Below are 53,289 nucleotides of genomic sequence, written 5' to 3'. Positions count from 1 at the left end.
GCCGCTGGCGGTGGAGGATCAAGCCGGCCTGGATCAGTTGGCAGCGCTGGGGCCGGTGGCCCTCGATGAATCCCTCCACCAGCACCCCGAGCTGCGCAGCAGCTGGAGTGGCTGGCAAGTGCGTCGGCCTGCGCTGGAGGGCGATCCCCGCCTGCTGTTGCGGGAGCTGCAGGCGGGGCTGCCCCAACGGATGCTGAGCACGGCGTTTGAAACCGGCATCGGTCGGCGCTGGCTGGAGCATCTGGCCGGTCTTCAGGCCCAGGGCCCCACGCCGGCAGCACCGGGCCTGGCCCCCGGCTGGACGCCAGCGGGGCCGATGTTCTCCAACGATCCAGAGCAGGTCTGGGCCGCGGCGGCATGAGCGAGATCGAGCGGCTGGAGCAGGGGCTGGCGGCTGGGCAGTGGATGCCCCTATCGCCTGATGCCGACGCGGCCCCCATCGCTCAATTGCCTCCGGGCCCGGGGGTGGTGGTGCGCAGTGGTGGCAGCAGTGGCGGCAGCCGTTGCTGCGCCCAGCCCTCGCTGCATCTGGACCGTTCGGCCGCCGCCACCGCCCATTGGTTGACGGGGATCGGTTTGGACCCCGCCTCCACCCTCCTGCTCAATCCTTTGCCGCTGGCCCATGTGAGTGGTCTGATGCCCTGGTGGCGTGCCCGCTGCTGGGGCGCGGGGCATCAGAAACTGGAGCCGGGGTTGATGAAAACACCCACTGACTTGCTCGCGTTCTGTCAGGGCCTGCCCGCTTGGGAGACGAATCCTGCCGTGCTGTCGTTGGTGCCCACGCAGCTGGCACGTCTGCTGGCCCATCCCGATGGGGTGGCCTTCCTGCAGCAGCTGCAGCTGATCTGGATCGGTGGTGCGGCTCTCCCGGCGCCGTTGGCGGATCAGGCACGGGCCTTGCAGCTGCCGCTGTCGCCCTGCTACGGGTCGACGGAGACGGCGGCAATGGTGGCGGCCCTCCCGCCGGACCGCTTTCTGGCCGGCGAGCCCGGGTGTGGGGACCCGCTGGTGGATGTGGAGCTGCGGCTGGCCGCTAATGGGGCGCTTGAGGTGCGCACTGATCGGTTGGCGCTGGGCTGTTGGCGGGCGGATCAACCCGAGCGTTGGGTGCCGCTCAGGGATGGCGATGGCTGGTGGCGCTCCGGGGATCAGGCCGCGTTGACCCCCGGTCTCCAGATTGCCGGGCGCATCGATGGCGCCATTCACTCCGGGGGGGAAACCGTGTTCCCCGAGCAGCTGGAGCAGCGCTTGATGGCGGCGCTGCAGGCGGCATCGCTGCCGGTGAGTGCCGTGCTGCTTCTTGCTGTGGATGATCCGGAGTGGGGGCAGCGGCTTGAGGCCCTGGTGGGCAGTTCTGACCCTGCGGTGCTGCAGCGGCTTGAGGCCCTCACTCGGCCTTGGGCGCCGGCGGAGACGCCACGGCGTTGGGTGTTGTGCCCCCACCTGGCCCCCTCGGCGCTGGGGAAATGGCAGCGCCAGCGCTGGCGGGAGTGGTTAAAGCGGTTGGATGCGGCCGAGGCTTGATGCTTCCAGCCAACGGTCCACGCCATCGGGCAGGGCACAGCGGCGCCGGGTTTGCACGTCGATGGCCACATGACGCAGGCAGCCTTTGGCAACCAGCTGCTTCTCCAGCAGCACCTGGCTGTTCACCGCAAAACTGCTGGGATCGAGCCGTTCCGGTTCCAGGCGGATCAGCAGCTTGTCGCCCACCTGCACCGGGGCGCGGAAATCGGCATGGCAGTGCACGATCGGTAAGGCCACGCTCGGTTGCTCTCCGCGGCCGCCAGGGAAGACTGAACCCGCTGGCAGGCCAAAGCGTTCCAGGCTTTCCTCCCAGGCCTGGTGGCACCAGCCCAGCAGCTGCTGAAAGTGCATCACGCCGGCGGCGTCGGTGTCGCTGAAGCGCACGGTTCGGCTCAGCTCCAGCCAGGGGGCAGAGGTCATGGCGATGTGTTGTTCAAGCCGGTGCCGACTGTCACCCTGACAGAAATTCCGCCCGAACCATGGCCGCGCCGATTGCCTTCGAGCCTCCGTCCATTCAGAAGGCCTGGCAGGCCTTTCTGCAGCACATCCCTGTGGTGCTGGTGAGCTGGGTGGGCTCAATCGTGCTGTCGCTGCTGGCTGTTCTGGCGTACGGACTGATCATCGTTGCCGTGTCGGCGATCCTCGGCAGCAGCGATGCGGCATCGGGGCTCGGAGCGGTGCTCGCCCAATTGGTTCAGTTGCTTTTCTCCATCCTCGCCAGCCTGTTGTCGGTGCTGTTGGTGGCCGTTCCTGCCTTCTACTACGAGCGCGGTGAGGTGGTGACGATTTCAACGGCCGCTCAGCTGCTCACCGGCCGTTGGTGGCGTTATGTGCTAGCGGGGCTGTTCTTTTCGCTGGTCACCACCATCGGCTTTCTGCTTTGCATCCTTCCCGGGATTGCCGTGGCGTTGGTGACGCCGGTGTTCGTGAATCGCATCTTTGTCACCGACACGGGCATCGGTGAAGCCTTTTCTCAAGCGTTTCAGGTGGTTTATCGCTCGGAAAACGGCTTGAGCTTCGTGGGGCTTGAGGTGTTGACGGGCATCGTTGTGGGGCTGCTGGCCCTGGCGACCTGCGGTTTTGGGGGCTTTGTGGTGATTCCCATGGCCAGCTTCTTCCTTCAGAACGTCGCCTATCAGCGCGGACTGTTGCGCTGATCGCTCAGCCGCTGGGCCAGCTGTTGGTGCTCAGGCGCAGCAGCCAGTAGCTGATCAACCCTCCAGCCACCAACGGCAGGGGCCAGAGGGGCAGACCTCTGGGGATGAGACGCCGTTGCTGGAGCGCCAGCACACTCCAGAACAACAGCCCCAGGGCGGCAACTGGGCCAAACAGATGCCATTGCAGTGATCCGCCCAGATCACCCGTGAGTGCTGCGCTTGTTGCTCGGGTCAGAAAGCAGGTGGGGCAGGGCACGCCGGTGAGGGCGCGAAGCGGGCAGCCCAGGCCGGGAAGGCCTGGATGCAGCCCCTTGAGCAATAACGCACTAGTGAGGGTGGCGGGCAGCAGGTAGCCCGCGCGTTGCAACCGCCGCAGAAACCGGTTCAGAGATCAGCGATCCACCGATCCCATGATCACGTCGATGGAACCGAGGATGGCCATGATGTCGGCCACCTTGTGTCCCTTGAGGATGTGGGGAAGGATCTGCAGGTTGTTGCTGTCGGCAGCGCGGATCTTGAAGCGCCAGGGGGTGACGTCGTTGTTGCCCTGGATGAACACGCCGATCTCGCCCTTGCCTGACTCCAGCCGGGTGTAGAGCTCGCCGTTGGGGATCTTGAAGGTGGGTGCCACCTTCTTGGCCACGTACTGGAAGTCGAAACCTGCAGCGTCGCTGCCCTTGCCTTCGTTGAGGCGCTTGGCCTCGAGGTTTTCGGTGGGGCCGCCCGGGATCATATCGCAGGCCTGGCGAAGGATCTTGAGCGACTGGCGCATTTCTTCGATGCGCACGCGATAGCGGGCGTAGCAGTCGCCTTCTTTTTCCCAGGCCACCTGCCAGTCGAAGTCGTCGTAGCACTCGTAGTGATCCACCTTGCGGAGATCCCAGGGCACGCCGGAAGCGCGCAGCATCGGGCCGGAGAGGCTCCAGTTGATGGCGTCTTCCTTCTCGATTGTTCCCAACCCTTCTATCCGGCGCCGGAAAATCGGGTTGTTGGTGATCAGCTTTTCGTATTCGTCGATCTTGGGGCCGAACCAGTCGCAGAAATCACGGCATTTCTCCAGCCAGCCCCAGGGCAGATCTGCGGCAACGCCGCCGATGCGGAAATAGTTGTTGTTGATCAGCCGCTGGCCGGTGGCGGCTTCCCACAGGTCGTAGATCATCTCCCGCTCTCGGAAGATGTAGAAGAACGGCGTCTGAGCTCCCACGTCCGCCAGGAAGGGTCCAAGCCAAAGCAGGTGGTTGGCGATGCGGTTGAGTTCCAGCATCAGCACCCGGATGTAGCTCGCCCGCTTGGGCACCGGGATGTTCGCCAGTTTTTCCGGGGCGTTCACCACGATCGCCTCGTAGAACATCCCCGCCGCATAATCCATGCGGCTCACATAGGGCACGAACATCACGTTCGTGCGGTTCTCGGCGATCTTCTCCATGCCGCGATGGAGGTAACCGATCACCGGTTCGCAGTCGACCACGTCCTCACCATCGAGGGTGACCACAAGCCGCAACACCCCGTGCATGGAGGGGTGGTGGGGCCCGAAGTTCACCACCATGGGCTCCGTGCGCGTTTCCAGCTGCGTCATGGGAGCGGTGGTCCGATCGATGAGTAGATCTTAAGGAGTCTTCGCCTGTGGCTTGTGCCCCCCTTCAGCCATGTGCCCGTGCTGGCCGATGCGGTGCTGGATGCGGCCCGGCAGATCCCCCGTCCGGATGGCCTGTTGATCGACGCCACCCTTGGGGGCGGCGGCCACAGCGCCCTGTTGCTGGAACAGCATCCCGGCCTGTGCCTGATCGGACTGGACCAGGACGCCACGGCCCGGGCCGCGGCGGCGGAGCGTCTGGCCCCCTTCGGTGATCGCGTCTCGATCGTGGCCACCAACTTCGCCGACTATGTGCCGCCCGAGCCCGCCGTGATGGTGCTGGCGGATCTGGGGGTGAGCAGCCCGCAGCTGGATGTGGCGGAGCGGGGCTTCAGTTTTCGCCTGGATGGTCCCTTGGACATGCGGATGAATGCCGGCGGCGAGGGGGAGACCGCGGCTGAGCTGATTGATCGCTTGGAGGAGAACGAGCTTGCGGATCTGATCTATGGCTATGGCGAGGAGCGGCTCTCCCGTCGTATCGCCCGGCGGATCAAAGCGGACCTCAAGGACAAGGGCTCCTATGAGGGCACCGCGGCCTTGGCCTACGCCGTGGCCGGTTGTTATCCCCCCAAGGCGCGGCGGGGACGGATTCATCCCGCCACCCGCACCTTCCAGGCCCTGCGGATTGCGGTGAACGATGAGCTGGGGGTGCTCGATCGCCTGCTGCAGCAAGCTCCCGACTGGCTCGAGCCTGAGGGGCTTCTGGGAATCATCAGCTTCCATTCCCTGGAAGACCGCCGCGTCAAGACCGCCTTCCTGCGCGATGAGCGCTTGCAACGGATCACCCGCAAGCCGGTGGTGGCCACCGAGCAGGAGGAGGAGGCCAACCCCCGCAGCCGCAGTGCCAAATGGCGTGTGGCCCAGCGTGTGGCCCCTGCTTAGCGACCGCTGAGGAACCCGGCGGCAGCTGCGGCGTCGGTGATCGCTGTGATGGCCTGATCCACGTCGTCGGTTGTGGTCTCACGCCCCAGGCTGAGTCGCAGGGAGGCTTCGGCTTCAGCCCGCGAGCGACCGATCGCCTGGAGCACGTGGGACGGCGCGCCGTTGCTGCAGGCGGAGCCACTGCTGCAGGCCAGGTGCGGGCGCAGGGCCCGGTGCAGGCGGCTGCCGTTCACTCCGGGAAGGCTGATGTTGAGGTTGTGGGGCAGGCGCGGCTGCAGGGCCCCATTGAGCAGCACGCCGGGGAGGCGCTGCTGCAGGCCCTCCCACAGCTGATCGCGCAGGTGCTGAAGATGGCTGTTGCGCTGATCCTGTTCCTGCAGCGCAAGGCGGGCGGCGGCGGCAAAGCCCACGATCAAGGCGGTGGGCAGCGTGCCGGCCCGGAGCCCGGCTTCCTGGCCGCCCCCCCACTGCAGCGGTTCGATGGCGATGTCCTCCCGCAGCACCAGGGCGCCAATACCCTTGGGCCCATAGAGCTTGTGGGCACTGAGGCTGAGCAGGTCAACCCCCAGGGCATCAGGGTTCAGCGGCAGCGTCCCGAAGGCCTGGGCTCCATCGCTGTGCAGGGTGATGCAATGGCGGCGGCAAATCGTTCCCAGTTGCTCGAGCGGCTGGAGCACGCCGATTTCGTTGTTGGCCGCCATCACGCTCACCAGCCGCGTTTCGGGGGTGATCGCCGCCTCCAGCTGCTCAGGGCTGATCAGTCCATCGGGGCCTGGGGTCAGCAGGGTGACGCTGAAGCCTTCCCGTTGCAGTTGCTGGAGTGGATCCAGCACGGCGTGGTGTTCGGTGGCCACGCTGATCAGATGGCCGCTCCCCAGGGCGCGGGCATGGCCCAGCAGCGCCAGGTTGTTGGCTTCCGTGGCACCGCTGGTGAACACCAGTCGTTCCGGGCTCACTCCCACCGCTTCCGAAAGCTGGCGCCGCGCCACGTTCACCGCGGCAGAGGCGCTGAGGCCGAGCCGATGCTGGCGGCTGGAGGGATTGCCCCAGTCCTCACTCCAGAACGGCGCCATCGCCTCCACCACCTCAGCCGCACAGGGGGTGGTGGCCTGGAAATCAAAGGCGAGAGCCGAGCCGCTCAGGACGATGCAGGCAGATGTTGCGATCATGGTGCTGCATTGCGAACGGCACTGGCATGGGTCTGCGATTGCCAATGGCTCTGCTGGGCCTGGGCGGGCTGGTGTGCCTGCAACCTGCCAGTGGCTTCGATCGTGAGCAGGTGCTGGAGCAGATGCGGCAATCGCGGCCAGCCGATCTCAAGGTGCTGATCGAACGCCCTGCCCCCGTCGGCACCCTGTCGATCGGCATCTATGCAGTGAAACCAGCCTCGTCCAATCCCGACACCCGCAGCTACAGCCTGTGGGAGGAGTCGGCGTCGGATCTCAACGTCTACGTGGAGAGCGTCAATTGCTCCCCAGAGAAGCCCTTGCGGGTGAAACGCACGCCGTCGACGGTTTACGTGCGCACCCTCAACCCCGGCGGTCCGATCACGGACGTGAATCGGGAGGATCACCTCGTGTGGTGGGCAGCCTGCGTGCCGGAGGTGGCGGGAACCGACCCTGCCACGTTGCGTCAGAAGGCCCTGGATCTGGGCTTTTCCACCCTGATTCCCGAACAGCAGGAGCAGTTACCCGCACTGGCCCGTTGAGCGTGCTCTCCATACATTGCGGCCAGAGCGATTCCAGCCATGAGCGACGCGCCCACCCCCACCGCTGAATCCGTAGAGGCCGCGGCGCCCGCCCCGCGTCTGTTGCTGGTGGACGACGAGCCCGGTCTGCGCACGGCGGTGCAGGCCTATCTGGAAGACGAAGGCTTTGAGGTGACCACCGCGGTGGACGGGGAGGAAGGCTTCGCCAAGGCCCAGCAGATGCTGCCGGATGTGGTGATCAGCGACGTGATGATGCCGCGGCTCGATGGCTATGGCCTGCTGCAGAAGTTGCGCGCCGATGAACGGCTTGGCGGCACCCCGGTGATTTTCCTCACCGCGAAGGGCATGACGGCGGACCGCACCCAGGGCTATCTGGCCGGGGTGGATGACTACATCCCCAAGCCGTTCGATCCCGATGAGCTGGTGGCGCGGGTGCGCAACGTGGCCCAGCGCCAGCAACGGCTGCTGCAGGAGGCAGCGCGCTTTGCGGATACCGATATGGGCCAGATGGCCAAGCAGATCACCGAGATCCGTTCGCTGCTGGCCCAGGCCGAAGCGTTGCCCTCCACCGAGCCGGTGGTGCACAGCTTCACGCCGCGGGAGGCGAGTGTGCTGCAGCTGGTGGCGGAAGGATTGATGAACAAGGAGATTGCCCGGCAACTGGAGACGTCGATCCGCAACGTGGAGAAGTATGTGAGCCGGTTGTTCAATAAGACGGGTACCTCCAGCCGCACGGAATTGGTGCGCTATGCCCTGGAGCACCGTCTGGTGACTTGAAGGCTGGTTGGCGCGAGGCGGCGTTCAACAACGGTTGGACCTACCGCGACCGGGTGCCGCGGTCCGCTGCCGGCATCTTGGTGAGCGAATGGCTGGCGGATCGCTACCGCCACTCTGATGCTGTGTTGTGGCAGCAGCGGATCGCCGCTGGTGAGCTGGATTGGAACGGAGCGCTGCTGGCCATTGATCGAGCCTTGCAGGGCGGTGAGACCCTCTGTTGGCGGCGTCCGCCCTGGTTGGAGCAGGCGATCCCCGATCAATGGGAGACGATCCACGACGACGGCGACCTGTTGGTGATCAACAAGCCTTCCGGTTTGCCGGTGATGCCCGGTGGTGGCTTCCTGCACCACACGCTCATGGCCTTGCTCGAACCCACCGGGGCCCGGCCGGTGCACCGCCTGGGGCGCTTCACCTCCGGCCTGCAGGTGTGTGCCCGCACGCCGCAGACCCGTGCCCTTTGGTCGAAGCAGTTCCGGCCTGACGGCGGTTGCCGCAAGGTGTATCAGGCCTGGAGCCAGCGGGTGCCGGGGTTGGAGTTGGGGCAGTGTTTGACGCTGAGCAGTGACGTGGTGGAACGGCCGCATCCGCTCTTGGGCTGGATCTGGGGGCCGGAACCGTTCGACGGTGCGCCGATCCGCAAACGCCTCTCAGCCCACTCCGAGCTGGAGCTGTTGGAGCGCAAGGCGGAGGGCGATCGACTGCAGGTGACGATCACCACCGGCCGGCCGCATCAGATCCGCATTCATCTGGCTCAGCTGGGCAGTCCGCTGCTAGGGGATCCGCTCTATCTGATGAATCGCGAGATTTCAGCCACCGCAACGCCTGGTGATGGGGGCTATCGGCTGCATGCCTGGCGGCTTTCGGGTCTCCCTCACTTGAGGGAGATCAACCTCCAGGTGGATCCCCCAAGTGAGGGAGATCAGGCCTTGCGGAACTCGATCAAACGCGAGAAGTAAAAGGGGGCCTTGTTCAGGCTGCGGCGCACCAGCTTGAAGCCGCAGGCTTCCGCTGCCTTCACGATGCCGTCTTCCTTGAGGGTGTAGGCCCGGGTGGTTTTGCTGGGTCCGGGGAACAGCTGGCCGATGCCCTTCAACAGCGCCAGCAGTGGCGTGTAGGGGGCAAAGCTCACGATCAGCCTCTCTTCGGTGAGGCCGCAGAGGTGCTTCACCATCTCCTCGGCCGGTTGCTGGGGGTAGTGAATGAACACATCCAGGCAGCACACCGTGTGGAACGAGCCGCTCAGGCTTTCCAGGTCGCTGGCGAAGAAGTTCAGCTTGGCCATGTCGAGACCGGCTTCGCGGGCCCGGCGCTCGGCTTCCTGGGCCATGGCCTCGGAAATGTCGCTGGCGCTGATGGAACCGGCCCCCATCGCCGCCAGCGGCAGGCTCAGGCTGCCAACACCGCAGCCCGCGTCGCAGAAGCTCGCCTGGCTGAGTTCACCGCTCTCCTTGATCCAGGCCAGCACTTCATCCACGGTTTTCTGGTGACCGATGCGGATGTTGCGCTGCACCTTGTTCACGTCATCGCTGTCGCTGTAGATGCGGTTCCAGCGGTCGAAACCCGTGGTTTCGAAGTAGCCCTTCACTTCCTTTTTCTCGGCCTGTTTCTGCTCCAGCAGCTGATCGGGGGCCATGGCGGAAGGGTGTGCGTCGGCGGGATCCTAAGCAGCGCAGGCCCAGTGCAGCTCACCCTCCTTCAGCTGCCAGCGCAGCAGTTGTGTCAGTGGCCGTCCCATCAGGGCATCCATGCACCCCGTTGCATCGCCGATCACCCGCCGCGGCGCCACCGTGGCGCTCCAGATCGCATCACCGGGGGCGTCACTCCAGCGGGCCAGCCGTTTCACCCCCTCCAGTTGCGGCAGGGTCACCCCCGCCAGGGTGCCGTCATCGAGGCGGCAGGTGCCGTTCTCCACCAGCAGCACCCGCTCGTCCCAGCGGTGCTCCCCGTCGGCCAGGCCGTAGGGGGCCAGCGCATCGCTCACCAGCACCGTCTGCTCCGGTGCCAGCCGTTGCAACAGCACCGCCATCGTGGGGTGCACGTGCACGCCATCGGCGATCAGCCCCAGGGCCACCCCTCCGCGCCTGCAGGCTTCCCCAAGAGGGCCCGGTGCCCGGTGGTGCAAGCCCGGCATGGCATTGAAGGCGTGGGTGAGCATGGCCACCCCCTGATCGAAACCGGTGCTGGCCTGTTCGGCCGTGGCGGCGCTGTGGCCGAGGGCCACGCTGATGCCCAGCTTCCGCAGTCGCCCGATCACCGCAGCGGCTCCCTCCAGTTCGGGGGCCAGGGTCACCAGGGCAATCTCCGTTTCGAACCCACCGATTCGTTCCTCGAGAGCCTCCAGGCTGGGGCTGGCCAGGTGTTCACGGGGATGGGCGCCGCGGCGGGCTTCGGCCAGAAAGGGGCCTTCCAGATGGGCCCCCAGCAGCCGGCAACGGCCTGGTCGGTGCAGGCCCCGTGCCTGCCGCAGCACGGCCAGGGCCTGGCGCAGCGGCGCGATGCCACAGGTCACCAGGGTCGGGGCGATGGCTTCGACCCCATCGCGCCACAGCAGCTCGAGGAGTTGCTCCAGCCGGGGCAGATCGCTCTCGTTCAGCTCCGGGAAGGCCAGCCCCAGCCCGCCGTTGATCTGCAGGTCCACACCCCGGGGGCTGAGCCAGTCGCCGTTCCAGTTCTTATCGGTTTCTTGAGTCTCTTGTTGCGCCTCGTGTTGTGCCTCGATGCGGCAGATCCGACTCTGCTCGTCCAGGTCGATCGCGTAGCGCTGGTCTCCGTCCCCAGGCAGGGGACCCGGAAGTCGAACGTTGGTGATCCGGTGCATCAACGCAACACTGGCTTCTGCAGCCATGGGGGGAGACGATGGCAGTCTTGCCACTCTGCGTTGTGCCGCCAGTGCTTCCCCGTGTTGCCGTTGTGATGGGCAGTGACTCTGACCTGCCCACCATGGAACCCGCCGCCGCCATCCTGCGCGAGTTGGGGGTGGAGGTGGAGGTTCGGGTGCTCTCGGCCCATCGCACCCCCGTGGAGATGGTGAACTTCGCTCAATCGGCCCGGAGTCAGGGGTTTGGGGTGATCGTCGCCGGCGCCGGCGGGGCGGCCCATCTCCCCGGCATGGTGGCCGCCCTCACCACGCTGCCTGTGATCGGCGTTCCGGTGAAAAGCCGGGCCCTGTCCGGGGTTGATTCCCTCCACTCGATCGTGCAGATGCCGGGGGGGATTCCTGTGGCTACCGTCGCTATCGGTGGGGGCCTCAATGCCGGTTTGCTGGCGGCGCAGATCCTTTCGGTGGCCGACGCTGACTTGGCCCGGAAACTTGAGGATTACCGCAGCAGCCTCCACGATGCTGTGGTCGCCAAGGATGCGCGCCTGGTTGATCTGGGCAGCACGGATTACCTCTCCCAGATGACTTCATGAGTGTTCCCGTTCGTTCCACCCTGCGATCCACGCTGCTTTGGGCGGTGGTGCCGGCGGCCATCGTCTAAGCGATTGCCCTGGTCTGGAGCGGAGCTGAGGGCATCAGCGCCAAGCTGGTGCTGAGGGACTTGGCCCAGTCCTGCAAGGCCCCTCTCGGGGAAGGTTGCCTTTCCAGCGTGGGCTACCTGCTCTGGATGGCGGCGGCGGCCATTGCCTTGTTTGCGGCGTCCACCCGGCAGATCCAAGGCTCCGTTCTGAACCGTCAATTCGCCTTCTGTGGGTGTGGTTTCTCGCTTTAGCTCTGCCTCGACTACATGTTTCTGGTGCATGACCGCTACCTCGGTGAGGCGTTCCTTTACATCACCTACGCCTTCTTCACCGGGTTGCTGTTGTTCCGCTTCCGTGGTCCCCTGCGGCGATTCGGTGGCGACACCTTTCTGGTGTCCGTGGTGTTGTTGGGCCTGTCGGTTCTGACCGATGCCCTCCAGGGGCTGTGGCCGAATTCCTATGAGACGGTGCAGATCTTTGAGGAGGGATTCAAGTTCCTTGGGATTGCCGCCTGGCTCAGTTTTTGGTGCCATTACGTCAGTTCCGCCTCCAAGCCGGCCGCCCTTGAGCAGCACTGATCGATTCGCGTCATCGCCACGATGACGTCCTGGCCGGCCTGGTTGCGGCTTGGTTTTCTGCTGCCAGTGCTGGGCTTGAACGCCTTTGTGCTGAAGCGTTTGCTGGTGCAGTTCGCCCCATTCCCCGGGCTGTTCCTCACCGCGGCTTTGATCGCCTTTTTGTTGGACCTGCCCTGCCGCTGGCTCGCGCAACGGGGTCTTCCCCGCGCCTGGGCCATCGTCAGCGTGGTCCTGGTGACCCTGGGGCTTCTGGTCTGGGCCGCTGTGGCCCTGGTGCCGCTGCTGATCGAACAGCTCAGCCAATTGCTCAGTGCCTCGCCGTCTCTGCTCACGGCGGCGGAGCAGTGGATCGATCGGGGTCAGCTCTGGGCGCTGGACCATGGCCTGCCGGCTGATTTCGCGGACCTCAGCAGTGATCTGGTGGCCCAGTTCAGCCGTCTGGCGACGCAGTTGAGCCAACGCCTGTTGGGCCTGCTGGGGGCCACGGTGGGCACCACGATCAATGTGGTGATCGTGCTGGTGCTGGCGGTCTTCCTGCTGCTTGGGGCGGATCCGATCGTTGATGGTCTGGCCCGCTGGCTGCCCGACCGTTGGCGAGATCTGGTGCAGACGACCCTCGAGCGCACCTTTCGGGGCTATTTCGCCGGTCAGGTGGTGCTGGCGCTGATCCTCAGTGGTGGTCAGCTTCTGGTGTTCACCGCCCTGAACATTCCCTACGGCGTCTTGTTCGCCGTGCTGATCGGCTTCACCACCCTGGTGCCCTATGCCAGTGCCGTGTCGATCGTCTCGGTGAGTGCGGTGCTGGCGGTTCAGGACCCCCGTACAGGCCTTGAGTTGCTGGCCGCGGCGATTGTGGTCGGTCAGATCGTGGATCAGGTGATCCAACCGCGGCTGATGGGCAGCATCGTGGGGTTGCAACCGGCCTGGTTGCTGATCGCCTTGCCCATTGGGGCCCGGGTGGGAGCCCTCTATGGCGTGGGCGATCTTCTGGGCCTGCTGTTGGCTGTGCCGGTGGCCAGTTGCATCAAAACCCTGGCGGATGCCGCCAGGGCTGGTGACGTCGACCTCAGGCGGCCGGAATCACCCCACGCTCCTGGAGCGCTTTGATCACCAGCTCCACGGAGTCGGCCAGATCCTGCTTGCCGGTGTCGATCTTCAGTTCGGGCGTTTCCGGTGCTTCGTAGGGGCTGGAGATGCCGGTGAATTCCTTGATCTGCCCCGCCCGTGCCTTGGCGTAGAGGCCTTTGGGGTCCCGGGATTCGCAGACCTCGAGGTCTGCCGCGCAGAACACCTCGAGGAAGTCACCGTCCTTCACCAGGTCCCGGGCCTTGTCCCGGTCTGCACGGAAGGGCGACACAAAGGCGGTCAGCACGATCACGCCCGCATCCAGGAACAGCTTGGCCACTTCACCGATGCGGCGGATGTTCTCTTCACGGTCGGCATCGGAGAAGCCCAGGTCTTTGCAGAGGCCGTGGCGGATGTTGTCGCCATCCAGCACATAGGTGGCGAGTCCCCGCTCAAACAGGGCTGCGTTGACGGCATTGGCCAGGGTGCTCTTGCCGGAGCCGGAGAGTCCGGTGAACCAAAGAATGGCGCTGCGGTGCCCACGCTGCTTCGAGCGCTCGTCGCGGCCCACGGAGGCTTCATGCCAGGCGATGTTGGTGGAGGCACCTTTGTTGGTGAGCTCTCCGTAGGTGGGGCTGGCGGTCATGGCCAAGGCATGAAGTGGCGGCCATTCTCCCTTAGCCCCCAGCCCGTTTCGGCCGGTATCCCTCCTTGCTGAGCAGCTCGAGTGCCAGATCCACCTGATCTCCCTGCAGTTCGATCACGCCGTCCTTGGCGGTCCCGCCACTGCCGATGCGTGTTTTGAGCTTCTTCAGCAGCGCCTTGAAGCCCGCAGCATCCAGCTCCAGGCCCCGGATCACCGTCACGGTTTTGCCACCTTTGCCACCACGGCTGGGCTGCACCCGCACCATTTGCTGCGCCTTGGCTGTGGGCTCCGCCGCAGGGCCGCTCGGTCGCTGCAGGCTCTCGGCACTGCTGAATTCTTGCCAGCCTCCCTTCGGCATTCACCCGTCGCAACCGGCTTGCATTGTCGATGAGCGCCGATGCGGCGCCCCATGGCGTGACCGCCTGCTTACGCTGAGCCGACGCTCCGCCGTGGATCCGTGACCAGCACCCTGCCCAACGCCAGCACTCCGGATCCCTCCAGCCTGCAGCCAGCGGTGCGCCCCGGTGCCCATGGCCGCTTTGGACGATTCGGTGGACAGTACGTGCCCGAGACCCTGATGCCGGCCTTGGCGGAACTGGAGCAAGCAGCGGCCCAGGCCTGGAACGATCCCGCCTTCACCGCCGAGCTCAACCGTCTGCTCAAGAACTACGTCGGCCGGGCGACACCGTTGTATGAGGCCGAGCGTCTCACCGCCCACTACCGCCGAGCCGACGGTGGCCCCCGCATCTGGCTCAAGCGTGAAGACCTGAACCACACCGGTGCCCACAAGATCAACAACGCCCTGGGGCAGGCCCTGCTGGCCCTGCGCATGGGTAAGAAGCGGATCATTGCCGAGACTGGTGCGGGGCAGCACGGCGTCGCCACGGCCACGGTCTGTGCCCGCTTTGGTCTGGAGTGCGTGATCTACATGGGCGCGGAAGACATGCGCCGTCAGGCCCTCAACGTCTTCCGCATGCGCCTGCTGGGCGCCACGGTGCAACCGGTGACGGCCGGCACCGCCACCCTCAAGGACGCCACCAGTGAGGCGATCCGCGACTGGGTGACCAACGTCGAGACCACCCACTACATCCTTGGATCCGTCGCTGGTCCGCACCCTTATCCGATGTTGGTGCGGGATTTCCATGCCGTGATCGGTGAGGAGTCCAAGCAGCAGTGTCAGGACGCCTTCGGCCGGCTGCCTGACGTTCTGATGGCCTGCGTTGGCGGTGGCTCCAATGCCATGGGCCTGTTCCATCCCTTTGTGCAGGACACGTCTGTGCGGCTCATCGGTGTTGAGGCCGCCGGTGATGGTGTGGCCACCGGTCGCCACGCCGCGACGATCACCGAGGGTCGTGCCGGTGTGCTTCACGGTGCCATGAGCCTGCTGCTGCAGGACGGCGACGGTCAGGTGATGGAGGCCCACTCCATCAGTGCAGGTCTCGATTACCCCGGAGTGGGGCCGGAGCACAGCTACTTGCGGGAGATCGGGCGTGCTGAGTACGCCGCAGTCACAGACCAACAGGCCCTCGATGCCCTGCGCCTTGTGAGTGAACTTGAGGGCATCATTCCGGCCCTGGAAACCGCCCACGCCTTCGCCTGGCTTGAGCAGCTCTGCCCCACCCTGGCCGATGGCACGGAAGTGGTGATCAACTGCTCCGGCCGCGGCGACAAGGACGTCAACACCGTGGCGGAGAAGCTGGGGGATCAGCTCTAAAGAGTGATCCTCAGGCCAGCAGCAATTCCAGGTGGCGGGCCACCCGCTGCACGGCGGCTCGTGCCGTGGCGTACGCCATCCGCATCGGTCCCACCAGAGCCACATGGCCGAGCCCCTCGTTGCAGCGGTAGGGCGCCTGAACCACGGCACAGGCCTCCAGGGCTGGCTGGGGATGTTCCTCGCCGATCCACACCCGTGCGGATTCACCGCGGCTGATCAAGGTGGCGGGTTGGTCATCGATCAGTTCCAGCAGCGGCCGAAGGTTGGAGGTGCTTTCAAATTCCGGTTCGCTCACCAGCCTTGAAAGGCCATGCACTACCACCTGTGTGGAGTTGGCGGGGGTGGGCTGCTCAAGGGCGTTGCGCAGCACAGCGCCGCTGCGTTGCAGCTGCCTGGGCAGTGCGTCCCAGTTCAGGTCGCCCTGCTCGAGCTGGGCCGACGCCCAGCGTTCCATCGCGGTGAGTTCGGCTTCAGCCCCGTGGGGCAGACGCAGGTTGAGGTGGCTGGCGCGGCCATTGGCTTCCACCAGCATCGCCAGCAGTCGATCACCGCTGGGCACCAGACGGATCGTCTCCAGTTGCTGGTTCTCTTGCTGCGGTTGGGTGATCAGGCTCATCAGACCGGTGAAATCCGTCAGCCGCCGGGCCAGATGCATCAGCAGGTCGTCCAAACCGGCCCAACGAAGACTGAGGCCGGTGAGCTCCCGTTCCAGGTGTTGAACGGCGATGCCGGGTTCCGGCAGCAACGCGTCCACGTAGTGCCGGTATCCCATCGGACTGGGAACGCGTCCGGCGGAGGTGTGCGGTTGATGCAGCAGTCCTCGGCGCTCCAGCGCCCCCATTGCGGAGCGAACGGTGGCGGAGCTGGCGGGAATGCCGAAGCGTTGCACCAGGGTGCGGCTGCCCACCGGCTCCATCGTGTCGACGTAGTGGTGCACCGTCGCCTGAAGCACCTGCTCTTGCCGAAGGGACAGGGGCTTGCTCATCAGTAGCGGGGAACGCTGGGATCCACCTGAAGGCTCCAGGCATCAATGCCTCCCTCAAGGTTCCACACCTCAAGGCCCCAGGGTTGGTCCAGCAGCCACAGGCCGAAGTGGTAGCTGCGCACGCCGGCATGGCAGACCACCACGACGGGTTGATCGGGGTTGAGGTCGGCCTGCAGTGTTCCAAGCCATGCATTGGATTGGCTCAGGGGGCGGTGCAGCACCGCACCTGGAAAGGCAGCGATCGCGAGCTCAGCCTCCTCGCGCACATCCACCAGTTGCGGTGAAGGTCGCTCGCTTTGCAGCCATTGCTGCAGTTCAGAGGCTTGGATTGGTTGTGGTTGTTGGGATTGGCCCATGGCGCCATTCTGCGGTGATGGACAAAGATGAGGCGACCCGAGACCGCCGGCCCATGAAGGCCCGCCCCTTCCTCAGCGCTGCCGGCGCTGTGCTGTTGTCGCTGATTTTGCTGGCCGCTGGCCTGCTCTGGACCATGAACCGCCAGAGCCCCCTGCAGTTGGTGGAGCAGCCGTTGCATCTGCCTCGGGCGGCCCGGTTTGTGCCCCGGGATGCTGACTTGTCCCTCCATTGGTTGGCCGATCCAGGACGGTTGCCGGCCTACGCCCAGGCCGTTGCCCCTGCCTCCCAACGCCGCGATGCCCGTGATGGCGCCCGGCAGTGGCGCGAAGGCGTCTTTGCTTTGGCGGGCCTCCAGTTCGGTCTTGAGCTGGAGCCCTGGCTTGGCGAGGAGGTCAGTCTCACCCTCACCGATGGGGATTCCAACGCCGCTTGGGTGTTGGCTTTGACCAGTCGGGATGACGACGGAGCCCGGCGCTTTCTGCAACGGTTCTGGCAGACCCGCAGCCTGGCGGGCACCGACCTGCAGATCAGCAGTTACCGCGGCATCGGTGTGATCAGCGGCCAGGGGGCGTTGGTGGGGCATGACCCCCAACCCCTGGCCACGGCCTTGATTGACGACGATCTGCTGCTGGTGGCCTCAGGCCGGGGTGTGCTGGAGCAGGCCCTCGATGTCTCCCAGCTTCCGGATCAGCATCAGCTGGGCGATCAACGCCTGCAACGTCAGGTGGCTGAGCTCGGCGAAGGCGTGGCTCTGCTCACGGCATCTCCCCATGCCCTTGAGCATTGGCTGCAGCTTCCGCAGCTGGTGGCCCAACGGGACGATCTGAGCGGACTCGTGGCATCACTGCGTCCGGAGGGTTCAACCCTGGCGGTGGATGGGCGCCTCGGGTTCCGGCAAGCCCTTGGCACCGACCCCTGGCCTGGGCTCACGGATCTGACGGCGTCGGCGGGCGGCCATGCCCGCTGGCTGGCTCAGCTCCAGAGTCCGGCCCGTTTGTTGGATCCCAGCGAAAGCCATCCGCTGGCCCAATGGTTCGCTCCCTTGCTGGAGCAGCGCTTGGCGGACCAGCCGGCGGCCGATGCTGTTGTGGGGGTCGATGCTGGCCCTCTCCTCTGGCAGGACCAACCCGAGGGCTGGCTGCTGGCCACCCGCCCGCAAACTCCCACCAGGGATGCGGTGGATGCGCGTTTGCAGGAGCAGGGTCTGACCCGTTCTGAGCTGGAGGGAGATGGCGAGGTGCTGAGCGTGTGGACGCGGCTGGTGCGCCAGCGGGGACGCCAGCCTGGGGTGGATGCCCAATTGGCCGTGGCTCAGGTTCGCTCGTCTGCGCTGAACTGGTGGGGCGAGTCCTTGATGGCTTTGTCGCAGCGCCAGAACGGGCGTGTCCTCCAGCCCCGCTTGAACCAGTGGCAGGAGCTCACAGCCTCCGCCCAACCAGCGCAGGCCCTCCTGCTGGCGGATGAGCCGGCCCGTGCGCTGTTGGGGCAATGGCGGCCCTGGGCCCTGCTGCAGGTGATGGCGGGGCGACCGCTTCAGGATCAGGTCCGCGGCCTTGCGGTGGCCGTCGACGTTGATCGTCAGGAGCAAGGCAGTACCGAGATTCCTTTGCATGCCCGGCTCGAACTCGGCTGACCTGGTTCTGTTGCGGCATGGCATCGCCGAACCCCGCCAGGCGGGCCAGGACCATCCGGATCGACCCCTGACCGCCGCTGGCCGTCAGCGAACCCAGCAGGTGATGGCGGCCCTGGTGCAACGGGGGCTGCGCTTGGATCGCTTGCTGTCCAGCCCTTATCGCCGGGCTCTGCAAACGGCGGAACTGGCGTTGGAGGCGGGGCTCGCTTCTGAACTCGCGGTGGATGAACGGCTTCAGCCTGGAGGGGACCTCAACATGCTGGTGACCGCCTTTGATCAACGGCTTGGCTTGGTCGGTCATGAGCCGGATCTTGGCGATCTGGCCTGCGGTCTTCTGGGGTGTGCCCCAGTTGCCCTGGTGCTGAAGAAAGCCGGCGTGATTCAGCTGCGCCGTTCCGCGGGCCAGTGGCAGTTGAAGGCCTTGCTTCGGCCAGCACTGTTGATTGACGATTTAGGTTGCTGTTAGAGGCAATCAGGCGGTGGCCCAGCAGCAGACAGGCGACCTGCGCCATGCGCGGACCGGTATCGAACTGCGTCCAGGCCTGGATGGCGTGCCGGCCACCCAGTCGGCGATCTGCGACATCGATGGAGAGCAAGGGCTGCTCACCTACCGCGGCTATCCGATGCAGGATCTGGCGGCCAAAAGCAGTTTTCTGGAAACGGCTTACCTGCTGATCTGGGGAGAGCTGCCCAGCCGCGACCAGCTGGCGGAGTTTGAGCACGCGGTGCAGATGCACCGGCGGGTCAGCTTCCGGGTGCGGGACATGATGAAGTGCTTCCCGGCCAGCGGCCATCCGATGGACGCGCTGCAGTCCAGTGCCGCTTCCCTGGGGCTGTTCTATTCGCGCCGGGCGATCGACGACCCGCAGTACATCTATGACGCGGTGGTGCGGTTGATCGCCAAGATTCCCACGATGGTGGCCGCTTTTCAGCTGATCCGCAAAGGCCAGGACCCAATCCAGCCCCGGGATGATCTGGCCTACTCCGCCAATTTCCTCTACATGCTCACCGAACGTGAGCCGGATCCCCTGGCGGCGCGAATCTTTGATCGTTGCCTGATGCTCCATGCCGAGCACAGCCTCAACGCCAGCACCTTCAGTGCCCGGGTCACCGCCAGCACCCTCACCGACCCCTACGCCGTGGTGGCTTCAGCCGTGGGCACCCTGGCGGGCCCACTCCACGGCGGCGCCAATGAAGATGTCCTCGCCATGCTCGAGCAGGTGGGCAGTCCCGAGAACGCTGGCGCTTTCCTGGATGAAGCCATCGCGGCCAAGCGCAAAATCATGGGCTTCGGCCACCGGGAATACAAGGTCAAGGATCCCCGTGCCGTGATCCTGCAGGCCCTGGTGGAGGAGATGTTCGCCAGCTTCGGCCATGACGACCTCTACGACGTGGCCCGGGCGATCGAAGCAGAAGCAGCGTCCCGTCTCGGCCCCAAAGGCATCTATCCCAACGTCGATTTCTATTCGGGCCTGGTGTACCGCAAGCTCGGCATCCCCAGGGATCTGTTCACGCCGGTCTTCGCCATCGCCAGGGTTGCCGGCTGGCTGGCCCATTGGCGGGAGCAGCTCGGGGCGAACCGGATTTTCCGGCCTTCGCAGATCTACTCCGGATCCCAGCCACGCTCCTGGATGCCCATTGAGGAGCGCGTCTCGGCTCCGGCCGCCTAAGTTGCACCCACTTCCGTCGACACCATGGTGAGTCCGGGACTGGACCTGGAATTGAGCTTTAGCCAGGCCCTGCAAGGGTTTGGCTTCTCCCCGGAGGTGGCGAGGCTGCTTTGGCTGCCGCTGCCGATGCTGCTGGTTCTGGTGGCTGCAGTGGTGGGTGTGCTGGTTTCGGTGTGGCTGGAACGCAAGATTTCCGCCGCTGTCCAGCAGCGAATCGGTCCGGAGTACGCCGGTGCCCTGGGCGTGCTTCAGCCCTTGGCCGACGGCCTCAAGCTGCTCGTCAAGGAAGACATCATCCCGGCGCGGGCCGACAGCCTGCTGTTCACCCTCGGCCCGGTGCTGGTGGTTGTGCCGGTGATCATTTCCTGGCTGATCATTCCTTTCGGCCAGAACCTGCTGATCAGCAATCTGGGCGTGGGGATTTTCCTATGGATCGCCTTCAGCAGCATCCAGCCGATCGGCTTGCTGATGAGCGGCTATGCCTCCAACAACAAGTACTCGCTGCTCGGTGGGCTGCGGGCCGCGGCTCAATCGATCAGCTACGAAATTCCCCTGGCTCTGGCGGTGCTGGCCATCGTGATGATGACCAACTCGTTGAGCACGGTCGACATCGTGGGTCAGCAGACCGGTGCCGGCATCTTGAGCTGGAACATCTGGCGCCAGCCGGTGGGCTTCCTGATTTTTTGGATCTGTGCCCTGGCCGAGTGTGAGCGGCTGCCCTTCGACCTTCCCGAAGCTGAGGAAGAGCTGGTCGCCGGCTATCAGACCGAGTACGCGGGCATGAAGTTCGCTCTCTTCTACCTGGCGGGTTACATCAACCTGGTGCTCTCGGCCGTCCTGGTCAGCGTTCTGTATCTCGGTGGTTGGGGCTTTCCGATTCCTGTGGAGTGGCTGGCCGGCTGGTTGAACCAGCCCATCGATGCCCCCGTGGTGCAGGTGATCACGGGCACCGTTGGCATCGTGATGACGGTGCTCAAGGCCTATCTGCTGGTGTTCGTGGCGATCTTGCTGCGCTGGACCACCCCCCGCGTGCGCATTGACCAGCTGCTCGATCTCGGCTGGAAGTTCCTGCTGCCCCTGTCCCTGGTGAACCTTCTGGTGACAGCAGCCCTCAAGCTCGCATTCCCCGTTGCATTCGGCGGCTAGGTTTTCCTACCTAGGATTTCTTCGCTCCCGGTTCCGCTTCGTTCTCTCCCCTTCAGACCATGTTCGGCTTCCTCAAACAGGTCGGTGATTACACCCGGGATGCAGTCGATGCAGCCCGGAATCTGGCCCAAGGCTTTTCTGTCACCTTCGACCACATGCAGCGCCGTCCGGTCACGGTGCAGTACCCCTACGAGAAGCTCATTCCTTCCGAGCGTTATCGGGGCCGGATTCACTACGAGTTCGACAAGTGCATCGCCTGTGAGGTGTGCGTGCGGGTCTGCCCGATCAATCTTCCGGTGGTCGATTGGGTGATGAACAAGGCCACGAAGAAGAAGGAGCTGCGCAACTACTCCATCGACTTCGGCGTCTGCATTTTCTGCGGAAATTGCGTTGAGTACTGCCCCACCAACTGCCTCTCGATGACGGAGGAGTACGAGCTGGCGGCTTTTGATCGCCACAGCCTCAACTACGACAACGTGGCCCTCGGGCGCCTTCCCACCAGCGTCACCACCGACCCCTCAGTTGTTTCCCTCAGGGAACTCGCCTATCTGCCGGCGGGCGAGATGGATCCCCATGGTGTTGCCGCAGATCGTCCCCGGGCTGGTCAGCTGCCGTCTCAGGTGTTGGAGACCCTCACCCCTCCTGCCAAGTCCTCTGCCAAGAATGAGGGACAATCCTCCAGTGAGGCCAAGGAGGGCGACGCATGACCATCGCGACAACCACCGAGCTGATCTGTTTTCTGGTGCTGTCCGCCGTTGTGGTGATCGGCGCCCTGGGTGTGGTGCTGCTCAGCAACATCGTCTATTCCGCCTTCCTGCTGGGTGGGGTGTTCACCGCCGTTGCAGGGCTTTATCTGCTGCTGAACGCCAGTTTCGTGGCCATGGCCCAGATCCTGGTGTACGTGGGCGCGATCAATGTGTTGATCCTGTTCGCGATCATGCTCGTCAACAAGCGGGAAGATCTCAAGGCCATCGCCAACCTCACCACGCGCCGTGTGGTGTCCGCCGGCGTTTGCGCCGGTCTGCTGGCGTTGCTGGTTCGTGTTGTGGTTACCACCCCCTGGTCGCTGCCTGGTCCTGCCGCCGTGGGTGAGGAAGCCACGGCCCGCATCGGTGAACACCTGTTCACCGATTACCTCTTGCCCTTCGAGGTGGCATCGGTGCTGCTGCTGATGGCCATGATCGGCGCCATCGTCTTGGCCCGTCGTGATGTGCTGGCCACCGATGTGGTCACCGGTGAGGTGGCCGATCAAGGCCTGATTGAGAAGGCCAGTACTCCCCTGCTGATGAATCGAGCGGACTGATGAGCGATTTCCTTGCCACGCTTCCCTCCCTGCAGGCCTACCTTCTGGTGGCCGCGATGCTCTTCTGCATCGGCGTCTGGGGTCTGATCAACAGCCGCAATGCGGTGCGCGTGCTGATGAGCATTGAGCTGATGCTCAATGCCGTGAACATCAACCTGATGGCCTTCTCCTCCTTCGTGGATGGTGATCTGATTCGCGGCCAGGTCTTCGCTGTGTTCGTGATCACGGTGGCCGCCGCTGAGGCCGCTGTCGGTCTCGCGATCCTGCTGTCGCTTTATCGCAATCGCGTTACCGTCGACATGGAGCAGTTCAACCTGCTGCGCTGGTAACCCCCGCACACCTGGGTCATGCGTCTCGATCGGGTCTGGGTGATCTATCGGGCCGACAGCCAGCCTGCCCAGCGTGAAGCCCGCCAATGTGCCAAGGAGCTGAAAGCTCTCGGCTCCCACGTGATCACGGCGATGTCGGGGCCGCGGGTGAATCCTTTCCCAGGCCTGCTGGCTGTTGAGGAGTCGTTGCCCGATCTGGCGCTGGTGCTGGGGGGAGATGGCACGGTCCTGGGGGCTGCCCGCCACCTGGCGGTGCATGACATCCCGATCCTCAGCATCAATGTGGGAGGCCATCTGGGCTTTCTGACCCATGACCGGCGTGTGTTGCGTGGCGATCAGATCTGGCAACGCCTTCAGGACGATCAGTTCGCGATCGAACGTCGCATGATGCTTCAGGCGATGGTGGATCGACGCTCCGCTGAAGATCGAGCGGCTTCGCCGGGTCCTTTGCAGCAGCCGGATCTCGAAGACGATGAAGAGCACCACTGGGCCTTCAACGACTTTTATCTGCGGGCCTACCGCGATGAGATTTCGCCCACCTGCACCCTGGAGCTCGAGATCGATGGGGAAGTGATCGACCAGGTGCGTGGTGATGGCCTGATCCTCTCCACGCCCACGGGGTCCACCGGGTACGCCCTGGCGGCAGGGGGACCGATCCTTCACCCCGGCATCGATGCAATCATCGTTGCTCCGATCTGCCCGATGAGCCTCTCCAGCCGAACGCTGGTGGTGCCGCCTCGGGCCAGGTTGGCGATCTGGCCCCTGGGGGCTGGGGATCACCGCATCAAGCTGTGGAAGGACGGTGTGGGCTGCACGGTGCTGGAGCCTGGTGAGTGCTGTGTTGTTCAGCAGGCGCGCCACCATGCCCTGATGGTGTTGCTCAATCAAAGCCCGTCGTATTACCGAACCCTCTCCCACAAGCTGCATTGGGCGGGAAGCCTGCACGCGTCTCAGCCCTCGCAGAATTGAGCCATGGCCCTCGAGATTGAACGGCGCTTTCTGGTGCGGTCGGATGCCTGGCGCAGCAGTGCTGGCCCCGCACAGCAGCTGCGTCAGGGCTATCTGGCCGCCAGTGCCGACGGTGTGACGGTGCGGATGCGTCTGCGCGGATCGGATCAGGCCTGGCTCACCCTGAAGGCGGCGGCTGATGCGGTTGGCCTGGTGCGCCACGAGTTCGACTATCCGATTCCCGTGGCGGACGCTGAAGCCCTCTGGGATCTGGCGCCGCACCGTCTGGACAAAGTCCGCTACGCCTTGGATTGCCCTGGTGGTGACTGGGTGGTGGATTGTTTCCAGGGCGAGAACGCCCCCTTGGTGCTGGCGGAGGTGGAGCTGGCATCGGCCCAGGCGGATCTGCTGATTCCTCCCTGGTGTGGCGAGGAGATCACCGGGGAATCCCGCTGGAGCAATGCGGTGCTGGCCCAGCATCCGGTTCAGTCCTGGCCTGAGGCGCAGCGTCGACGTTTTGGCTGGCCCTAAGGCCGGACTGGATTTGTCTTCAGATTTCCTTTAGCTTTGGGGAGTTCTGATTGGTGGCTCCTTCCAGTGGTGGGTCTGTACGACACAACTGGAATGCTTCGCTTCGCAGGCTCCAGCGTGGAGGCCTGTCTGGAATACGCCAAGCTTTTTCAGATCCCTGTGGGCCCCACCTCCCTTCAAAGCTTGCCGGAGCCTGTCAGCTCCACGATCAGGCTGAGGGGGGATCGTGTTCTGGAAGGACGCAACAGTTGAAGCCGTCCCGGCAGATCTTGCCGTTGTCCATGGCCCAATTGAGCAGTGCCACCCGGTTCTTCGAGCCGGTCTTGGTGAACACGTTGCTCACATGGTTGTCCACCGTTCGTTTGCTGATCGTGAGACGGTCAGCGATTTCCTGATTGGTCAGTCCTTCGGCCACGAGCTCGATGATCTCTATCTCCCTCGCAGAGAGGGAGATCTCCAGAGGATCGGTACCGTCGAGGGAGGACATGGGCGACCACCGTTGGGATCATGCTAGTCCGGACGACCGGTCTGATCCTGCATAGTGGGCCGGTGAAATGGAACGAGATTTGAGCACGGCGCTGCAGCGCGCAATTGAGGCCGGGGATCAGGTGCTCACGGCCGAGGTGATGCCTCCCCGCGGAGCCGACCCCTCGCACATGCTGGCCATGGCCGCATCGCTGCAAGGCCGTGTCCATGCCGTGAATGTGACCGATGGCAGTCGGGCTGTGATGCGGATGAGCAGCCTGGCCTCCTGCAAGTTGCTGCTTGAGGCTGGCTTGGAGCCGGTGTTGCAGATGGCCTGCCGGGACCGCAACCGCATCGCCCTTCAGGCCGATCTGCTCGGGGCCCATGCCTTGGGGATCCGAAACCTGTTGTGTCTCACTGGCGATCCGGTGCGGGCGGGCGATCAGGCGGATGCCCGGCCGGTGAATGAGTTCGAGTCGGTGAAGCTCCTGCAGCAGGTGGATTCCCTCAATCGGGGCGTGGATCCCGTGCAGGGCACCCTGCCCGATGGGGCGACCACGCTGTTTGCCGGGTGTGCCGCCGACCCACAATCGAGGAGCTGGAGCGGTCTCCAGCGCCGGTTGCAGCGCAAGCAAGCGGCGGGAGCCCGCTTCGTTCAAACCCAGATGGTGATGGACCCTGAAGCGCTCGAGCGCTTCCAGCACGAACTGGCCGGCCCCCTGGGTCTGCCCGTGCTCGCTGGCGTGTTCCTGCTGAAGTCAGCCAAGAATGCCCGGTTCATCAACCGCGTTGTGCCAGGAGCCTGCATCCCTGATGCGTTGATCCATCGGTTGGAGTGCGCCGAGAATCCCGCCATGGAGGGTGTGGCCATCGCCGCTGAACAGGTAAAGCGTTATCTCGGCATCGTTCGTGGCGTTCACCTGATGGCGATCAAGGCTGAGGAGCGTATCCCGTTGATCCTGGATCGCGCCGGACTCAGCTCGCTGCCTGGGTGAGGTCGGTGCCGAGCAGCTCCGCCATGGCTTTCTGCTGCGGGGAAGGCTCCACCAGGTCCTGACGACGGGCATCGGTGATCAGCCAGTCGAGCGAGGCCTCCTGCAGATCGAAGTGATCACCGTCCTTGCCCACGCAGTAGCGGCCGAACACCAGCTTCTCGAGCAGCTGCACGCCGGGGCCGATGCGTGAGTAGTCGAAGATGATCGAGTTGTCGACCGTGGCGCCCTCACAGATGTGGCAGCTGGGGCCGATCATGGTGGGCCCAATGATCGTTGCGCCATCTTCGATCTTGGTCATGCCGCCCACGTAGACCGGGCCGTTGACGTTGATCTTGTCCCAGTTGGCGGCCACATTCAGACCGGTGTAAACCCCGGGACGCACCTCCTTGCCGGGGATGCCCACCTGACGGACGTCACCCATCAACACACTGCGGATGGCTTGCCAGTAGTCCGGAACCTTGCCGATATCCACCCACTCGAAATCCATCGGGATGGCATAGAAGGGTGCACCGAGCTCGGCCAGTTTCGGGAACAGATCCGAGCCGATGTCAAAGGACTCTCCCGAAGGGATGTGTTCAAAGATCTCCGGCTCAAAGATGTAGATGCCGGTGTTGATCGTGTCGCTGAGGGCTTCGTCGATGCTGGGCTTTTCCTGGAAGCTTGAAATTCTGTTCTGGTCATCGGTGACCACAACGCCGTAGCTGCTCACCTGATCCTTGGGGACCCGTTTGGTGACGAGGCTGGCGATCGCACCCTTCTCTTTGTGCAGGCGTACCGCTTCGCTGAGATCAAGGTCGATCAGCGCATCGCCGCAGAGCACCACGAAGGTGTCGTCAAAGAAGTGCTGGAAATCCTGGATTTTTTTGAGCCCGCCTGCAGACCCCAGCGCACTGCCGATCAGTTCGCCGTCTTCAATCCGTCCTTCAAAGCTGTAGGCAATTTCAACCCCGAAACGCTGGCCATCCCGGAAGTAATTTTCAATCTCTTCGGCCAGGTGGGAGACGTTCACCATCACTTCGGTGAAACCGTGCTCCTTGAGCAGTTCCAGCAGAAATTCCATCACCGGCTTCTGCAGGATCGGAATCATTGGCTTGGGGATCACATGGGTGATCGGTTGGACCCGCGTCCCCTTACCAGCCGCCAGAATCATCGCCTTCATTGGCGTTTGGTCGGGTCAATACAAGGTAGTGACCATAGACCCGGTCTTAGGCCGCCACGACCGTCCGGGTCGGCGACGGATCTGGCACCTGAAGGCTGCGGATCGGCAGTTGCGTTGCAGTGCCACTCGCGGGGATGAATTTCAGTCGCAGCGGTCCGTGGAGCCAACCCTCCTGCTCCAGCTCAACCCGGCCCTGGGAGGAGAGAAACAGCAGGGCCCAGAACACCCCGACCCGGTCACGGTCCAGGTCCGCTGCGGCGGCCACCTCCCACTGATCCACCAGTTGATCGAAGCCCACCCAGTCCAGGGCGGTCTCCCAACCGTTCAGAAACACCCCCAGTGCTGCGGTTGTTTCCGGCAGCTTTTCGCGGTGGGCTAGTCCGGCCACCTGGGCGATGGCTTCACGGTTGCTGTAGCGCTTCTGCCGTTTGCGGCGGCGTGCCTCGAGTTCGTCTGATTCCAGCTGCTCGGCAATTGTTTCCAGTTGCTCGATCAGCTCCCCGAGGGTGACAGGGCGACGCAATGGCGGTGGCGCCACGGGCCGCCGCTGCAGATGACGTTCCGGCCGTCGGGGCAGATCAAAGGCCGGATCCAGCCAACCTTGCTCATCGAAGTCGGCATCGAAGTGATCTTCGACTTCGGGCGGCGGCGGCAACATGCTGGTTTCGAGCATCTCCGCCTTGAGTCCCACCAGCACGGAGGCGGCCAGGAAGGCTTCGCTGCTGTCAGCCAGATCCCGCTCGTAACTGCCACCCCGTCCGGCCAGGGCGGCCGCCACCTGCCCGGGAATCTCGATGCGTTGCCGAAGTTGATCCAGAAAGCCGTCGATGACGGCAATCACATCCACATCCCAGGGATCGAGATCGCCCCGCTCCGCTGCGTCCTGCAGCAGTCGAATCGCAAGGCGTGCTCCTGTATCAGCGCCGTCGTTGGGGGCCACCTGGAGCAAGTCAATTCACCTTTTTCCGGCAAGGTATCGGTCCTCAACCGGTGTTGCCAGTGCTGCCTCAGGCCGCGCTGCTGGCATCGGTGACCTCCGCCTGGTCGTTGTCGTCGCTCTCGGCACTGGTCGCGCTGACGGTGGTTGCGGGGAGGAGGCCCAGCTGGGTTTCAACGGTGGAGCGGTAGCGGCTGAGGTCGGTCTCCAGTTCTTGGATCCGCACCTGCTGGGCTTCGTATTCGTTCGCTTTGCTGAACTGTTCAACGTTGTTGAGCATGCCGGTCCAGGCCGCGAAGAACCAGGCCGACACGGCTCCCAACCCCGCTGCCAGCAGCAGCAGACCCGCCAAAGGCAGGGTGTACTCGACACCCGGCAACACATGAACCGTCGTGGGGTTGGTGTTCGCGAGGGTGAAGAACACCGTGATCAGGCCGAAGCTGAAGATCAGGCCGAAGTTGATCTGACGCATGGCAGGGGAGCGTTCCCCTGGAACTTACGGACGGTTGGGTGGGAATGAATCGGAATCGATACGTGATTTATGACGCGCCCACGGCAGGGGCCTGGATGACTGCTGGAACGGGCGCCTGACCTCGAATCAGGGGGGCCGTTGGTGAGATCACCTGTTCCATCGCACCCAGATTTCGATTCACCAGGGCTTCAATCGAGCTGCGGTAGCTGTCGGTCATCAGCTTGGGGTACAGCCCGATTCCGATGATCGGCACCAGCAGGCAGCCGATGATGTAAACCTCGCGAGGCTCCGCATCCACCAGGTTGGTGTGGGACACCAGCTCCTCTTTCTCCTTGCCGAAGAAGATCTCGCGAAGCATCGAGAGCAGATAGATCGGTGTAAGGATCACGCCGACGGCGGCCAGCCCGCAGATCACCACGCGGAAGGGCAGGGTGTAAGCCTCATCCGTGGCGAAGCCAGCGAACACCATCAGTTCGCTCACGAACCCGCTCATGCCAGGCAGGGCCAGGGAGGCGAGGGCACAAACCGTCCAGAGCGCGAACATGATGCGCATCTTCTGGCCAATGCCTCCCATCTCATCCAGCTGAAGTGTGTGGGTGCGGTCGTAGGTGGCACCCACAAGGAAGAACAGGCTGGCGCCAATCAAACCGTGGCTGATCATCTGCAGCATGGCGCCACTGGTGCCCAGGGCACTGAAGCTGCCCACGCCGATCAGCACGAAGCCCATGTGGCTGATCGAGCTGTAGGCGATCTTTCGTTTGAGGTTGCGCTGGGCGAAGGAGGTGAGGGCGGCGTAGATGATGTTCACCACCCCCAGCACGATCAGCAGTGGGGCGAACTGGGAGTGGGCCGCTGGCAGCAGTTCACAGTTGAAGCGCAGCAGGGCATAGCCGCCCATCTTCAGCAGGATGCCGGCCAACAGCATGTGCACCGGTGCCGTTGCTTCGCCATGGGCATCCGGCAGCCAGGTGTGCAGGGGCACGATCGGCAGCTTCACGCCGAAGGCGATCAGCAGCCCGGCGTAGCAGAGCAGTTGAAAGCCCGTGCCGAAGTCTTTGGCTGCAAGAGCGGTGTACTCAAAACTGGGGGTGCCGCCGCCGAAGAAGCCCATGGCCAGGGCGGCCAACAGGATGAACAGGGAGCTGCCGGCGGTGTAGAGGATGAATTTGGTTGCGGCGTACTGGCGTTTCTTGCCGCCCCAGATGGCCAGCAGCAGATACACCGGGATCAGTTCCAGCTCCCAGGCCAGGAAGAACAGCAGCATGTCCTGCACGGCGAACACCGCGATCTGGCCGCCGTCCATGGCCAGCAGCAGGAAATAAAACAACCGCGGTTTGAAACTCACCGGCCACGCCGCCAGGCAGGCCAGGCTGGTGATGAAGCTGGTGAGCAGGATCAACGGCATTGAGAGCCCGTCAGCTCCCACCGCCCAGGTGAGGCCAAGATCCGGCAGCCAGCTCACCCGTTCGGACAGCTGCAGACCACTCAGGCTGGGGTCATAGCCGGTGAGGTAAGCCGCAACGGTGATCAGGAAGGTGATCAGCGTCACGATCAGGGCGTACCAGCGCACCTGTTTGCCCTCGCCTTTGTCCGGAACCAGCGGAACCAGCAGGGCACCCACAATCGGCACCAGGATCGACAGGCTCAGCCATGGAACGGTGGCCTGCACCGGATCGCTGAGTCCGGCGACTGCGAATTCGAACACGCTGATCCGATCCTCACTGGATGGATCGTAGAAATCATGGCCGCTGTGTCATCACCTCGATAGGCGATGACACACATGGACGATGAGCTTCAAGCGATAGGTCCGCCGATCACGCCAAACAGCACCACAAGGCCGATCACACCGGCAAATACAATCAGGGCATAAAACTGGGCGCGTCCGGTTTCGAGATATTTGAGACCTTCGCCGCTGCCCAGGGTGAGCAGTCCGGTGAGGTTGACCACGCCATCAACCACTTTGGCGTCCACCTCGAGCACTTCCCGCGCCAGTTTGCGGCTGCCGCGAACGAACAGCTTTTCGTTCAACACATCGAGATACCACTTGTTAGCGAGGAAGGCATTCACCGCCGGGAAGCGGCCGGCCACCAGCTGCCCCAGATCAATCCGACGCAGGGCATAGGCCAGAACAGCCAGGCTGATGCCGGCAACGGAGATGCCCACGGAGGCGCCTGCCAGGGGGAGAAACTCGCCCCAGCTGAACTGTTCGGCCATCTCGAGGGCTTCTTCCGGATTGAGAAGGCCCGCAAAGCGGCTGTTCCATGGGGTGCCCAAGAGGCCAATCAGTACGGAAGGCACCGCCAGCACCGCCAAGGGGGCCGCCATCGGCCAGGCCGACTCGTGCACGCTGCCGCCATGGGCGTGGTGCTCGGAAGGATCCTTGCCAGCGGCGGTCAGCAGCTGGGCCTGCATGGCGGTGTCATTGCCGCGGAACTCCCCTTCAAAGGTGAGGAAGTAGAGCCGGAACATGTAGAAAGCCGTCATCCCCGCCGTCAGGAAGCCCACTACCCAGAGAAGTGGGTAGCTGTTGAAGGCCTGACCAAGAATTTCGTCCTTGCTCCAGAAGCCGGCCAGGGGCGGAATGCCACTGATGGCGATGCAGCCGATGAAGAAGGTGATCGAGGTGACGGGCATCTTCTTGCGCAGGCCGCCCATCAGGCGCATGTCCTGGGCGAGAACGGGCTCGTGGCCCACTACCTCCTCCATGGCGTGGATGACGGAGCCTGATCCCAGAAACAACATCGCCTTGAAGAAGGCATGAGTCACCAGGTGGAAGATGCCGGCGACCGGGGCACCGCAACCCATCGCCAGCATCATGTAGCCGAGCTGGGAGACGGTGCTGTAGGCCAGACCCTTCTTGAGGTCCATCTGGGTGAGGGCGATGGAAGCCCCCAGGAAGCAGGTGATCGTGCCAACGACGGCGATCACGGTTTGAACGATGGGGAACTGGGCGTAGAGGGGATCGAGTCGGGCAACCAGGAACACCCCTGCGGCCACCATCGTTGCGGCGTGAATCAGCGCTGAAATCGGCGTTGGGCCCTCCATGGCATCGGGCAGCCAGACGTGGAGGGGGAACTGGGCCGACTTGGCCATCGGACCCATGAACACCAGCAGGCAGAGCAGCAGCGCTGCCCATGGGGCCACCGTTCCGGCGGCCAGGCCGTTCTGCAGACCATCGGCGATTCCCTGGAAATCGAAGCTTCCCGTGGCCCAGAACAGGCCAAGGATGCCCAGCAGCAGGCCGAAGTCACCAACCCGGTTCACCACAAAAGCCTTCTGAGCGGCGTGGGCGGCACCGTCGCGGTCGTACCAGAAGCCCACCAGCAGGTAGGAGCACATGCCCACCAGTTCCCAGAAGACGTAGATCTCCAGAAGATTGGGGCTGATGATCAGACCCAGCATGGAGCTGCTGAACAGCGCCAGGTACGTGAAAAAGCGCACGTAGCCCTTGTCATGGGCCATGTAGCCGTGGGAATACACCAGCACCAGCAGGGCGATGGTGGTGACCAGCGCCAGCATCACCGCCCCGAGTGGATCCACCACGTAACCCATCGGCAGAACGAAGTTGCCAGCACTGGCCCATACGAACAGATGCTCGACTGGCGGAGCCCCATTGAGCTGGTTGAACAGGATGCTGTAGCTGAGGGCCGCAGCTGCGCCAACGCAGGAGATCAATAGCAGCGCAACGGGTTTGCGCAACCGGTTGATCGTGCGGTTGAAGCTGATCAATCCCAACCCGGTCAGCACTGCGCCGAACAGGGGCAGAACCGGAATGAGCCAGGCGAGTTCCTCGGCCGAGGGCATTCGCAAAAAGGGAGGTTGAAGCGAGTGTAGGCAGCTCAGCCCAGCAGGTTCTGGAGTGCTGAATTGCGCATCAACTCCGCAGCCGTCGCAATGAAGCGATGGGCCCACCAGAACACGCCGACGGCGATGGCGATGCCCAGTTGTGCCGGTCGAACGAATTCCTGCCACTGCAACTGCTGGCGTCCATCCAGCACCGCTGCGAAGGGCACGATCGAGGTGCTGGCCTTGAGCTCGTCAAAGGCTTCGCCGAAGCGGGCCTTCAGGCGCCGGTCCCCATGCCAGACGGCGAAGAGGTGATGGCCGATCAAGCCCACGCAGGTCACCAGCATGAAGCTGCTGCCGATCCAGAGGGCGTGGGTGAGGCACCAGAGGATTTGCCCGATGGCCTGGGGATGGCGGCTGATGCGGATGATCCCCGTGGCGTAAAGACGCACCTGCGGTTTCAGCACCGCTGGGATCTCCAGCAGGTTGTAGGTGGCTGGATAGAGGAAGAGAAAACTGACGGCGGTTCCGATCCATACGAGCGGAATCACCCCAGGCACGCCCTGGAGATTCCACAGCCGCACCCCGTCGTAGCGATGGGCCAGGAACCATCCGATCAACACCACGGCCGAGGGAATGCTGGCTGCCGCGAAGATCAGGCGCCAGGCCCGTGCTCCGATCACGGCCTCAGCCCGGCTGCGCAGGGCAGCACCACCGCTGTGAATCACGGCAAACAGGATCAGCAGCACCAGCATCACGACGCTGCTGTGGTGGGTGGAGGCCATGGCGGCTGCGTTGGAAGGGCGTGATTCTGGCTGTCGGACGCGGCGGTCCTAAATTTCTGGTGTTCCTCCGGGTGTTCCGCGGTGGCCGATCTGCCGTTCACCCTCGACCAGCTGCGGATCCTTCGCGCGATTGTCAGTGAGGGCAGCTTCAAGAAGGCCGCCGACAGTCTTTACGTCACTCAGCCCGCCGTCAGCCTTCAGATCCAGAACCTGGAGAAGCAGCTGGAGGTTTCGCTGTTTGATCGCGGCGGGCGCAAGGCGCAGCTCACTGAGGCTGGCCATCTGCTGCTGAGTTACTGCGACCGGATCCTGAGCCAGTGCCACGAAGCCTGTCGGGCCCTGGATGATCTCCACAACCTCAAAGGTGGATCCCTGATCGTGGGGGCAAGCCAGACCACCGGCACCTACCTGATGCCCCGGATGATCGGCCTGTTCCGCCAGAAATATCCGGACGTGTCCGTGCAGCTCCAGGTCCACAGCACCAGACGCACGGGCTGGAGTGTGGCTAACGGTCAGATCGACCTGGCGATCATCGGTGGTGAATTGCCGGCGGAACTCAATGAACTGCTGCAGGTGGTGCCCTACGCCAGTGATGAGCTGGCGCTGGTGCTGCCGGTGAAGCACCCCTTGGCCCGACTGGCTGAACTCACCAAGGAAGACCTGTATCGCCTGGGCTTTGTCTGTCTCGATGCGCAATCCACCACCCGGAAGATGGTCGACCAGCTTCTGGCGCGCTCCGGCCTGGATGTGCAGCGCCTGCGCATCGACATGGAGCTGAATTCGCTGGAAGCCATCAAGAATGCCGTTCAGGCGGGCCTGGGTGCCGCCTTTGTTCCTGTGGTGTCGATCGAGCGGGAGTTATCGGCGGGAACGATTCACCGGCCCCAGGTGGCTGATCTGCAGGTGAGACGCCAGCTCAAGTTGATCACCCATCCCGCCCGCTACTGCTCACGCGCCTCGGTGGCCTTCCGCAATGACGTTCTGCCCGTCTTTGCCAGCGCTGACAGCCCGATTCGTCAGGCAGCGAAGGTCGTGCCTGAAGCGATCGGGGAGCAACTGGTTCAGAACTGATCGGCCTCGGGTGTCACGCCCACAGCGTCATCTGCCACGCCTCGGGTGAGGAATTTGTTCTCACTGATGTCGGTTTGGTAGACGCAGCGCACCACGGGCTTGTCCCGAACGGAGCCGATGTAGGCAAACGTGTTCATCCGCTGTTTGCACTCACGCTCCTGCTCGGCGGTGATGGCCCCCTCCTTGCGCAGCACCGACCAGTTCTCCCGACGGATCACACAACCCGGTTGCAGGGTTGGCTGGGTCACAAAGCTGCTGGAGGGGTTGAGCGTCGTGTACATCTCGATGTCCATGACGAAGGCGCTCGCCCCCCACTGGCGGCAGAACTCCGGGTCGGGAACGGCCATGTCCAGTTGCTGGGAGCTGGCGATGTTTCCCTGGTCGCCCGTGGTTGTGCTGGTGACAGCGCTGCCGATACCGATCCCCACCACGAGAACTCCTGCCAAGACGGCCACGGTGAGGGTGCTGAATTGAAAGCCGCCCTGGCCGCCTCCACTACCTGGTGGGGGGCCGGGAGGACGGCCGTATCCGCCCCGGGGAGGAGCGTCGTAACGATCCCGCTCACCGCGGTCGTAGCGGCCATCACGCGGTCGGCGGCCGCCGCGGTCGTAGCGCGAGCCGGTCACAACAGTTCTGGGGTGCGGGGCAGGCCCATTGAGAAGTTCTGCACGCGGCCATCCGGGTTGTAGCTGAGTTCTCCAGCCTGGAGCAGTTGCCGGATGAATCCCTCTAGGTCTGTACCAATGCGGCGCAGGGTGTAGTCACTCAGTTCGCCGCCGGCTGCGGCATCCACCAGTTCCTTGAAGCGTCCCTGCACCTTGGCGAGGCTGGCGGCATCCCAGAGAAATTCGTTGTCGGGATCCAGATCCAAGGTCAGTTGGTCATCTGAAGGAACCAGATCCTCCTCTTGAAGTGCTGCTGTGAACAGGCGCACGTGGCGGGTGGTGCACTTGAGAAGGGTGTCAGCCAAGACGCGCCCACGGGAAAGCTGACACGACTTTAAGAAGCGAACGGGGGTCAAGCCCTTTTAAGGTTGGTTTCACTTTCGAGACGGCCGCATGCGCGTCGCTATCGCCGGAGCTGGTCTTGCTGGACTCTCCTGTGCCAAATACCTGGCGGATGCCGGCCACACCCCCATCGTTGTGGAAGCCAGGGATGTTCTCGGCGGCAAGGTGGCGGCCTGGAAAGACGAAGACGGCGACTGGTACGAAACCGGCCTACACATCTTCTTCGGGGCCTACCCGAACATGCTGCAGCTGTTCAAGGAGCTGAACATCGAAGACCGGCTGCAGTGGAAGAGCCATTCGATGATCTTCAACCAACCCGAGGAGCCCGGCACCTACAGCCGCTTTGATTTCCCTGATCTGCCGGCACCGGTGAATGGTGTGGCGGCGATCCTGGGCAACAACGACATGCTCACCTGGCCGGAGAAGATCAGCTTCGGCCTAGGACTGGTCCCCGCCATGCTCCGGGGCCAGGGTTACGTCGAGGAGTGCGACAAGTATTCCTGGACGGAGTGGCTGCGGATCCACAACATCCCAGAGCGGGTGAATGATGAGGTGTTCATCGCCATGAGCAAGGCGCTGAATTTCATCGATCCCGATGAGATCTCCGCCACCGTGGTGCTCACGGCCCTGAACCGCTTCCTGCAGGAGAAGAACGGCTCCCAGATGGCGTTCCTGGATGGCGCACCGCCGGAGCGCCTCTGCCAGCCGGTGGTCGAGCACATCGAATCACTGGGTGGTGAGGTGCATCTCGACAGCCCCCTGCGTGAGATCAAGCTCAATGCCGATGGTTCGGTGGCGGCCTTCCACATCGGTGGCGTGAAGGGCAAGGAAAGCTTCGACCTCACCGCTGATGCCTATGTCAGTGCCTTGCCGGTGGATCCCTTCAAGCTGCTGCTGCCCGAGCCCTGGAAGCAGATGGAAGTGTTTCAGAAGTTGGATGGCCTCCGGGGTGTCCCTGTGATCAACCTGCACCTCTGGTTCGATCGCAAGCTCACCGACATCGACCATCTGTTGTTCAGCCGCTCCCCTCTGCTCAGCGTGTATGCCGACATGAGCATCACCTGCAGGGAGTACGAAGATCCCGACAAGTCGATGCTTGAGCTGGTCTTTGCTCCTGCTAAAGACTGGATCGGCCGCCCCGATGAGGAGATCATCGAGGCCACCATGGGTGAGCTCAAGAAGCTGTTCCCGATGCACTTCAGTGGCGACAACCCCGCCACCCTGCGCAAATACAAGGTCGTGAAGACGCCGTTGTCCGTCTACAAGACGACGCCCGGCTGCCAGGAGCTTCGCCCGGATCAAACCACCCCGATCAAGAACTTCTTCCTCGCGGGCGACTACACGATGCAGCGCTATCTCGCCTCGATGGAGGGTGCTGTTCTCAGCGGCAAGCTCTGCGCCGGTGCGGTGGACCGCAAGACAGGTCAGCTGGCATCATCGACCTCTTCCAGTGAGCCTGTGACGGCCTGAGCCATGCCCCTCGCCTCCCCGGATCTCGACGCAGCCTTTGAGGCCTGCCGTCGGGAGACCGCCGAGTGGGCCAAGACGTTCTATATCGGCACCTTGCTTCTTCCTCCCGAGAAGCGGCGTGCCATCTGGGCGATCTATGTGTGGTGCCGGCGCACGGATGAGTTGATGGACAGCCCGGAGGCTCAGGCGCGTCCGGTGGAGGAGCTTGCAGAGCGGCTCGACCGTTGGGAAGAGAAGACCCGTGCTCTGTTTGATGGTCGGGTGGAGGACGATCTGGATGCGGTGATGGTCGACACCCTGGAGCGCTTCCCCCAGGGCATTCAGCCTTACCTTGACATGATCGAGGGCCAGCGGATGGACCTCACCTGGACCCGCTACCCCCGCTTTGAAGATCTCAATCTCTACTGCTATCGCGTGGCAGGCACCGTTGGCCTGATGACCCAGGGGGTGATGGGCGTTGACCAGGCCTACACCTCAGCTCCCTGGAGTGACTGTCCCGACACCTCCGATGCGGCCGTCGCCCTGGGGATCGCCAACCAACTCACCAACATCCTTCGGGATGTGGGGGAAGACCGTGGCCGTGGCCGTATCTATCTGCCCCAGGAAGATCTCGAGCGGTTCGGTTATTCCGAGGAGGAGCTGATGGCTGGAACCCTCAACAACGCCTGGCGTGCGTTGATGCGCTTCCAGCTGGAGCGGGCTCGCGATTGGTTTGCCCGCTCCGAAGCCGGAGTCCGTTGGCTGTCCGCCGATGCGCGCTGGCCAGTGTGGACGTCGTTGCGGTTGTACCGCGGCATCCTGGATGAAATTGAACGGGTCGATTACGACGTGTTCAATCACCGTGCCTATGTGGCCAAGGTCAACAAGCTGCTTGATCTGCCCCGTTCATTCCTGTTGGCTCAGTCACGCTAAAAACCCCTGCCGGGATGAGCGGCAGGGGTGGAGTTGATCTCCTTTTTCCCTCGATCAGATCAGCGACGGATCAAACAGCCGTCTTCTGGTTGGCCAGCAGATCCTTGAGCTTGGACAGTTCGCCGGCCCAGCGGGGGTCAGGGGCGCCTTCGCTCTTCGCATCGCTGTGGACCACCTTGTTCACAGCCTTGCGGGCCACTTGAGGTTGGCCGGCTGCATTGGGGGCTCCACGACGGTTGCCGCCAGCATTGTTGTCGCGACGCTCGGAGCGCTCGACGCGTAGGGCACTGCCACCGAACTCATTGCCGTTGAGAGCTTCGATCACGGCGTCGGCGAGTTTCGGATCGTCCACGTTGGCGAAGCCGAAACCGCGGCATGCACCGGTTTCGCGGTCGAGAACCGATTTGAACCGAATCCCTTCTCCCACCGACTTGAGCAGAGCCACCAGCTCCTGTTCTTCAAAGGTCTGCGGCAGGTTGCCGATGTACAGGCGGATGCTCATGAAGGAAAGGAAATGCGATCTGTCGGTGTCTGACCGTCATCATTGACACCAGGAAAGTTAATCACAGAGCCTCGCTTTCACGGTTCAAGAAATGTTGGGCCTCCTTCAGTGCCTCGCTTGGGGTCTGGATGCGTTCAAAGGCATGTTCCAGCTTCAGATGATGCAGCAGACGTCCGAGACGGGGACCGGGTTCGATCTCCAGGGCCGTCAGCAGGCCATTGCCGTCGACCGGGGTTCTGGGGTGGAACAGAGGGTCCTCGGCGTTGCGCCATCGACGCAGCCAGATTTCTTTTTCGGGCATGGGTAGTTGCAGGGCCAGGGCGGGGAGATCCCCCTCGAGCTCCTCATGCAATTGCAGTCGATCGCTCTCGGGTAACGCGCCCGGTGCCTGGCCGGTGCGTTGCTGCCAGCTCCGCAGCCGTTTGCAGCGCTGGCGCAGGGCGCGACTGGCGCGGAGTTGGCTGAGACCCTCATCGCTCACCAGGGCCGTCAGCCGCGCCAAGGGCACTGCTGCTGCGGCTTCCTCGCTGGTCAGGCCATCGATGTTGCCGGGCGTGGGAGGTTGCCCTACGGCCGCCCAGGGATGCAGCAACGGCAGGCTTGTGAGGGCTGCCATCGCGGCGTCAGCGTGTTCGCCCCGCACCAGGCGCTGCAGCTCCGCCAGGATTCGCTCCGGTGCCGCTTCCGGAAGCCGTTCGGCGTGGCGCTCAATCCACGCCATGGTCTGGCTGGAGATGGTGAGAGGGATTTCCGCCATCAGCCGCAATCCCCGCAGCAACCGCAGCGGGTCGTCGATGAGGTTGGCTTCCGAGACGGCGGTCAGGCAGCCCTGCTGGAGATCGCTCAGTCCCCCTGTGGGGTCCCACAGCTCTCCCCAGGGCTGGAGAGACACGGCGATGGCATTGAGCCGGTAATCGCGCCGCCAGAGGTCGTCTTCGATGCGGTCTCCGTCCTGTCGGGCGATGTCGACCGTCCAGCCCCCAAGCACCAGCCGAGCAATGCTCCGTTCCGCGTCCAGCACCACACACGTGCCATGGAGCTCCTGGGCCAGGGCCTGGGTCAGAGCGATGGCATCCGATGGGACCACCAGGTCAAGATCCGGCTGTTCCTGGAGACGGTCCAGCAAGCCATCCCGCACGGCGCCACCCACCAGCGCCGTGCCCTCCGGAAGCCGTGCCAGGGGGAGAGGCCACTGGGCTGGAGCCAGTCGCTCTCGCAGCTGGTCAAGTAATGCGTTGCCGGAGCCTTGGGCCATCAGAATGGGGGGAGTGAACGGCCTTGGGAGGCATGTGCATCTGCGTGGATTGCAGCTGGGTCGACCGTTGTCAGGCCTATCACGCAGTTGAGCGTCAGCATGGTGTTCCGCATCTAGCCCAGGCCCCGGATTTTGAGCCAGACGCGCCCCGTATCCACGTGTCGGTGATGGATCTCCCCGATGGCCAGGCCGGGATTGAGTGGGATGTGCGCTCCTGCTCCAGCTTCAAGGCGGATCCAGGCCGGTGGCAGCGTTGCCGTCCTGGACAGGAGCTGCCCCGATGACGGCTCCACCGCTGCTGCTCGCCCTGCACAGCTGTTCCGACTGCTTTGGCATGGCGCTGCTGGATCCTCAGCGGCCTGGGGCAGAGCCTTTGGTGCAGGCTCATCCGGATGGCCGGGGCCTCTCCAACAGCTTGATTTCGCGGGTTCAGGGGCTCCTCCCGCCCGAGCGTTGGCCCAAGTTGCAGGGCCTTGCCGTCGCGACGGGACCCGGCGGCTTCACCGGCACCCGCCTCACGGTGGTGATGGCCCGCACCCTGGCGCAACAGCTGGGTTGCCCCCTGCTGGGGGTGAGCAGCTATGCCCTGATGGCCCCACGCTTGGAGCGGCAACTGCCCCAATCCATGCAGGGGGAACCGTTCTGGATCACCCAGGAGTTGCCGCGCCGGGGGGTGGTGGGCGGTCAGTACCGGATCACGGCCGGGCAGGTTCACGAACTCAGCCTGCCGACCTTGCTGCCTCAGGGGGCATCACCCCAGCCCGCTGTTGAGGTGCAGCTGGATGTGGAAGCGGATGTGGCGCGGCTCCTGCAGCTGTTGCAGCGCAGCCATGCCGCCGGGGCTGCGATGCCCTGGGCTGAGGTGCTGCCGATCTACCCCACCTCACCTGTTGGACAGGTCTGATGGCGTGCGTGCGTACAGGGCTACTGCTGGGAGCTGGTTTGATGGCCTGGCTGTTGGGGCCCGGCCCGCTGTCGCCCTATCGGCGGGCTCTGTTGGATCGCAGCCCCCCCCAGCTGGTGCTGGTGCTCGGGGGAGATGTGGACCGGGAACGAATGGGTGCCCGGTTGGCACGTCAGCTCGATCTACCCCTGCTGGTGAGCGGCGGCAGCAACCGTGAGTACGCCGAATGGATGCTTAGTGAGGAGCGCTTCAATCCCGACCGCGTCACCCTGGATTACCGGGCCCGTGACACCCTCAGCAATTTCACGTCTGTGGTGGATGAGCTGCAGGCGGATGGTGTTCGCCACGTGCTGCTGGTGACCAGCGAAGACCACCTGCCCCGTTCCATGGCGGTGGGCCAGGTGGTGGCCGGCAGCCGCGGAATTCAGCTCACCGGCGTTCCCGTGGCCTGCCGCGAGGACTGCACCCAGGAGGGGCGCCTCAAGCAATGGAGTGATTGGCTTCGTGCGGTGGCGTGGGTGATGACCGGTCGCGACCTCAGGGATGCTGCGGACCCTGATCCAGCAGAGCGTTGATGCGTTCCTGCAGCAGAGCGGTGGTGGCATCCAGATCAGGCCTGCGGCGACTGGCCGGGGCTGGGATGGGCTCGCCGATGCGCAGCTGAATCGGCACCAGGCGCGGCCAGCTGCGCCCGCTGCCCAAGGCGCGGTGGCTGTTGCAGATGGCCACCGGCAGCAGTGGGGCTCCCGTGCGAGCCGCCAGTAGGGCCGCTCCGGGGAGTGGGTTGTTGATCCGGCCGTCGTTCTGTCGGGTGCCGTCGAGAAACACCCCCGTGGCCCAGCCTTCTTCGAGGCGAGCCGTGGCGGTGCGGATCGCTTCGCGATCGCTGGCACCTCGCCGCACGGGATAAGCACCACAGGCCCGGATCAAGCGCCCCAGCAACGGGATGCTGAACAGTTCTGCCTTGGCCATGAAGGCCACGGGGCGTCCCAGGGCATGGCCCAGCAAGGGCGGATCCAGGTGCGAACCATGGTTAGCCACCACCACAAGGGGGCCTTGCATGGGCACTCGGTTGTTCCCGGAGGTCGATCCGCGGAACAGCAAGCGGAAGACCGGGAACACCAGCAGGCTGCTGACCAGCCGGTAGGTGAGGCTCGGCTTGGGGGTGCGGACGAGGCTGGATTGACTCACTGTCCGAGGTCTCCAGCCCCGGAGATCTGGGCGGTGGTGACCCCGCTCATGCTGCGTTTGGCCAGGCCGCTGAGCACGTTGCCCGGACCGATTTCCACCAGGGTGTTCACACCGCTGTCGGTCATCGCCGCCATGGTTTCGCGCCAGCGCACACCGGTGGTCATCTGCTGCTTCAGGCGCTGTTTGAGCTCGTCCGCACTGGTGCTAGCGCTGGCGGCGCTGTTGCTGAGTACTGGAACGCGGGCATCCAGGAAGGGCACGTTGTCCAGCTCGGCGGCGAAGCGTTCAGCCGCCTCCGCCATGAACGGGGAGTGGAAGGCTCCGGAGACGGCCAGGGGGATGGCGCGCTTGCATTTCAGGGCTCCACTCACGCGTTCCACGGCCTCTGGAGAGCCCGAGATCACCACCTGCGCATCGCTGTTGTCATTGGCGATGCTGACGCCGTCCGCGGCGGCCACCAGATCGTCCAGCTGAGCGCGATCGAAGCCGATCACGGCTGTCATGGCGCCGCCCCCGGCGTTCGCCATCAGTTCTGAGCGGGTTTTCATCAGCTGCAGACCGGTCTCCAGCCCAAATACCCCTGCGCTGTACAGAGCAACCAGCTCGCCCAGGCTGTGGCCGGCCACAAGCGCAGGCCCGCGGCCCTGCTGCTGAAGGTTGTCGGCCAGCACCGATTCGATCACAAACAGGGCGGGCTGGGTGTTGCGGGTGTCGTTGAGGTCATCTGGACCATCACCACCGCCGCTTTCCCCTTGGCAGATCGCCAGCAGATCCCGCCCCAGTAGCTCGGAGGCCATGGCGAAACGCTCGCGGCTGCCTTCAATGCTGAGCAGCGCTTCTGCCATACCCACTTTTTGAGAGCCCTGACCGGGAAAGACCCAGGCGATCGCCATTGCTGTGTTCTGCAGACCGTGCCGGAGATTAGGCGGGCCCGCTCCAGCGGAAGAGGGCTGCACCCCAGCTCAATCCCGCTCCGAATCCACTGCTGGCGATGCGGTGGCCGGGTTGGATGCGGCCATCCCGCACGGCTTCATCCAGCATCAGGGGAATGGTGGCCGCCGAGGTGTTGCCGTAGTGGGCCAGGTTGCTGAGCACTTTTTCGGAGGGCACCGAGAAGCGATCCGCCACGGCATCAAGGATGCGCTGGTTGGCTTGATGCAGCAGCAGCCAATCCAGGCAATCTGCGGCGACACCACCCTGTGCAAGCAGCTTCTCGAGAATCGCCGGCACCTCGCGCACCGCGAATTTGTAGACCTCCTGCCCGTTCATCTGGATGGGGCTGAAGCCGCCGCATTGATGGCTGGCATCCCCCACCAGGGGCTGGCGCTGGTTCACCTGGGGCAGCTGGAGCACCTCGCCGCGGCTGCCATCGGAGCGCAACAGGAATCCATGGAGATCGTCCTGGCCGTTCTCTGAGGCCTCCAGCACGACGGCACCGGCCGCGTCACCGAAGAGAATGCAGGAGCGGCGATCGTCCCAGTTCACCCAGCGGCTGAGTTGATCGGCTCCCACCACGAGGATGCGGCGCATCGCCCCGCTGCGCAGATACTGGGCGGCGGTCACAACGGCGAAGAGAAAGCCGCTGCAGGCAGCGGTGAGATCAAAGGCCGCGGCATTGGTGGCGCCGAGGCGCGCCTGCAGCCGTGGAGCTGAACCGAACAGGTCGTCTGGGGTGGAGGTGGCCAACAAGATCAGATCGAGGCTGTCGGCCGACCAACCGGCCATCTCCAAGGTCCGTTCCGCTGCCAACCCGCTCAGTTCCGCCAGGGATTCGTCGCTGTTGACCACCCGTCGCGCGGCAATGCCTGTGCGACTGCGGATCCATTGGTCACTCGTCTCAACCCGCTGGCCCAGCTCTGCGTTGCTGATCGAGCGGCTGGGCGTCGCGCTGCCAGACCCTCGGAACAACACCCCCCTGGTTGTGCTGAGCGGCTCGACCAAGACGGAGGTTGATTGACGTCGCGTCAGTCAATCACAACCCTGTTGCAGCGTTGCGAGATCCTCCATCACCCCATGGCTGGCTGCGGAGTGGGCAATGCGCAGGGCACTGACCACCGAGAGGGCCTTGCTGCTGCCGTGGCCGATCACGGAAATGCCGTTTACGCCCAGAAGCAGGGCACCACCGTGTTCGGCATGGTCGAGCCGCTTCTTGATGCGCTTCAGGTTGCTGCGCAGAAACGCTGATCCCACCTTGCCGCGACGCCCTCGGGGCAGCTCCGCCCGCAGCACCCCCAGCAGAACACTGCCGACGGACTCCAGGAATTTCAGCAGCACATTGCCGGTGAATCCATCGCAGACCACCACATCGAAGTCGCCCGAAAGCACATCCCGGCCTTCGCAGTTGCCGGCGAAGTGGAGCCTGGATTCGTCCCGCAGCAATTCGTGGGTCTTCAAGGAGAGATCGTTCCCCTTGCACTCCTCCTCGCCAATGTTCAGCAGGCCGATGCGTGGCCGTTTCACCTGCAGCACATCCCGGCTGTAGATGTTCCCCAGCAGGGCGAACTGGTGCAAGTAGGTGGGCTTGCAGTCCATGTTGGCGCCCACATCGAGCACCAACACCGGCTTGCCTGGATCCTTGGTGGGGAACAGGGCGCCGATGGCGGGGCGGTCGATGCCCTTCAGCCGTCCCAGCCGAAAAATCGCCGAGGCCATCACCGCCCCGGAATTGCCGGCGGAGTACACCGCCTCGGCCTCGCCTTTCTTAACGAGGTCCATGGCCACATTGATGCTGGCGTCCCGTTTGCGCCGCACCGCCGTGGCTTCGTCATCCATGCCGATGGAGGGCCCACTGGCCACCAGGTCCAGATGTCCTGCCGCACGCGCACTTTCCAAGGCTTCGCGTAGCCCGAGGCTGGTGGCGGCAGCCATCACCCGGTCGATCTCCCCCACGAAGCGGATCTTCAGCGGCAGCCGGTCAATGGCGTCCAGGCATCCCTCCAGGATCGGCCCCGGCGCATGGTCACCGCCCATGCCATCCACGGCCACCCAGAGGCGCTCTGCATCGTCGATCTCATCGGCATCAGTGCCCCCTTGCAGCCAGCGCAGGGGATCAAACCCCAGCGGTTGGAGCACGCTGCTGGCCACCGTGCCTGCTCCGGAGACAACGGTTTCGGCCACGTTGCCGGCCATCGAACCCGCGGCCGTTGCTGAGCTAGCAGCGCCATCAACGATGGTTGTGACGGCGGCATTGCGCCGATACCAAATCACCAGGCGACGGATCGCCCGAGGACGGTATGTTTTATGCCGCGGCTGAGGGGCCGGGGTGGGATCAGGGTCCTTCGGAGGCAACGGAATCGACGATGCGCTGGAACAGGTAGCCGGTGCCCCGAGCTGTGAGGATCAACTCGGGATTGGCAGGATCATCCTCCAATTTGGAGCGCAGACGGGAGATATGAACATCCACCACCCGGGTGTCCACATGGCGCTCCGGGGTGTAGCCCCACACCTCTTTGAGGATTTCGCCGCGGTTGAACGGCTCGCCGGAACGGCTCACCAGCAGTTCCAACAGGCTGAATTCCATCCCCGTTAGGCGGATGCGTTCATCGCCGCGGAACACCTGGCGTTTGTTGGTGTCGATGCGCAGGTCGCTGACCTGGATGACGCCGGAGTTGGGAATGCCCGCCACCTGCTCCTTCTCGACCCGGCGCAGCACGCAGCGGATGCGGGCTTCCAGCTCCTTCGGGCTGAAGGGCTTCACCACATAGTCATCGGCACCGAGTTCAAGCCCGGTGATGCGGTCAGCCACGTCGCCGAGGGCCGTCAGCATCACGATGGGAACGTCGGATTCCTTGCGCAGCTCCTGGCAGACGCCATAGCCGTCCAGCTTTGGCATCATCACGTCCAGCACAACCAGATCGGGCGTGCAGGTGGGGAACAATTCCAGGGCTTCGGTGCCGTCGCAGGCGGTTACGACGTTGTATCCGATCATGGATAGACGGGTTTCCAGGATCCGTCGGATTGATGCCTCGTCGTCGACCACGAGGATCGTTTCCTTGGTGGGAGCCGTGGCCGTCATGGGCACCGAGGCGTTAGTCACTTCTCGCCACAAATAAAAGGGCAGCCCCCCGGTCTGTTCATTCAACGGCAACTTTCTTCACAGTTCGCAGTGCCCAAATCCACCGCTGTTTTCATCTGTCAGGTCTGTGGAGCCCGTGCCCGACAGTTTTTCGGCCGTTGCCCGGAGTGCGGCAGCTGGAATTCGCTGGTGGAGCAATCCCAGCCCGCCGACGATGGCCGTCGCCGCCGCAGTGCTCCGGATCCGGAGCAGGCCGCTGCCCCGCGACGCTCCACGGCCATGGCCTCGCTGGAGGATCAGCCGCTGCAGCGGCTGGCGACAGGGTCGGCGGAATTTGACCGCGTTCTGGGTGGGGGCCTGGTTCCCGGTTCGCTGGTGCTGGTGGGAGGTGATCCGGGCATCGGCAAGAGCACATTGCTGCTGCAGAGCGCCTCGGCCATGGCGGCCGGTGCGTCCGTGCTCTATGTGAGTGCTGAGGAATCAGCTCAGCAGGTGAAGCTGCGCTGGCAGCGGCTTGCCGGGGGGGCATCGGAGCTGCAGTTGCTGGCCGAAACCGATCTGGAACTGGTGCTGGAGGAGCTGGAGGCCCTTCGCCCCGCTGTGGCGATCATCGACAGCATTCAGGCGTTGCATGACGCCAACCTCACCAGTGCGCCGGGGTCCGTCGGTCAGGTGCGTGAATGTGCGGCTGCCCTGCAACGGCTGGCGAAACGCCAGAACATCTCGTTGTTGTTGGTGGGCCACGTCACCAAAGAAGGCATGTTGGCCGGCCCGAAGGTGTTGGAACACCTCGTGGATGCGGTGCTCACCTTCGAGGGAGACCGCTTCGCCAGTCATCGCCTGCTGCGGGCCGTCAAGAACCGCTTCGGTGCCACCCATGAATTGGGTTTGTTTGAGATGCAAAGCGGTGGCCTGGCCGAGGTGGGCAACCCCAGTGAGCTGTTCCTCAGCGATGCCCGCGCCTCCGGTGTCGCCACGATCGTGGCCTGTGAGGGCACGCGCTCGTTGGTGGTGGATCTGCAGGCCTTGGTGAATGTCACCAGCTATGCCAGTCCGCGACGCACGGCGACAGGGATCGGCACCAACCGTCTGCACCAGATCCTCGCGGTGCTGGAGAAGCACATGGGACTGCCGCTCTCCCGATTCGATTGCTATCTGGCCGTTGCCGGTGGCCTGGAGGTGGAGGAGCCGGCGGCGGATCTGGGGGTCGCTGCAGCGGTGGTGGCCAGTTTCAGAGATCTCACCCTGCCTGCGGGCATGGTGTTGATCGGCGAGCTTGGTTTGGGGGGGCAGTTGCGCCCTGTGGGTCAGCTGGAGCTTCGGCTCCAGGAAGCGGCCCGGCTCGGGTTTCAGCGGGCCGTTGTCCCCCGGGGCAGTGGCCTGGGCGATCTGGCTTCTGGTTTGGATCTCGCTCTTCTTGAGGCCGACAGCGTCACCGAGGCCCTGGTGCTGGCGCTCGGTGATGCCGTGCAGCCCGACCAGGACTGATTCAGAAGTAGACGTCGACGTTGCTGCGGCCCGTGGACTTCAGCCAGTTCTCGATATCCAGATAACCGCCGGGATTGAGGCGCACGGCCTGGGTCCAGACGTCAGCGGCCTGGTCGAACCAGCGATCCGCTGCGTCCTGCTCACCGCCTTCCTCGGCGATGCGGCCCCACTTCTCGTAAATCAGCCCCATGTTCTTCAGGCAGGAGGGCTGGTTCTGGTTTTCCTCGAGCGCCTTGCGGTAGGTCTCGATCGCCCGCTCCTCCTCGCCGTTGGACATGTAGATGATGGCCATGTTCTTGAGGGTTTCGCTCCGGTCGGTGGAGTTCTCCTCGAGCTTCAGGGCCTCCTCGTAGTTCTCCAGCGCTTCGGCGTAGTCGCCATCGTTCTGGGCGGAGAGGCCATCCCGGTAATAGACGTAGGCCTCCTTGGAGCGGGCGTTGATCGGCAACAGCTTGACGATCAGGTCCGCCATCACCGTGAAGCTCTTGTCAATGAAGTTGTCGTTGCGGTTGCTGCGGGGCACGGCGCTCCGGCGGACGGACCCCCATCCTGACGGGACCGGAGCCCGACCTAGCCTGCTCGTAAAGATCCCTGTTGCGTAAACACCTGTGAGCCCTTCGGTTCAGACCGTCGTCCTGGATGTGGAAGGGATGAAATGCGGCGGTTGCGTCCGCGCTGTGGAAACCACGCTGCTGGATCAGCCCGGTGTTCAGCGCGCCGATGTGAATCTGGTCAGCCGCTCGGCTTGGCTCGATCTCACTGCCGGTGAGAGTGATGTGGATGGTGTCTTGAAAGCCCTGGCAGACAGAGGCTTTCCGGCCAAGGAGCGTTCCCTGGATGCCCCGATCGGAGCGGTGGCTGCCGGGCAGGCGCTGCCGGGCTGGTGGCAGCAATGGCGACAGCTGATGGTGGCCCTGGTGCTGCTGTTGCTGTCGGTGCTGGGGCACCTCAGCGAGGCCGGTCACCTGTCGCTTCCCTTGATCGGCAGCCTGCCTTTTCACGCCACGCTTGCAACGGTGGCTCTGCTGGGGCCGGGCCGTTCGATCCTGGTGGGTGGTGTTGCGGCCGCTCGCGCAGGGGCCCCCAGCATGGATTCCCTCGTGGGCCTGGGGGTGAGCAGTGCCTATGTGGCCAGCCTGGTGGCCTTGGTTTGGCCCCAGGTGGGTTGGCCCTGCTTTTTCAATGAACCGGTGATGTTGCTGGGGTTCGTCCTGCTGGGACGTTTCCTGGAGGAACGGGCCCGTTTCCGGACCGGCCAGGCCCTTCAGCAGCTGGCTGAGCTCCAGCCGGACACGGCGCGCCTGCTGTTGCGCGACGGGGCGATTCGTGAGGTGCGCGTTGGCGCTCTCAGGCCCGGTGAAACCGTGCAGCTGCTGGCCGGTGACCGCATTCCGGTGGATGGGGTGGTGCTTGAGGGGGCCTCGGCCGTTGATGTGTCCAGCCTCACCGGTGAGCCCCTGCCGCTGCAGGCGGAGCCCGGCACGGAGTTGCCCTCCGGCAGCCTCAATCTGGAGTCAACGCTGGTGCTGAAGGTCACCCGTGTCGGTGCCGAAACCGCCCTGGCCCGGATCATTCGTCTGGTGGAGCAGGCCCAGGCCCGTCGGGCTCCCATCCAGGGCCTGGCCGATCGTGTGGCAGGCCGTTTCTGTTACGGCGTGATCGGCCTGGCCCTCGCCACGTTTCTGTTCTGGTGGTTGTTCGGGGCCCAGCACTGGCCTGAGGTTCTGCAGGTGTCTGCACCTGGGATGCCCATGACCCATGCGATGTCCGATGGGATGGACCATGGCCATGGGATGCATCACGGCGGCTTGGGCAGTGGAGCTAGCACTCCGATGGGTCTGGCCCTGCAACTGTCAATTGCCGTGCTGGTGGTCGCCTGCCCCTGTGCCCTCGGTCTGGCGACTCCCACTGTGATCACGGTGGCCACCGGCTTGGCGGCACGGCGCGGTTGGCTGTTCCGCGGTGGTGATGTGATTGAAACCGCCGCCGGTTTGGAGCATGTGGTCTTCGACAAGACCGGCACCCTCACCTTGGGTCGCCCTCTGGTGACCGATGTGTATGGGGATGACCCGGATCATTTGTTGCAGCTCGCGGCCAGCCTGGAGCAAAGCAGCCGACACCCCTTGGCCTACGCCCTACTGCAGGAGGCCCAGCGCCGGGAGCTCGCGCTATTGGACTGCGAGGACGTTCGCACTGTCTCTGGCGAGGGCCTGGAGGGTCACGTGGACGGTGTATCGGCTCGGGTGCGTGTTGGCAAGCCCGACTGGTTGGAAGGGCAGGGTGTTGCCATCGCCCCCGCCGCCCAGGACTGGCTCTCTAGCGCTGAAGGCTCGGTGGTGGCTGTTGCTGTGGGAGCTGTCCTGGTGGGCCTGGTGCAGATCGAGGATCAGCTGCGCCCGGATGTTGCCCCGGCGTTGCAACGCCTGCGCTCTCACGGTCTGGCGCTTTCGGTGTTCAGTGGTGATCGGCAGGCGGCTGTGCAGCGCCTTGGTCAGCAGCTGGGCTTTGCCGCCAAGGATCTGGGCTGGCAGATGCTGCCGGAGCAGAAGCTGCAGCGCCTCGAGCAGCTGCGTCAGGCGGAGCGGGTGGCCATGGTGGGCGACGGCGTCAACGATGCGCCGGCCCTGGCCGCGGCTGATCTTGGGATTGCCATTGGCACTGGAACCCAGATCGCGCAGGACTCCGCTGGCCTGGTGTTGCTCGGCGATCGGCTCGACAATCTGCCCGAAGCCCTCAGCCTGGCCCGCCGCACCCTGGTGAAGGTGAGGCAGAACCTGTTCTGGGCCTTCGGTTACAACCTGATTGTTCTTCCGGTGGCCGCCGGTGCTTTGCTCCCCAGCCATGGGGTGCTGCTGTCGCCCCCGTTGGCGGCGCTGTTGATGGCCCTGAGTTCGATCACGGTGGTGCTCAATGCCCTGGCCCTTCGCTTGCCATGAACGGTCGTTTCATTGTTTTGGAGGGCATCGATGGCTGCGGCAAGACCACGCAGATCCAGCATCTGGTCGAGTGGTTGCCGAGCAGCGGTCTGATGCCGAAGGGTGCTGCTGTGGTCTGCACCCGTGAGCCCGGAGGCACTCCTCTGGGGCGCTCGATCCGTGAACTCCTGCTGCACACGGCGGACCAGGAGGCACCAGCTCCCACCGCTGAACTGTTGCTGTATGCCGCTGATCGAGCTCAGCATGTTGAAACACTGATCCGTCCTGCGCTGGAGCGTGGTGATTGGGTGATCAGCGATCGTTTCTCGGGATCGACCCTTGCCTATCAAGGCTATGGCCGTGGGTTGGATCAGGACTTGATTCAGCGGCTCGAACAGATCGCCACCACGGGGCTGCAGCCCGATCTCACGCTTTGGCTGCGCCTTTCCGTTCAAGAGAGCCTGCGGCGCCGTCTCGGGGACAAAGAGGACCGCATCGAAGCCGAGGGAGCTGCATTCCTGGAGCGGGTTGCACAGGGTTTTGCCGAGTTGGCCCAGCAGCGCTCCTGGTGCGCCGTCGCTGCAGATCAGTCAGCCAGCGCCGTTCGTGCTGCTCTGGAACGTCAGCTTCAGGAGCATCTGGCTTGAGCGCGTTGTTTGGCGATCTGATCGGCCAGCCCCTCGCCGTTGATCTGCTTTCGGCGGCCCTGGCCCAGGGCCGTGTGGCCCCGGCCTATCTCTTTGCCGGCCCTGAAGGGGTGGGGCGTCAGTTGGCGGCGGTGCGTTTTCTGGAGGGACTGCTGGCCGATGGTCAGCCCTCGGCCCGGGAACGCCGACGCCTGCTGGAATGCAATCACCCCGACCTGCTCTGGGTGGAACCCACCTATCAGCATCAGGGCCGTTTGCTGACCCGCGCCGAAGCCGAGGAGGCGGGGCTCAGCCGCCGCACGCCGCCCCAGTTGCGCTTGGAGCAGATCCGCGACATCGGACGCTGTCTGGCACGGCAGCCGGTGGAGGCGAAGCGCGGGATGGTTGTGATTGAGGCTGCTGAGGCGATGTCGGAAGCTGCGGCCAATGCCCTGTTGAAAACGCTGGAGGAACCCGGCCATGGGCTGCTGATTCTGTTGACCTCAGCCCCCGAGCGGTTGCTCAGCACAATTCGCTCCCGCTGTCAGTTGATCCGTTTCCTTCGGCTCAACCCCGAGGCCATGGCTCAGGTGCTCGAGCGCACCGGTGCCACAGCTCAGGATGCCCCGGAACTTCTGGCCTTGGCTGCCGGGTCTCCAGGCGCCCTGATCGACCATCGGCGCAGCCTGGCTGGTCTGCCTGAGGAGTTGGTTCAGCGCCTTGATTCGCTTCCCGCCACTCCCATGGAGGCACTTGCGTTGGCACGCGATCTCTGCGAAGCCCTCGATGGCGAGCAGCAGCTGTGGTTGATTGGCTGGTGGCAACACCGGCTTTGGCGCTCCGGCAGTTCTGCCTCAAGCCTCAAGCGCTTGGACACACTGCGCGGGCAGCTGCTTTCTTTCGTTCAGCCGCGATTGGCCTGGGAGGTGGCGCTGCTCGATCTCACTGCATCCGTCTCCTAGGTTCACGAAGGCGATCAAGCCGAGGCTCGATCACCTTGCTGCTTGCGCTCTTCGCGTGCCATGGCCACCACGTCCTCCAGGCCATCCATCTGAGCGCTGGTGGGCAGTTCCAGGCAGTAGCCGGCTCCGTACACCGTTTTGATGAAGCGTGGCTTGCGCGGATCGGGCTCCAGCTTGGTGCGCAGGTGTCTGACGTGTACGCGAATGGTTTCGATGTCGTCATCGGGCTCGTAGCCCCACACCTCCTTGAGGATCAACGAGGGGGCCACGGTCTGACCGTGCCGCTGCAGCAGGCAATGAAGCAGTTCGAACTCCAGGTGCGTGAGCCGCACGGGTTGATCAAACCAGATGGCTTCAAAGCGCTCGGGCACCAGCGTGAGAGGCCCGTAGCTGAGGATCTCGTTGTGGTTGCTGGTTCCAACAGGAGCTCGGTCACTGCGACGCAGCAGGGCTTTGACCCTCACCTGAAGTTCCTCCAGATCGAAGGGTTTGGTCAGGTAATCGTCGGCTCCGGAATTGAAACCGCTCACCTTGTCTTTGGTGCCGCCGAGAGCCGTGAGCATCAGGATCGGAATCCCAGCGGTGCGGTCGTCGCGCCGTAGGCGCTGACACAGGGTGAGGCCATCCACTTTGGGCAGCATCAGATCCAGCAGGATCAGATCCGGGGTGTATTGCAGTGCGAGGGCCTGACCTTTGATGCCATCGTCGGCGCGCTGCACATCGAAGCCGCTGTGCTCCAAATGGCCGCTAACCAGGTCGCGCATGTCCTGGTCATCTTCGATTAGCAGGATGCAGGGCTTCATCGGTTTGGCGGCAATTCGGCTGGAGAAATAACGAGCGCTTGTCTGTAGGGATTAACGCTGAACGGATTCTCTCAAGCTTTTCAACTGTCTGCAGATTTTCAACAAAGAGCTCGCCAGGGGCATTGTTTCGGCAAATCGCATGCAGGCACAGCGATCTGGGGGTTTTTTTGCTTGTCTTTCGCCGGTGGCTGTTTAGGAAGTCTTCCGCTTCGGGCAATCACCCGTCACGAAATTCCTCTGTTCGTCAATAAAAAAGCCACAGCGTGAACTGTGGCTTTAAAGCTCCCCGGGCGGGATTCGAACCTGCGACCAATCGATTAACAGTCGACCGCTCTACCGCTGAGCTACCGAGGAATGAGACCCGAAGAACTTACCCCTCGAATGTGCCCCCCTGCAAGCGCCGTTGCAGTTCCGTTCCCCGGGTCCATGGTCCAATCCGACCGTCTTGCATGCGAGCGGCACCATCGGCGAAGGCCAATTCCCCAAGCCTGTGGGTGATCCACAGCGCTGTGATTGGCTTCACGGGGTCTTTGCAAAGCCGTTGCACGGTGGTCAGCACGGTTGCTTGGCTGCTGGGATCGAGCAGGGCGGTCGGTTCATCGAGCAGCAGAAGCCCGGCGTCACTAGCCAGGGCTCCTGCAATGGCCAGGCGTTGTTTCTGGCCGCCGCTGAGGCTGTGAATCGGCCGCTTCTCCAGTTGGGCGAGGCCAAGCTGGCTCAGCAGGCCGCGCACGGTGCTTAGGCGGTGCTGCTGGGGCCCTTCAGGGTCCATGCCCAACATCAGATCGCTGCCGCAACTGGGGAGCAGCAGCTGATGGTCTGGGTTCTGAAACACCAGGGCCGTTTTGCTGCGGCAGACGATGCGTCCGCTCTGGGGTTCGAGCAGTCCTGAAATCAGGCGGAACAGGGTGCTTTTGCCGCTGCCGTTGCTGCCCACCAGCATCCAGAGGCCTGGGCCAGGAATGACCAGGTTGCAACGGTTGAGGGCCTGCTGGCCGTTCGGCCAGCGGTGGCTGACGGCCTCAACGCTCAGTTCGGCGGTTGAGGTGTCAGGAGTCAAAGGAAAAGCCGGGACGCTTGCTGCCACCCGCTGCCGAAGCTTTCTCATAAAGCTGAACGGCGAGAACCTCACTGACCAGCAGCGTTACTTTCTTGCCTTCCACTTTCTCGCAGGTGAGCTCCAGCAGCCGCGGTTGGCCATTCTCGAGGGCCTGGCGGATCTGCTGATACAGCGCATCGGCATCTGCATGCTCCTTGCGCTGAACAGACACCGGGACAGGACTCATGCGCAGGGCCAGTTCGATGACGTACACAGCGTTGGAAAGAAGCGATGCGTCATCTTCGCGGAGGGACCGGCATCCCGTCGGTCCAAAAATGCGCATTTCTACTCATCCCCTTGAAAAGGGTGCGGGGAGCCGCCCCATTTCGGTGATCACCCCCTAGGCTCGGCCGTGTAACGGATCATGAAGCACCTCTCATGACGATCGCTGTAGGACGCGCGCCACAGCGGGGATGGTTTGACGT

At 64.0% G+C, this 53,289-nt stretch carries 62 protein-coding genes and 1 tRNA gene (1 of these 63 only partly in view); 32 read left to right on the top strand and 31 right to left on the bottom strand.

Translation table 11 applies throughout. The features are described 5' to 3' along the window. Both menC and DXY33_RS00320 read left to right on the top strand, forming a co-directional pair. Positions 1–361, top strand: partial view of an o-succinylbenzoate synthase gene (gene menC / locus DXY33_RS00325; protein ID WP_115131269.1) — the 3' portion only. Its footprint begins 608 nt before the window's first position; 361 of the gene's 969 nt are visible here — the last part of the coding sequence; the start codon falls outside the window, past its left edge; its stop codon occupies positions 359–361. Beyond that, positions 358–1,524 (top strand): AMP-binding protein, encoded by a 1,167-nt coding sequence (locus DXY33_RS00320; RefSeq protein ID WP_115131268.1) that lies wholly within the window; start codon positions 358–360, stop codon positions 1,522–1,524. The genes menC and DXY33_RS00320 overlap by 4 nt, the downstream gene beginning before the upstream one ends. Here the strand turns inward: DXY33_RS00320 and DXY33_RS00315 are convergent. Further along, complete coding sequence (locus DXY33_RS00315) at positions 1,495–1,944, bottom strand: thioesterase family protein (protein ID WP_115131267.1); 450 nt, start codon at positions 1,942–1,944, stop codon at positions 1,495–1,497. The two genes, DXY33_RS00320 and DXY33_RS00315, sit on opposite strands and share 30 nt — an antisense overlap. A 59-nt stretch (positions 1,945–2,003) precedes the next feature. Here DXY33_RS00315 and DXY33_RS00310 point away from each other — a divergent pair, with 59 nt between their 5' ends. After that, positions 2,004–2,681, top strand: coding sequence for a hypothetical protein (locus DXY33_RS00310; RefSeq protein WP_115131266.1), 678 nt, complete (start codon positions 2,004–2,006; stop codon positions 2,679–2,681). Between the two features lie 4 nt (positions 2,682–2,685). On the opposite strand, the gene DXY33_RS00305 is transcribed toward DXY33_RS00310, so the two are convergent. Both DXY33_RS00305 and DXY33_RS00300 read right to left on the bottom strand, forming a co-directional pair. Next, complete coding sequence (locus DXY33_RS00305) at positions 2,686–3,048, bottom strand: DUF2752 domain-containing protein (protein ID WP_115131265.1); 363 nt, start codon at positions 3,046–3,048, stop codon at positions 2,686–2,688. 24 nt (positions 3,049–3,072) lie between these two features. Next, positions 3,073–4,257: an NAD(P)H-quinone oxidoreductase subunit H gene (locus DXY33_RS00300; protein WP_115009907.1), complete on the bottom strand. Its 1,185-nt coding sequence runs from the start codon at positions 4,255–4,257 to the stop codon at positions 3,073–3,075. A 54-nt stretch (positions 4,258–4,311) separates the two neighbouring features. Between DXY33_RS00300 and rsmH the strand changes: the two genes are divergently transcribed. Next, positions 4,312–5,196, top strand: coding sequence for a 16S rRNA (cytosine(1402)-N(4))-methyltransferase RsmH (rsmH, locus tag DXY33_RS00295; protein ID WP_115131264.1), 885 nt, complete (start codon positions 4,312–4,314; stop codon positions 5,194–5,196). On the opposite strand, the gene DXY33_RS00290 is transcribed toward rsmH, so the two are convergent. Then, positions 5,193–6,365: a cysteine desulfurase family protein gene (locus tag DXY33_RS00290; RefSeq protein WP_115131263.1), complete on the bottom strand. Its 1,173-nt coding sequence runs from the start codon at positions 6,363–6,365 to the stop codon at positions 5,193–5,195. The two genes, rsmH and DXY33_RS00290, sit on opposite strands and share 4 nt — an antisense overlap. A 26-nt stretch (positions 6,366–6,391) precedes the next feature. Here DXY33_RS00290 and DXY33_RS00285 point away from each other — a divergent pair, with 26 nt between their 5' ends. From DXY33_RS00285 to DXY33_RS00275, 3 genes are read left to right on the top strand one after another with little or no spacing between them, the layout of a single operon-like run. Continuing rightward, on the top strand, positions 6,392–6,904 hold the full coding sequence (locus DXY33_RS00285; RefSeq protein ID WP_170950883.1) for a hypothetical protein: 513 nt from the start codon (positions 6,392–6,394) through the stop codon (positions 6,902–6,904). 39 nt (positions 6,905–6,943) lie between these two features. Continuing rightward, positions 6,944–7,681, top strand: a complete 738-nt coding sequence (locus DXY33_RS00280) for a response regulator transcription factor (RefSeq protein WP_115009911.1) — start codon at positions 6,944–6,946, stop codon at positions 7,679–7,681. Then, positions 7,678–8,637, top strand: coding sequence for an RNA pseudouridine synthase (locus tag DXY33_RS00275; protein ID WP_115131261.1), 960 nt, complete (start codon positions 7,678–7,680; stop codon positions 8,635–8,637). Before DXY33_RS00280 ends, DXY33_RS00275 begins: the two co-directional genes overlap by 4 nt. On the opposite strand, the gene bchM is transcribed toward DXY33_RS00275, so the two are convergent. Together bchM and DXY33_RS00265 are read right to left on the bottom strand one after the other, a co-directional pair. Next, positions 8,601–9,314 (bottom strand): magnesium protoporphyrin IX methyltransferase, encoded by a 714-nt coding sequence (bchM, locus tag DXY33_RS00270; RefSeq protein WP_115131260.1) that lies wholly within the window; start codon positions 9,312–9,314, stop codon positions 8,601–8,603. The two genes, DXY33_RS00275 and bchM, sit on opposite strands and share 37 nt — an antisense overlap. Before the next feature lie 27 nt (positions 9,315–9,341). Continuing rightward, positions 9,342–10,526, bottom strand: a complete 1,185-nt coding sequence (locus tag DXY33_RS00265; protein ID WP_115131259.1) for an N-acetylglucosamine-6-phosphate deacetylase — start codon at positions 10,524–10,526, stop codon at positions 9,342–9,344. An 11-nt stretch (positions 10,527–10,537) separates the two neighbouring features. Here DXY33_RS00265 and purE point away from each other — a divergent pair, with 11 nt between their 5' ends. From purE to DXY33_RS00250, 4 genes are all read left to right on the top strand, one after another. Continuing rightward, entirely contained in the window at positions 10,538–11,092 is a 555-nt protein-coding gene (gene purE, locus DXY33_RS00260) for a 5-(carboxyamino)imidazole ribonucleotide mutase (RefSeq protein ID WP_115131258.1), read from the top strand. A 128-nt stretch (positions 11,093–11,220) separates the two neighbouring features. Next, positions 11,221–11,391 (top strand): hypothetical protein, encoded by a 171-nt coding sequence (locus DXY33_RS12620; protein ID WP_244275786.1) that lies wholly within the window; start codon positions 11,221–11,223, stop codon positions 11,389–11,391. A 15-nt stretch (positions 11,392–11,406) separates the two neighbouring features. Further along, on the top strand, positions 11,407–11,718 hold the full coding sequence (locus DXY33_RS12615) for a hypothetical protein (RefSeq protein ID WP_244275784.1): 312 nt from the start codon (positions 11,407–11,409) through the stop codon (positions 11,716–11,718). A gap of 21 nt (positions 11,719–11,739) precedes the next feature. Next, a complete protein-coding gene (locus DXY33_RS00250; protein ID WP_115131257.1) occupies positions 11,740–12,825 on the top strand; it encodes an AI-2E family transporter in 1,086 nt (361 codons plus the stop codon). On the opposite strand, the gene cysC is transcribed toward DXY33_RS00250, so the two are convergent. Together cysC and DXY33_RS00240 are read right to left on the bottom strand one after the other, a co-directional pair. Beyond that, positions 12,785–13,429, bottom strand: coding sequence for an adenylyl-sulfate kinase (gene cysC / locus DXY33_RS00245; protein ID WP_115131256.1), 645 nt, complete (start codon positions 13,427–13,429; stop codon positions 12,785–12,787). The two genes, DXY33_RS00250 and cysC, sit on opposite strands and share 41 nt — an antisense overlap. A 31-nt stretch (positions 13,430–13,460) precedes the next feature. Next, the gene (locus DXY33_RS00240) at positions 13,461–13,787 is read right to left on the bottom strand and encodes a translation initiation factor (protein ID WP_115131255.1); all 327 of its coding nucleotides are present in this window, start codon (positions 13,785–13,787) and stop codon (positions 13,461–13,463) included. 99 nt (positions 13,788–13,886) lie between these two features. On the opposite strand from DXY33_RS00240, the gene trpB reads away from it, so the two are divergent. After that, entirely contained in the window at positions 13,887–15,143 is a 1,257-nt protein-coding gene (trpB, locus tag DXY33_RS00235; protein WP_115131254.1) for a tryptophan synthase subunit beta, read from the top strand. Between the two features lie 10 nt (positions 15,144–15,153). On the opposite strand, the gene hrcA is transcribed toward trpB, so the two are convergent. Together hrcA and DXY33_RS00225 are read right to left on the bottom strand one after the other, a co-directional pair. Further along, a complete protein-coding gene (hrcA, locus tag DXY33_RS00230; RefSeq protein WP_115131253.1) occupies positions 15,154–16,128 on the bottom strand; it encodes a heat-inducible transcriptional repressor HrcA in 975 nt (324 codons plus the stop codon). Next, positions 16,128–16,484: a rhodanese-like domain-containing protein gene (locus DXY33_RS00225; RefSeq protein WP_114987584.1), complete on the bottom strand. Its 357-nt coding sequence runs from the start codon at positions 16,482–16,484 to the stop codon at positions 16,128–16,130. The genes hrcA and DXY33_RS00225 overlap by 1 nt, the downstream gene beginning before the upstream one ends. A 53-nt stretch (positions 16,485–16,537) precedes the next feature. Between DXY33_RS00225 and DXY33_RS00220 the strand changes: the two genes are divergently transcribed. Genes DXY33_RS00220 through DXY33_RS00180 form a run of 9 tightly spaced genes read left to right on the top strand, consistent with a single transcriptional unit; the run spans position 16,538 to position 24,045 of the window. Then, positions 16,538–18,118: a DUF3352 domain-containing protein gene (locus DXY33_RS00220; RefSeq protein WP_244275782.1), complete on the top strand. Its 1,581-nt coding sequence runs from the start codon at positions 16,538–16,540 to the stop codon at positions 18,116–18,118. Then, the gene (gene sixA / locus DXY33_RS00215; protein ID WP_115131251.1) at positions 18,096–18,584 is read left to right on the top strand and encodes a phosphohistidine phosphatase SixA; all 489 of its coding nucleotides are present in this window, start codon (positions 18,096–18,098) and stop codon (positions 18,582–18,584) included. Before DXY33_RS00220 ends, sixA begins: the two co-directional genes overlap by 23 nt. Before the next feature lie 13 nt (positions 18,585–18,597). Then, positions 18,598–19,788, top strand: a complete 1,191-nt coding sequence (locus DXY33_RS00210; RefSeq protein ID WP_115131250.1) for a citrate synthase — start codon at positions 18,598–18,600, stop codon at positions 19,786–19,788. A 27-nt stretch (positions 19,789–19,815) separates the two neighbouring features. Then, positions 19,816–20,934 carry an NADH-quinone oxidoreductase subunit NuoH gene (gene nuoH, locus DXY33_RS00205; RefSeq protein ID WP_170950907.1) on the top strand — a complete coding sequence of 373 codons (1,119 nt, stop codon included), beginning with the start codon at positions 19,816–19,818 and terminating at the stop codon, positions 20,932–20,934. A 59-nt stretch (positions 20,935–20,993) separates the two neighbouring features. Beyond that, positions 20,994–21,641 carry an NAD(P)H-quinone oxidoreductase subunit I gene (gene ndhI, locus DXY33_RS00200; RefSeq protein WP_115131248.1) on the top strand — a complete coding sequence of 216 codons (648 nt, stop codon included), beginning with the start codon at positions 20,994–20,996 and terminating at the stop codon, positions 21,639–21,641. After that, on the top strand, positions 21,638–22,237 hold the full coding sequence (locus DXY33_RS00195; protein WP_115131247.1) for an NADH-quinone oxidoreductase subunit J: 600 nt from the start codon (positions 21,638–21,640) through the stop codon (positions 22,235–22,237). Before ndhI ends, DXY33_RS00195 begins: the two co-directional genes overlap by 4 nt. Continuing rightward, positions 22,237–22,566 carry an NADH-quinone oxidoreductase subunit NuoK gene (nuoK, locus tag DXY33_RS00190; RefSeq protein ID WP_038552705.1) on the top strand — a complete coding sequence of 110 codons (330 nt, stop codon included), beginning with the start codon at positions 22,237–22,239 and terminating at the stop codon, positions 22,564–22,566. Before DXY33_RS00195 ends, nuoK begins: the two co-directional genes overlap by 1 nt. 18 nt (positions 22,567–22,584) lie before the next feature. Then, positions 22,585–23,535 (top strand): NAD(+) kinase, encoded by a 951-nt coding sequence (locus DXY33_RS00185; protein ID WP_115131246.1) that lies wholly within the window; start codon positions 22,585–22,587, stop codon positions 23,533–23,535. 3 nt (positions 23,536–23,538) lie between these two features. Further along, complete coding sequence (locus DXY33_RS00180) at positions 23,539–24,045, top strand: CYTH domain-containing protein (protein WP_115131245.1); 507 nt, start codon at positions 23,539–23,541, stop codon at positions 24,043–24,045. Between the two features lie 208 nt (positions 24,046–24,253). Here the strand turns inward: DXY33_RS00180 and DXY33_RS00170 are convergent, their stop codons facing one another. Continuing rightward, the gene (locus DXY33_RS00170) at positions 24,254–24,532 is read right to left on the bottom strand and encodes a helix-turn-helix transcriptional regulator (RefSeq protein ID WP_011365335.1); all 279 of its coding nucleotides are present in this window, start codon (positions 24,530–24,532) and stop codon (positions 24,254–24,256) included. Between the two features lie 67 nt (positions 24,533–24,599). Between DXY33_RS00170 and DXY33_RS00165 the strand changes: the two genes are divergently transcribed. Next, on the top strand, positions 24,600–25,505 hold the full coding sequence (locus tag DXY33_RS00165) for a methylenetetrahydrofolate reductase (protein ID WP_115131243.1): 906 nt from the start codon (positions 24,600–24,602) through the stop codon (positions 25,503–25,505). Here DXY33_RS00165 and DXY33_RS00160 read toward each other — a convergent pair. The 6 genes from DXY33_RS00160 to DXY33_RS00135 form a co-directional block, all read right to left on the bottom strand. Then, positions 25,486–26,664: an NDP-sugar synthase gene (locus tag DXY33_RS00160; protein WP_115131242.1), complete on the bottom strand. Its 1,179-nt coding sequence runs from the start codon at positions 26,662–26,664 to the stop codon at positions 25,486–25,488. The genes DXY33_RS00165 and DXY33_RS00160 overlap by 20 nt on opposite strands. A gap of 46 nt (positions 26,665–26,710) precedes the next feature. Further along, positions 26,711–27,613, bottom strand: a complete 903-nt coding sequence (locus DXY33_RS00155; RefSeq protein WP_115131241.1) for a segregation/condensation protein A — start codon at positions 27,611–27,613, stop codon at positions 26,711–26,713. Positions 27,614–27,671: 58 nt separating this feature from the next. Next, the gene (locus DXY33_RS00150; protein ID WP_115131240.1) at positions 27,672–28,073 is read right to left on the bottom strand and encodes a lipopolysaccharide assembly protein LapA domain-containing protein; all 402 of its coding nucleotides are present in this window, start codon (positions 28,071–28,073) and stop codon (positions 27,672–27,674) included. Positions 28,074–28,140: 67 nt separating this feature from the next. Further along, positions 28,141–29,778, bottom strand: a complete 1,638-nt coding sequence (locus DXY33_RS00145) for an NAD(P)H-quinone oxidoreductase subunit 4 (protein ID WP_115081180.1) — start codon at positions 29,776–29,778, stop codon at positions 28,141–28,143. A gap of 89 nt (positions 29,779–29,867) precedes the next feature. Further along, positions 29,868–31,877: an NAD(P)H-quinone oxidoreductase subunit 5 gene (locus DXY33_RS00140; RefSeq protein ID WP_115131239.1), complete on the bottom strand. Its 2,010-nt coding sequence runs from the start codon at positions 31,875–31,877 to the stop codon at positions 29,868–29,870. A 35-nt stretch (positions 31,878–31,912) separates the two neighbouring features. After that, on the bottom strand, positions 31,913–32,644 hold the full coding sequence (locus tag DXY33_RS00135; protein ID WP_115131238.1) for an NnrU family protein: 732 nt from the start codon (positions 32,642–32,644) through the stop codon (positions 31,913–31,915). A gap of 81 nt (positions 32,645–32,725) precedes the next feature. Between DXY33_RS00135 and DXY33_RS00130 the strand changes: the two genes are divergently transcribed. Then, on the top strand, positions 32,726–33,715 hold the full coding sequence (locus tag DXY33_RS00130) for a LysR family transcriptional regulator (protein WP_114987555.1): 990 nt from the start codon (positions 32,726–32,728) through the stop codon (positions 33,713–33,715). On the opposite strand, the gene DXY33_RS00125 is transcribed toward DXY33_RS00130, so the two are convergent. Both DXY33_RS00125 and DXY33_RS00120 read right to left on the bottom strand, forming a co-directional pair. Further along, positions 33,706–34,341, bottom strand: a complete 636-nt coding sequence (locus DXY33_RS00125) for a DUF3172 domain-containing protein (protein ID WP_115131237.1) — start codon at positions 34,339–34,341, stop codon at positions 33,706–33,708. The genes DXY33_RS00130 and DXY33_RS00125 overlap by 10 nt on opposite strands. Next, on the bottom strand, positions 34,338–34,685 hold the full coding sequence (locus DXY33_RS00120; RefSeq protein ID WP_025362552.1) for an NAD(P)H-quinone oxidoreductase subunit M: 348 nt from the start codon (positions 34,683–34,685) through the stop codon (positions 34,338–34,340). Before DXY33_RS00120 ends, DXY33_RS00125 begins: the two co-directional genes overlap by 4 nt. A gap of 88 nt (positions 34,686–34,773) precedes the next feature. Between DXY33_RS00120 and pds the strand changes: the two genes are divergently transcribed. Continuing rightward, on the top strand, positions 34,774–36,192 hold the full coding sequence (gene pds / locus DXY33_RS00115) for a 15-cis-phytoene desaturase (RefSeq protein WP_115131236.1): 1,419 nt from the start codon (positions 34,774–34,776) through the stop codon (positions 36,190–36,192). Between the two features lie 3 nt (positions 36,193–36,195). After that, positions 36,196–37,104, top strand: a complete 909-nt coding sequence (locus DXY33_RS00110) for a phytoene synthase (protein WP_115131235.1) — start codon at positions 36,196–36,198, stop codon at positions 37,102–37,104. A gap of 70 nt (positions 37,105–37,174) precedes the next feature. Here the strand turns inward: DXY33_RS00110 and DXY33_RS00105 are convergent, their stop codons facing one another. Together DXY33_RS00105 and DXY33_RS00100 are read right to left on the bottom strand one after the other, a co-directional pair. After that, positions 37,175–37,606: an RNA-binding protein gene (locus DXY33_RS00105; protein ID WP_115131234.1), complete on the bottom strand. Its 432-nt coding sequence runs from the start codon at positions 37,604–37,606 to the stop codon at positions 37,175–37,177. Positions 37,607–37,667: 61 nt separating this feature from the next. After that, positions 37,668–38,861: a CCA tRNA nucleotidyltransferase gene (locus DXY33_RS00100; RefSeq protein ID WP_115131233.1), complete on the bottom strand. Its 1,194-nt coding sequence runs from the start codon at positions 38,859–38,861 to the stop codon at positions 37,668–37,670. Positions 38,862–38,893: 32 nt separating this feature from the next. Here DXY33_RS00100 and DXY33_RS00095 point away from each other — a divergent pair, with 32 nt between their 5' ends. Genes DXY33_RS00095 through DXY33_RS00085 form a run of 3 tightly spaced genes read left to right on the top strand, consistent with a single transcriptional unit; the run spans position 38,894 to position 40,340 of the window. Further along, positions 38,894–39,145 carry a Ycf34 family protein gene (locus tag DXY33_RS00095; protein ID WP_115131232.1) on the top strand — a complete coding sequence of 84 codons (252 nt, stop codon included), beginning with the start codon at positions 38,894–38,896 and terminating at the stop codon, positions 39,143–39,145. Continuing rightward, on the top strand, positions 39,142–39,765 hold the full coding sequence (gene tsaB / locus DXY33_RS00090) for a tRNA (adenosine(37)-N6)-threonylcarbamoyltransferase complex dimerization subunit type 1 TsaB (protein WP_115131231.1): 624 nt from the start codon (positions 39,142–39,144) through the stop codon (positions 39,763–39,765). The genes DXY33_RS00095 and tsaB overlap by 4 nt, the downstream gene beginning before the upstream one ends. Further along, positions 39,765–40,340, top strand: a complete 576-nt coding sequence (locus tag DXY33_RS00085; RefSeq protein ID WP_115131230.1) for a YdcF family protein — start codon at positions 39,765–39,767, stop codon at positions 40,338–40,340. The genes tsaB and DXY33_RS00085 overlap by 1 nt, the downstream gene beginning before the upstream one ends. Here DXY33_RS00085 and DXY33_RS00080 read toward each other — a convergent pair. From DXY33_RS00080 to rpaB, 5 genes are read right to left on the bottom strand one after another with little or no spacing between them, the layout of a single operon-like run. Beyond that, entirely contained in the window at positions 40,303–40,956 is a 654-nt protein-coding gene (locus DXY33_RS00080) for a 1-acyl-sn-glycerol-3-phosphate acyltransferase (RefSeq protein ID WP_115131229.1), read from the bottom strand. The two genes, DXY33_RS00085 and DXY33_RS00080, sit on opposite strands and share 38 nt — an antisense overlap. Then, on the bottom strand, positions 40,953–41,849 hold the full coding sequence (gene fabD / locus DXY33_RS00075) for an ACP S-malonyltransferase (RefSeq protein WP_115131228.1): 897 nt from the start codon (positions 41,847–41,849) through the stop codon (positions 40,953–40,955). Before fabD ends, DXY33_RS00080 begins: the two co-directional genes overlap by 4 nt. Before the next feature lie 28 nt (positions 41,850–41,877). Then, complete coding sequence (locus tag DXY33_RS00070; protein ID WP_244275829.1) at positions 41,878–42,867, bottom strand: beta-ketoacyl-ACP synthase III; 990 nt, start codon at positions 42,865–42,867, stop codon at positions 41,878–41,880. Between the two features lie 57 nt (positions 42,868–42,924). Further along, a complete protein-coding gene (plsX, locus tag DXY33_RS00065) occupies positions 42,925–44,244 on the bottom strand; it encodes a phosphate acyltransferase PlsX (RefSeq protein WP_115131226.1) in 1,320 nt (439 codons plus the stop codon). After that, on the bottom strand, positions 44,225–44,971 hold the full coding sequence (gene rpaB / locus DXY33_RS00060) for a response regulator transcription factor RpaB (protein ID WP_025362545.1): 747 nt from the start codon (positions 44,969–44,971) through the stop codon (positions 44,225–44,227). Before rpaB ends, plsX begins: the two co-directional genes overlap by 20 nt. Before the next feature lie 90 nt (positions 44,972–45,061). Between rpaB and radA the strand changes: the two genes are divergently transcribed. After that, positions 45,062–46,459: a DNA repair protein RadA gene (gene radA / locus DXY33_RS00055; RefSeq protein WP_115131225.1), complete on the top strand. Its 1,398-nt coding sequence runs from the start codon at positions 45,062–45,064 to the stop codon at positions 46,457–46,459. Position 46,460: 1 nt separating this feature from the next. Here the strand turns inward: radA and DXY33_RS00050 are convergent, their stop codons facing one another. Continuing rightward, positions 46,461–46,982 (bottom strand): photosystem I assembly protein Ycf3, encoded by a 522-nt coding sequence (locus DXY33_RS00050; RefSeq protein WP_114987530.1) that lies wholly within the window; start codon positions 46,980–46,982, stop codon positions 46,461–46,463. Positions 46,983–47,067: 85 nt separating this feature from the next. On the opposite strand from DXY33_RS00050, the gene DXY33_RS00045 reads away from it, so the two are divergent. The 3 genes from DXY33_RS00045 to DXY33_RS00035 are packed head-to-tail and all read left to right on the top strand — an operon-like array spanning position 47,068 to position 50,962. Further along, on the top strand, positions 47,068–49,395 hold the full coding sequence (locus tag DXY33_RS00045) for a cation-translocating P-type ATPase (protein ID WP_115131224.1): 2,328 nt from the start codon (positions 47,068–47,070) through the stop codon (positions 49,393–49,395). Beyond that, positions 49,392–50,021 carry a dTMP kinase gene (gene tmk / locus DXY33_RS00040; RefSeq protein ID WP_115131223.1) on the top strand — a complete coding sequence of 210 codons (630 nt, stop codon included), beginning with the start codon at positions 49,392–49,394 and terminating at the stop codon, positions 50,019–50,021. The genes DXY33_RS00045 and tmk overlap by 4 nt, the downstream gene beginning before the upstream one ends. Continuing rightward, positions 50,018–50,962 carry a DNA polymerase III subunit delta' gene (locus tag DXY33_RS00035; RefSeq protein WP_115131222.1) on the top strand — a complete coding sequence of 315 codons (945 nt, stop codon included), beginning with the start codon at positions 50,018–50,020 and terminating at the stop codon, positions 50,960–50,962. Before tmk ends, DXY33_RS00035 begins: the two co-directional genes overlap by 4 nt. A gap of 14 nt (positions 50,963–50,976) precedes the next feature. On the opposite strand, the gene DXY33_RS00030 is transcribed toward DXY33_RS00035, so the two are convergent. From DXY33_RS00030 to DXY33_RS00015, 4 genes are all read right to left on the bottom strand, one after another. After that, entirely contained in the window at positions 50,977–51,765 is a 789-nt protein-coding gene (locus DXY33_RS00030; protein WP_115131221.1) for a response regulator transcription factor, read from the bottom strand. Positions 51,766–52,047: 282 nt separating this feature from the next. Next, positions 52,048–52,119 (bottom strand) — tRNA-Asn (locus tag DXY33_RS00025). A gap of 16 nt (positions 52,120–52,135) precedes the next feature. Next, on the bottom strand, positions 52,136–52,825 hold the full coding sequence (locus DXY33_RS00020; RefSeq protein WP_115131220.1) for an ABC transporter ATP-binding protein: 690 nt from the start codon (positions 52,823–52,825) through the stop codon (positions 52,136–52,138). Beyond that, complete coding sequence (locus DXY33_RS00015; protein WP_114987520.1) at positions 52,815–53,078, bottom strand: hypothetical protein; 264 nt, start codon at positions 53,076–53,078, stop codon at positions 52,815–52,817. The genes DXY33_RS00020 and DXY33_RS00015 overlap by 11 nt, the downstream gene beginning before the upstream one ends. Positions 53,079–53,289: the final 211 nt, after the last annotated feature.

The sequence above is a fragment of the Synechococcus sp. N26 genome (assembly GCF_900473975.1).
Classification (GTDB): domain Bacteria; phylum Cyanobacteriota; class Cyanobacteriia; order PCC-6307; family Cyanobiaceae; genus Parasynechococcus.
Note: the sequence above shows the minus strand (reverse complement) of the source record. Positions and strands in the feature narration are given on the sequence as shown.

Coding starts and splice junctions, on each gene's coding strand:
- DXY33_RS00100 (WP_115131233.1), bottom strand. CDS start 38,861: ATGGCCCAAGGCTCCGGCAACGCATTACTTGACCAGCTGCGAGAGCGA.
- DXY33_RS00265 (WP_115131259.1), bottom strand. CDS start 10,526: ATGGCTGCAGAAGCCAGTGTTGCGTTGATGCACCGGATCACCAACGTT.
- DXY33_RS00030 (WP_115131221.1), bottom strand. CDS start 51,765: ATGAAGCCCTGCATCCTGCTAATCGAAGATGACCAGGACATGCGCGAC.
- DXY33_RS00140 (WP_115131239.1), bottom strand. CDS start 31,877: ATGCCCTCGGCCGAGGAACTCGCCTGGCTCATTCCGGTTCTGCCCCTG.
- DXY33_RS00220 (WP_244275782.1), top strand. CDS start 16,538: ATGAAGGCCCGCCCCTTCCTCAGCGCTGCCGGCGCTGTGCTGTTGTCG.
- DXY33_RS00285 (WP_170950883.1), top strand. CDS start 6,392: ATGGGTCTGCGATTGCCAATGGCTCTGCTGGGCCTGGGCGGGCTGGTG.
- DXY33_RS00315 (WP_115131267.1), bottom strand. CDS start 1,944: ATGACCTCTGCCCCCTGGCTGGAGCTGAGCCGAACCGTGCGCTTCAGC.
- bchM (WP_115131260.1), bottom strand. CDS start 9,314: ATGGCCCCCGATCAGCTGCTGGAGCAGAAACAGGCCGAGAAAAAGGAA.
- DXY33_RS00240 (WP_115131255.1), bottom strand. CDS start 13,787: ATGCCGAAGGGAGGCTGGCAAGAATTCAGCAGTGCCGAGAGCCTGCAG.
- DXY33_RS00110 (WP_115131235.1), top strand. CDS start 36,196: ATGCCCCTCGCCTCCCCGGATCTCGACGCAGCCTTTGAGGCCTGCCGT.
- DXY33_RS00250 (WP_115131257.1), top strand. CDS start 11,740: ATGACGTCCTGGCCGGCCTGGTTGCGGCTTGGTTTTCTGCTGCCAGTG.
- DXY33_RS00290 (WP_115131263.1), bottom strand. CDS start 6,365: ATGATCGCAACATCTGCCTGCATCGTCCTGAGCGGCTCGGCTCTCGCC.
- rpaB (WP_025362545.1), bottom strand. CDS start 44,971: ATGACGGCCACGGCTCCCACCAAGGAAACGATCCTCGTGGTCGACGAC.
- DXY33_RS00170 (WP_011365335.1), bottom strand. CDS start 24,532: ATGTCCTCCCTCGACGGTACCGATCCTCTGGAGATCTCCCTCTCTGCG.
- fabD (WP_115131228.1), bottom strand. CDS start 41,849: ATGGCGATCGCCTGGGTCTTTCCCGGTCAGGGCTCTCAAAAAGTGGGT.
- DXY33_RS00085 (WP_115131230.1), top strand. CDS start 39,765: ATGGCGTGCGTGCGTACAGGGCTACTGCTGGGAGCTGGTTTGATGGCC.
- DXY33_RS00095 (WP_115131232.1), top strand. CDS start 38,894: ATGTGCATCTGCGTGGATTGCAGCTGGGTCGACCGTTGTCAGGCCTAT.
- DXY33_RS00150 (WP_115131240.1), bottom strand. CDS start 28,073: ATGCGTCAGATCAACTTCGGCCTGATCTTCAGCTTCGGCCTGATCACG.
- DXY33_RS00160 (WP_115131242.1), bottom strand. CDS start 26,664: ATGAAGGCGATGATTCTGGCGGCTGGTAAGGGGACGCGGGTCCAACCG.
- DXY33_RS12615 (WP_244275784.1), top strand. CDS start 11,407: ATGTTTCTGGTGCATGACCGCTACCTCGGTGAGGCGTTCCTTTACATC.
- DXY33_RS00105 (WP_115131234.1), bottom strand. CDS start 37,606: ATGAGCATCCGCCTGTACATCGGCAACCTGCCGCAGACCTTTGAAGAA.
- DXY33_RS00280 (WP_115009911.1), top strand. CDS start 6,944: ATGAGCGACGCGCCCACCCCCACCGCTGAATCCGTAGAGGCCGCGGCG.
- pds (WP_115131236.1), top strand. CDS start 34,774: ATGCGCGTCGCTATCGCCGGAGCTGGTCTTGCTGGACTCTCCTGTGCC.
- purE (WP_115131258.1), top strand. CDS start 10,538: ATGGCAGTCTTGCCACTCTGCGTTGTGCCGCCAGTGCTTCCCCGTGTT.
- tsaB (WP_115131231.1), top strand. CDS start 39,142: ATGACGGCTCCACCGCTGCTGCTCGCCCTGCACAGCTGTTCCGACTGC.
- ndhI (WP_115131248.1), top strand. CDS start 20,994: ATGTTCGGCTTCCTCAAACAGGTCGGTGATTACACCCGGGATGCAGTC.
- DXY33_RS00185 (WP_115131246.1), top strand. CDS start 22,585: ATGCGTCTCGATCGGGTCTGGGTGATCTATCGGGCCGACAGCCAGCCT.
- DXY33_RS00180 (WP_115131245.1), top strand. CDS start 23,539: ATGGCCCTCGAGATTGAACGGCGCTTTCTGGTGCGGTCGGATGCCTGG.
- sixA (WP_115131251.1), top strand. CDS start 18,096: ATGCCCGGCTCGAACTCGGCTGACCTGGTTCTGTTGCGGCATGGCATC.
- DXY33_RS00135 (WP_115131238.1), bottom strand. CDS start 32,644: ATGGCCTCCACCCACCACAGCAGCGTCGTGATGCTGGTGCTGCTGATC.
- DXY33_RS00320 (WP_115131268.1), top strand. CDS start 358: ATGAGCGAGATCGAGCGGCTGGAGCAGGGGCTGGCGGCTGGGCAGTGG.
- hrcA (WP_115131253.1), bottom strand. CDS start 16,128: ATGAGCAAGCCCCTGTCCCTTCGGCAAGAGCAGGTGCTTCAGGCGACG.
- DXY33_RS00310 (WP_115131266.1), top strand. CDS start 2,004: ATGGCCGCGCCGATTGCCTTCGAGCCTCCGTCCATTCAGAAGGCCTGG.
- cysC (WP_115131256.1), bottom strand. CDS start 13,429: ATGACCGCCAGCCCCACCTACGGAGAGCTCACCAACAAAGGTGCCTCC.
- DXY33_RS00195 (WP_115131247.1), top strand. CDS start 21,638: ATGACCATCGCGACAACCACCGAGCTGATCTGTTTTCTGGTGCTGTCC.
- DXY33_RS00225 (WP_114987584.1), bottom strand. CDS start 16,484: ATGGGCCAATCCCAACAACCACAACCAATCCAAGCCTCTGAACTGCAG.
- DXY33_RS00300 (WP_115009907.1), bottom strand. CDS start 4,257: ATGACGCAGCTGGAAACGCGCACGGAGCCCATGGTGGTGAACTTCGGG.
- DXY33_RS00165 (WP_115131243.1), top strand. CDS start 24,600: ATGGAACGAGATTTGAGCACGGCGCTGCAGCGCGCAATTGAGGCCGGG.
- nuoK (WP_038552705.1), top strand. CDS start 22,237: ATGAGCGATTTCCTTGCCACGCTTCCCTCCCTGCAGGCCTACCTTCTG.
- tmk (WP_115131223.1), top strand. CDS start 49,392: ATGAACGGTCGTTTCATTGTTTTGGAGGGCATCGATGGCTGCGGCAAG.